This window comes from Enterobacter sp. H2G27 (genome assembly GCF_054403075.1).
Map to the genome: position 1 here is coordinate 2642381 of NZ_JBSVSI010000001.1, position 57671 is coordinate 2700051.

Consider the following 57671-nt stretch of genomic DNA (forward strand, 5'->3'; position numbering starts at 1 on the left):
TCGAACATTTCCAGCCGTTCGTGCTCTTTACCAACTACACCCGCTACGTTGATGAGTTTGTCCGATGGGGCTGCAGCCAGATCCTCGACCCTGAAAGCCCGTATATCGCGCTCTCCTGCGCGGGTGGGATCTGGATTACCGCGGAGACCGAAGCGCCCGAGCAGGCTATCTCCGATCTGGCGTGGAAAAAACACCAGATGCCCGCCTGGCACCTTATCACCGCCGACGGTCAGGGCATTACGCTGATCAACATCGGCGTCGGCCCGTCAAACGCCAAAACCATCTGTGACCATCTGGCGGTACTGCGCCCGGACGTGTGGCTGATGATTGGTCACTGCGGCGGCCTGCGTGAAAGCCAGCTGATTGGCGACTACGTGCTGGCCCACGCCTATCTGCGTGATGACCACGTGCTTGATGCCGTGCTGCCGCCGGATATCCCAATCCCGAGCATCGCCGAAGTGCAGCGCGCGCTGTACGACGCCACCAAAGAGGTGAGCGGCATGCCGGGTGAAGAGGTCAAACAGCGCCTGCGCACCGGTACGGTCGTCACGACGGATGATCGCAACTGGGAGCTGCGTTACTCAGCCTCCGCGCTGCGCTTCAACCTGAGCCGCGCGGTGGCGATCGATATGGAGAGCGCCACCATCGCCGCGCAGGGATATCGCTTCCGCGTTCCGTACGGCACGCTGCTGTGCGTTTCCGATAAGCCGCTGCACGGCGAAATTAAGCTGCCCGGCCAGGCCAACCGTTTCTATGAAGGGGCTATCTCAGAGCATCTGCAAATCGGCATTCGCGCCATCGACCTGCTTCGGGCGGAAGGTGACAGACTGCATTCGCGCAAGCTGCGCACCTTCAACGAGCCGCCGTTCCGCTAATAACGATAAGGAAAAACAATGTCCAGCACATCACCGCTCTCTGCCCTGCGCCACTGGCTTGAGGCCAGCCATCTCGACGGGATGATCGTCCCGCGCGCGGATGCATGGCAGAGCGAATACTGCGCGCCGTACGACGAAAAGCTGGCCTGGCTGACGGGCTTTGACGGCTCTGCCGGCGTCGCGCTGGTACTGAAGGATAAAGCGCTGCTGTTCGTTGACGGGCGCTATCAGGTCCAGGCCCGCGTTCAGGTGAATCTGGACGAGATTGAAATTCACCACCTGCACAACGAGCCGCTGGCAGACTGGCTGACGGCAAACGTCGAGGCGGGCACTCGCATCGGTTTTGACCCAATGCTGATGACGAATACCGAGTTTACGCAGCTGTCTGCCACACAGTGCGCGCTCGTGCCGCTGAACGCGTCACCGTTTGACGCCTTATGGACCGATCGCCCTGCCGCACCGGCGGGGCTTATCCGTGAAATGCCGGTTGCGATAAGCGGTGAAAGCAGCGAAGACAAACGTCAGCGCGTTGCCGCCGTGCTGGCTGCAAACCATGCCGATTATCTCGCCGTTACCCTGCCGGATAATATCGCCTGGCTGTTAAACGTTCGTGGCGCGGATATCCCATACAGCCCGGTACCGCTCTCCTTTGCCCTTCTTGGACGTGACGGTCACGTTGAGTGGTTTGTTAACGACAACAAGCTCGGCGCCCTGCCTGAATACGTCCGCAGTGCGTTCACCATTGCGCCACAGAAGGCCTTTGTCGAACGCTGCCAGCAGATTGCTGAAGGCAAACGGGTGATGGTGGATGCCGATTCCGCGCCGGTTGCCCTGCGCTTCGCCATTGAACCACGCGGAGAAATTGTATGGCGGACGGACCCTATCACCCTGATGAAAGCCACCAAAAACCCGGTAGAACTGGCAGGCTATCGCGAGTGTCATTACCAGGACGGTGCCGCGTGGGTCAACTTCCTCGCCTGGCTGAGCCGCGAAGTGCCGCTTCGCGAGGCGGCAGGAAATCCGCTCACCGAGCTGGAAGTCCAGGCACAGCAGCTTGCGTTCCGTAAACAGCAGCCGGGGTTTATCGAGCAGAGTTTTGCGACCATCTCCGCCTCTTCGAGCAATGCGGCGATGTGCCACTATCATTCGAGCGAGGCCAGCAATAAGCCTATCGGCCATGACCATTTTTACCTGAACGATTCCGGCGGTCAGTACGCTAATGGCACCACTGACGCCACGCGCACGCTGGCATGGGGTAAAGTCGCCCCGGAGCAGCGCCTGCACTACACCGCCGTGCTGAGAGGCTTCCTGTCGCTGATTACCCTGCAGTTCCCTTCCGGGACTCAGGGACATCAGCTGGATGCGTTTGCGCGTCGCCCGCTGTGGGAGATGGGGCTGGATTACGATCACGGTACGGGGCACGGCGTGGGGCACCAGCTGCTGATCCATGAGAACCCGCATCGCATCGCCAAAAAGGTCAACCCGTGGCCGCTGGTGGCGGGAAATATCATGACTATCGAGCCGGGCTACTATCTGGGCGATAGCCACGGTATTCGTATTGAAAACCAGGTGGAGATTGTGGAGAGCCGCCCGGGATTCTGCAGGTTTGAATCTCTGACGCTGATCCCTATTGATTTAAGCCAGGTCGAGCTGGGACTGTTGAGCGAGCAGGAAAAACAGTGGCTGGATGCGTACCACCAGCAGGTCCGTGAGGCGCTGTCACCGCTGGTGAACAGCGATGCGCGTCCGTGGCTGGTAGAGGCGACGGCGCCGGTTCGCGTCAAACAGTAGTTCGGTTTGTTGCCCGGTGGCGCTGCGCTTGCCGGGCCTACAGTCCCGTAGGTCGGGTAAGGCGAAGCCGCCACCCGACAATTTTATCCGGCGCAGAAAAGCAAAAAGCCTGCTTTAAAAGCAGGCTTTTCAAATTTGGCTCCTCTGACTGGACTCGAACCAGTGACATACGGATTAACAGTCCGCCGTTCTACCGACTGAACTACAGAGGAATCGTGTGAACGGGGCGCATATTATCGATGCTCCCCCGGGATGTCAAAGGCAGAATGCATATTTCCGATCGTTTGCCGAATTATTCTCCACTTCGCGCAATTGTCAGGCATTTTTCCGCGGATATTTCCACAGCCAGCGCCCGCTGACCATCCGCCAGTAGAACAGCGCCCCACGTACGGCCCAGTCGAGGAACATCCCCAGCCAGACGCCGACCACTCCCCATCCGAGCATAACCCCGAGCGTATACCCCGCCACAACGCGACATCCCCACATGCCGAGCATCGAAACCCACATCGCAAATCGGGCGTCGCGCGCCCCCTTCAGCCCGGCGGGCAATACCCATGAGGCCGCCCAGATGGGCATAAAGGCCGCGTTGAGCCAGATGAGGATCTTAACGACCTCTTTAACGTCGTCTTCGTGGGTATAAAACGAGGCCATCAGCCCGGCAAAGGGCGCAGTTCCCCAGGCGATCAGCGTCAGTCCAATGGTCGACAGCCAGAAAACATGCCGCAGCTGCCGCTCCGCCTGGCCTATCTGCCCTTTCCCGAGCCGTTTACCGGTGATGATGGTCGATGCCGACCCCAGCGCGTTACCCGGCAGGTTAATCAGCGAGGCGATGGAAAAAGCGATAAAGTTACCGGCGATCACGTCGGTGCCCATCCCGGCGACAAACATCTGCGTCAGCAATTTCCCGCCGTTAAACAGCACAGATTCAATGCTCGCAGGAATACCGATCCCCATCACTTCCCAGATAATGGCGAAATTAAAGGGGCGGAAATAGCTTTTCAGCGTGAGGCGCAGCGAGGGGGTGATCCCCGCCATCAGTACCCCGATGATGGCTGCCGCACCGATATAGCGTGAAATGGTTAAACCCAGTCCGGCACCGACGAAGCCCAGCCCGTCCCACGAGAACACGCCGTAGATCAGCACGCTGCTGATAATGATATTGAGGATATTCATCCCGCCGTTGATCAGTAGCGGAATTTTGGTGTTGCCCGCCCCGCGCAGCGCGCCGCTGCCAATAAGGGCAATGGCCGCTGCCGGATAGCTTATGACGGTCATCTCCAGGTAGGTCAGCGCCAGGTCTTTAACCTCGTTCGTGGCCTCCCCGGCGACAAAGTCGATAATCTCTTTACCAAAATAGTGGATCACCGCCGCCAGGACGATCGAAAAAATGGTCATGATCATCAGCGACTGGCGGGCCGCCTCGCGTGCACGTTTGGGATCCAGCTTGCCGAGGCTAAAGGCCACCACCACCGTCGTCCCGAGGTCTATGGCGGCAAAGAACGAGATCACCACCATGTTAAAGCTGTCCGCCAGCCCAACCCCAGCCATCGCCTCTTTACCCAGCCAGCTCACCAGAAAGGTGCTCAGAACCCCCATCAGCAGAACGCAGGTATTTTCCAGGAAGATAGGCACAGCAAGAGGGGTGATTTCACGCCAGAACAGGACACGATAGCTTTTACGTTTTGCATACCATGGCGTGCGCGTTATCGCCTGGCGTAAGGAGGCAGTGACGTTCAAAATGGACCTTAGCGAAAAAAGTTGAAACTCCATTTCAAATGATGGGGGACAAATGCTAATCCTGCAAAGTATTTTCCAGAAAAAGATGTGTGGATTTACAACAAACTGACGACAGAATCAGCAATCGGTCGATTTTCCCTAAGATCAGGTTTGACAAAACTTTTTTCGCCGCTAAGATAAGCCTCCACAACGATTCCTCTGTAGTTCAGTCGGTAGAACGGCGGACTGTTAATCCGTATGTCACTGGTTCGAGTCCAGTCAGAGGAGCCAAATTTAAAAAGCCTGCTTTTAAAGCAGGCTTTTTGCTTTGCGGATGAGGGAAAATGAACGCTCTGTTTGTCTACGGCACGCTGCGCCCGGGCCACTCTAATGCGCATATTCTTGAGAACATCGGCGGCGAATGGCTGGCCGGTTCCGTATCCGGCACGTTTTACGAACGCGGCTGGGGTGCTGCGGCGGACTTCCCGGGGATCGTGCTCCACCCTGATGGTCCCCGCGTCGAAGGCTATCTGTTTATCTCTGATAACCTTGCCGCACACTGGCAAATGCTGGATGAATTTGAAGACGGCTATGACCGGATTGAGGTCGCAGTGACCACCTCTGAAGGCAAGCAGGTTCAGGCCTGGATTTATCAGCTGCAGCCGCGTTCTGAGTCATAAAAAAAAGGCTCTCTGTCACCAGAGAGCCTTTTTCACAATCCGCTGCGATTACTCGCTTTTTGCTTCGCCGTTTTTGATTTCGCCCATCACTTTCAGCTTCTTGGAGATGTCGCGACGCTCTTTGGACAGCTCTGCGTTTTTGATGATGTAGTCATCAACGCGGTCTTCATAGTCGCTCTTCATGCTGGCGATGATGCCCTGGATAGCTTCAACGCTCATGCCTGGCTTGATGTAGTCGCTCAGGTTGTCGAGCAGCAGAACACGTTTCTGGTTGTCACGGATCTTCTTCTCAACGTCCTGGATTTCACGCTGCAGTTTGTTTTTGCGGCGGAACAGGCGGACGAATTCCAGAACATCCTGGAACGAAGGCTTGGTAGTTTCCATTTTTACACCCCTGATAATGTGAGAGTCGGATTCGTTAAGGCAACCGTTGTAACAATAACCTTACTGACAGCGGCTGCGAATGACAATGAGTATATCGTTTAAAGCTATCATAACCCCAATTGCTGCTGAATCGAAGCAGCAGCCGTCACATACGCCTTTTATTTGCGCAGCGCCCGGCAAATAAGGTGCGATAACAGCTCAAGCTGCCGCGCCAGTTCCATGCTCAGCCAGACGTAGCCATGAATAGGCGTTTCCGCCACGTTATCGCTCTGGCGTTCATTGATTAACTGCTTCAGCTCCGCGACGATCTCATTCAGTCGCTCGCTGTTGGCCAGTATCGGCTGCGGGTTGCCTTCATAAAGCGCATGGGCGATGGTCAACAGCGTTTGCTGCGTCATCTGCTGAGTCTCTTTGAGGGTCTGCGCATTAAGCATCAACAGATGGCTGGGACGCGAAGCCCAGTGGGCGTTGATTTGCAATTCAAGCATGCAGACCAGGTTGCGGCTTACCGTCTGGATAGCTTCGAAAATCGATTTTTGAATGCGGGTTTCTTTGCTGGCGGGCGCGATCAGGCCGCGCATTTTAACCACGTCGTTAAGGATGGTTTGCAGGTGCTTTTCCAGCCGCGGGCGCTCGACCAGATTAGGGGAAAAACCGGCCTGATAAACGCGGTTAAAGGCAGTAACGTAGTTCGCCATCTGAATACGCCAGTGCAGAAAAGCCCGCTGCGGCCATATACCTGTGAAGAGCATGGCCAGCAGTGACCCCAGGATGACATCCCCGCTTCGCCACAGCGCCGTGGTCATATCCCCGGCGGGCGCCCCGACAACCACCGCGAGAGTAATACCAATCAGCAGCGCCTGATAGGGCTTTTTGCCCAACGCCAGCCAGCCGCAGAGGAACATAGCGGCACCGCACCATGCCAGCATCACCGGAAATGAGATGAGCTCCAGCTTCAGCGCAATAAGACCCAGGGCCGAGCCAAGAACAGTCCCGCCAATTCGTTCAAAGGCGCGCGGGACCACGTTCCCCCAAAACGAGATGGGCCCCATCACCACCACCAGCGTGATCAGCGGCCACGTCCCTTCCGGAACGTCCAGCAAACGGACCAGTACAAACGTCAATACGAAAGCCAGCGCGATGCGACACCCGTGCACCACGCGGTAATGTTTATACAACCGAATTTCAAAAGGAGTTAATGATTTGTCGGGACGCACACCCGCTCTCCAGCTACACGGCAAACCACAATTGTACTGTGTTTTCAGCCGGGCGGATCGATCCCGGCTGAAAAACCCTTCATTTAGCAGGCTTAAACCGTTTTATGCTCTACCGCGATATACATTTCGATATCCCAGTAGCCGTCCGCATTGCCGTCATTGAGATAGCGCTCGAAGCAGGGCTTAAGCGCCATCTGGTACTTATTGTCCTGCAGCAGGGAATTGAAGAACTGATACCACGGCGTGGCAAAGTCATAGTTTTCCACGCGTGCCGTCGCCACGGCATAATCACCGGCCGCGATTTCCGTCATCATGACGCCTTCGCTGTTTTCCGGAATAACGAAATCGTCCGGTACCGTAACGGCCGTATCACAGCGCAGTTTTTCTGGCGGGACCTCATCGGGATTATCGTAGTATACCGCCACCCACTCCAGCGGCTCAATGTGACGCCCGTCAACCCACATGACCAGCTGTTCAAAGCCCTGTTTTACCGTGTGTTCCCACGGTCCAACCAAATGAAAACCGGCAATCTTACGTTTCTGTTGCTGCTTAATGCTGTAGTCCATGCTGCCTCCATTTATTACTGTATATTTATACACTATAAAACTGGATTATCATTATCAGCAAACGAGGAGTGTTTATTATGTGAGCAGACTCGCAACCCTGCCAGTCTGCTCATCTGCCGTTAGAGCGTATGGTGCAGATAATCGCTCAGACGGGAGAACAGACCGCCTTTATCAACGGCTTCCAGCGTTACCAGCGGCCAGTGGGCTACCACCTTGTCGCGATCGTAGAGCTGAATCTCCCCGACCCGCTGATGAGAGGCAATCGGCGCTTCCAGCTCTTTTTTATCCAGCACGTATTTGGCTTTGATGTTGGGAACCTCCGCTTTCGGCAAGGCCAACCAGAAGTCCTGGTCGGTGCCCAGCTTCACCTGCTCCTTATCGCCGTACCAGATGCGCTCCGTCCCTACTTTTTTACCGCTATGCAGGATCTGCACCGTATCGAAATTCTGCTGTCCCCAGTGCAGCAGTTTCCGGGCCTGGTCTTCGCGCCCTTTCGGGCTGTCCGCCCCCATCACCACAGCGATTAAACGGCGCTGGCCGTCTACGGCAGACGCAATCAGGTTAAAGCCAGCCCCCGAGGTATGCCCCGTTTTAAGGCCGTCCACGTTCATGGTTTTATCCCACAGCAGGCCGTTACGGTTTTGCTGGGTGATCCCGTTCCAGGTCAGGCTCTTTTCGCTGTACATATGGTAAAACTCAGGCTCGCCGTGGATGATGGCCCGGGAGAGTACGGCCAGGTCATAGGCGGAGCTGTGCTGGCCCGGCGCGTCCAGCCCGTGGACGGTTTCAAAATGCGTATCGCGCAGGTTCAGCTTCTGCACGTAGTCGTTCATCATTTTCACGAACTGCGGCTGCCCGCCCGCCACGTGATCGGCCAGCGCCACGCAGGCGTCGTTGCCGGAATCGACTATCAGGCCGCGGCTCAGATCGCGCACGGAGACGCGATCGCCCTCTTTCAGGAACATCAGCGACGAGCCGTCAAAAACCGGGTTACCTTTTGCCCACGCGTCACGCCCTACGGTGACAATGTCGTCCGGCGTAATGCGGTGGCTATCAATGGCCCGATCAACCACATAGCCCGTCATCAGCTTGGTCAGGCTCGCCGGATTACGTTGTTGATGTTCGTTGCCCGCCGTTAAAATCTGACCAGTCGTGTAGTCCATCAGCACCCAGGAGCCAGCCTGAATGGCCGGAGGCTGCGGCGAAAAATCCAGTGGTTCGGCCGCAAAAGCAGATGAGACACTCGAAGCGAGTAAAGAAACAGCAATAAACAGACGGCGTTTCAACGGTATATCCTCAGGTCAGTAAAAATCGATGACCTTTTTACGGGAGTTCTGATGTCGTTACCTGGCTTAATTGCAATAAAATGTGACAGAGCGCAGATTTTTCTCTGAAGCTGGCGCGCAAATTTGCCACGCGGCGGTGCTTTTTATTCGGTCTGACCCGCGCGATCGTTTACCATAGTGACGTCATTTTTTAACAGGATGGTATTACTGGTGTCTGACTCTGCCGCTCGCCCGACTTTTTTGTTCCACGACTACGAAACCTTTGGCACTCACCCGGCGCTGGACCGACCGGCGCAGTTTGCCGCCATCCGTACCGACGACGAATTCAACATTATTGGCGAGCCCGAGGTCTTTTACTGCAAGCCTGCGGATGACTACCTGCCGCAGCCCGGCGCGGTCATGGTTACCGGCATCACCCCTCAGGAAGCGCGGGAGAAAGGCGTTAACGAGGCAGAATTCGCCCGACGCATCCACGATCTGTTTACCGTCCCCAATACCTGCGTGGTCGGTTACAACAACATCCGCTTCGATGACGAAGTGACGCGCAATATCTTTTATCGCAACTTCTACGATCCCTATGCCTGGAGCTGGCAGAACCGCAATTCACGCTGGGATTTGCTCGACATCATGCGCGCCTGCTACGCCCTGCGTCCTGAAGGCATTAACTGGCCGGAAAATGAGGAAGGGCTGACCAGCTTCCGGCTGGAACACCTGACGCGCGCCAACGGTATCGAGCACAGCAACGCCCACGACGCGATGGCGGACGTCTATGCCACCATTGCCATGGCGAAGCTGGTGAAAAGCGCACAGCCCCGGCTGTTTGAGTATCTGCTAAGCCATCGCAGCAAGCAGAAGCTTATGACCCTTATCGACGTACCGCAGATGAAGCCGCTGGTGCATATTTCCGGCATGTTTGGTGCATGGCGCGGCAATACCAGCTGGGTTGCCCCGCTGGCGTGGCATCCGGACAACCGTAATGCGGTCATCATGGTGGACCTGGCGGGCGATATTTCACCCCTGCTGGAGCTCGACAGCGATACCCTGCGCGAACGTTTGTACACGCCAAAAAATGAACTCGGCGATCTGCCCGCGGTGCCGGTCAAACTGGTGCATATAAATAAATGTCCGGTACTCGCTCAGGCGAACACGCTGCGCCCGGAAGATGCAGACAGGCTGGGCATCAACCGTCAGCACTGCCTCGATAACCTGAAAGTGCTGCGCGAAAACCCGCAGGTGCGCGAGAAAGTGGTTGCTATCTTTGCCGAGGCGGAACCATTCGTGCCGTCTGAAAACGTGGATGCCCAGCTCTATAACGGCTTCTTCAGCGATGCCGATCGCGCGGCCATGAATATCGTTCTGCAAACCGAGCCGCGTAACTTACCGGCGCTTGATATCACCTTCGCCGATAAGCGCATCGAAAAGCTGATGTTTAATTACCGCGCGCGTAATTACCCGGGAACCCTGGATGAAGCAGAGCAGGAACGCTGGCTGCAGCACCGTCGCAACGTATTTACCCCAGAGTATCTGCACAGCTATGCTCAGGAGCTGGAAATGCTTTATGGCCAGTATGAAGGGAATGCTGAGAAACAGGCACTGTTGAAATCCCTGTTCCAGTACGCGCAAGAGATAGTCTGAAAGTCAGAAATAAAAAAACCGGAGGCGATGGTCTCCGGTTTTTTTTTGCCCTGCGGCGCTGCGCTTACGCGGGCTTACGGGTTATGTAGGTCGGGTAAGGCGTAACCGCCACCCGACACAGTCTTACGCGACGTCTTCGTACTGCGGAACCGGGTTACGGAAGCTCTTCGTAACGCAGGCCAGGTAAATCAGGCCGATACCCGCCCAAATCAGGCCAAGCACCATCGAGCTCTCTTCCAGGTTAACCCACAGCGCGCCCACGGTCAGGGCACCACACATCGGCAGAAACAGATACTGGAAGTGATCTTTCAGCGTTTTGTTACGCTTTTCACGGATCCAGAACTGAGAGATAACCGACAGGTTAACAAAGGTAAACGCCACCAGCGCACCGAAGTTAATCAGCGCCGTTGCCATCACCAGGTCAAAGTTAATCGCCAGAAGCGCGATCGCACCGACCAGGATAATGTTCATCGCCGGGGTACGCCAGGTTGGATGCACGTAGCCGAAGAAACTTTTCGGGAATACGCCATCGCGGCCCATTACGTACATCAGACGCGCAACGCCTGCATGCGCGGCCATACCGGATGCCAGTACGGTGATGGTGGAGAAGATCAGCGCGCCAACCTGGAACGCTTTACCCGCCACATACAGCATGATTTCTGGCTGAGACGCATCCGGATCCTTGAAGCGAGAGATATCCGGGAAGTACAGCTGCAGGAAATAGGTCGAGAAAATAAAGATCAGACCGCCAATCAGCGCCGTCAGGAAGATGGCACGCGGGATCACGCGCTCTGCATCCTTCGTTTCTTCAGACAGGTTGCTGATCCCGTCAAAACCGGTAAAGGAGAAGCACAGAATGGTTGCCCCGGTAATCATCGGGATCACATGCGCATCACCAGACCAGAACGGTTTGCTGCTCGCCAGCGTACCAGCGCCTTCGCCGTGGAACACGCCATAGATCACCATGCCAAGAATAACGGCAATCAGGACAACCTGAAGCACAACGATAACGGAGTTAAAGTTGGCAACAGACTTAATGCTGCGCAGGTTGAAGGCAGTCATAAAGGCCACCAGCGCCACGACGAACATCCAGGATGGAATCGATGGCACCAGCGCTTCAAAATAGATTTTTGCCAGCAGAATGTTGATCATCGGCGCGAACAGGTAGTCGAGCAGCGAAGACCAGCCCACCATAAAGCCAACCGTCGGGCTGATGGATTTCTGTGCATAAGTGTAGGCGGAACCGGCAGACGGATAGCGGCGAACCAGCTTACCGTAGCTCAGCGCGGTAAAGAGGATCGCAATCAGCGCGAAGCCGTAAGCCGTCGGCACATGACCGTCTGTGAGGCCTGATACGATACCGAATGTATCGAACAGCGTCATCGGTTGCATATAGGCCAGGCCCATCATAACAACCGGAATCAACGTAAGCGTTTTACGTAATTCCACGCGAGAGGTGTTTGGAGTTGCGTTATGCGACATAGTTATTCTCCTTTAAGGTGATAACCGCCACGTAAGCGAAAAATTGCCCCATTTGTTTCTTCCTCAGCGACAACAACTGTCGGATTTTAGTAAATATCTATCCGGTACGAAGCCCGGCCTCTTGGTTTTTAGTTTCGTTTCGTACATGCAAAAAAAAATAACCGACGCCTTTTATATCGTCGATTATTCATTTGGTTGCAGCGGCGGCATTTTGCCCCACATCGGATACAAAAGGCAATACTTTGCAACGCAGCGGGTAATTTTCTTTTTGCTAACTGGCTGATTTTTCGACGCTGCCCTGAGCATAAACAGCGGCGATAGCACTATTTGCTAAAATTTCGTCGCGCCACCAGGCACTGGCCAGCCCGGCGGTCTGTTCATTCCAGCCCACCCACACCGACTCATGGCTGTTTTGAGCAAGTACCTGTTTTTCAACAAGCGCACCGCTGTCAATAAACCGCTGCGCCAGATAGCGGGGCAAATAGCCGCAGCCCAGGCCGCTTATTTGCAGCTCCAGCTTGGTTTTAAAGTCGAAAACGGTGATGGCCTCCTGCTCATCAAGCAGCTGTGAGGAGGCCGAACATTCCGGACGAGAGCTGTCCCCCACCACAATCGCGCGGTAGCCTTTAATCACGCGGCGGTTAAGCGGCTCAGGCTCCTGAGCCAGGGGATGATGGGGCGCCACGGCAAATACCTGCTCCAGCACGCCCAGCCGGGCAAAACCAAAATCGCTCAGCTGGGGAGGCTCATGGAGTGCACCGACAAAAATATCCGCTCTGCCCTGGGTTAAAGCATCCCAGGAGCCACCCAGCACGCCGTTGATAAAGATAAGACGGGTCACGCTGTGGTGTTGATAAAAAGCTTCAATCAGCGGCGTCAGGAGAGAAAACGGAAAGGTATCATCCACGCCAATAACCAGCTCGTTTTCCCATCCCTGATGGAGCTTAACGGCCTGTTTTTCCAGCTCGCGAACGGTATGCAGAACTTCGCGGCCTTTTTCCAGCAGCATCTGTCCGGTTCGGGTAAAACGAGCGCGGTGCCCGGAGCGATCGAGGATCTGAATATTGAGATCGCTTTCCAGTTTTTGAACGGTATAGCTCAACGCAGACGGGGTTTTGTAGAGCTTTGCCGACGCAGCGGCAAAGCTCCCCTCTTTTTCCAGTGCATCCAGAATAATAAGAACATCCAGCAGCGGTTTCATGCTCGCCCCCTTCTGGTGTGCGATCGTCTCCGCTGCGGGTCTTATTCCATGGGCATCACCAGCGGATCGGGATACTGATACTCAAACCCCAGCTCATGACAAATGCGATTGCCATCAACAATTTTGCCTTTGCTGTAATCCTTTGCCTCACTAAAGACCGGCGGAGCCAGGCCAAGCTGACGTGCCATCAGCGGGTAAAAGGTGCTGCGCGCCGGATGAGACGGTGCACATATATTATAGATGTGTCCGCCTTTCGGAGCCTGTAAGAGTAACTCAATCGCGCCAATAACATCCTCAAGATGGACAAGATTCACGCCATGCTGGCCGTCTGGCGCCGTCTTTCCGGCAAAGAAGCGTCCCGGATGGCGTCCAGGCCCCACCAATCCTGCCAGACGCACGATATCAACCTGCGTGCCGGGAAGATTATGCAGCCAGTCTTCCAGCTCTTTCAGGACCTGACCGCTCGCCGTAACGGGACGGCGCTCGGAGCTCTCTTTTACCACACCTTCAGCATCGCCATAGACCGACGTCGAGCTGGTGAAAACAATGCGCGGTACGTGATGCGCCAGCGCGCTGTCGACAATCTCCTGCATCGCCTGCAGATAAAATGATTCGCCCGGTCCGCTGCGCCGCGCGGGTAGCGTAATCACCAGCGCATCCACGTTCATCAGCGTGTCCAGATCGTCCGCATCACACACTAGCTCCGGCTCCAGACGCAGTTCAACGCCATCAATACCGCACATGCGCGCCGCTTCGACCCCATCTCGGGTGGTCTTGCTCCCGGTCACCTGCCAGCCTTTCGCGGCTAATGACATCGCCAGCGGCATTCCCAGCCATCCTAAACCGACAATCGCGACCTTTTTCATGCGAATTCTCCTGACTCTCACTCGTCTTTCATAAGGCTACGCCAGCCCGGCAGAACACACAATTCATAGCATCAATATGAAATGAATTAATGATCAAAAAAAGCCCTTGCAATATGTCGTACAACTGGTTTAGGTTAAAAGACATCAAATGAATAAGCATTCATCGAGAATTTATATGACACGCGTTCAATTTAAACACCACCATCATCACCATCATCCTGACTAGTCTTTCAGGCGATGTGTGCTGGAAGACGTTTGGATCTTCCAGTGGTGCATGAACGCATGAAAAAGCCCCCGGAAGATCTTCTTCCGGGGGCTTTTTTTTGGACCGAATTCAGACAGGTTAAAACAGGTTAACGAGGAATAAAGAATGTTAGATAACTCACGTTTACGCATAGCTATTCAAAAATCAGGCCGTTTGAGTGACGATTCACGCGAACTGCTGGCCCGCTGCGGGATTAAAATTAACCTGCACACCCAGCGCCTGATTGCTCTGGCTGAAAACATGCCCATCGACATTCTGCGCGTGCGTGATGACGATATTCCCGGCCTGATCATGGATGGCGTCGTTGACCTCGGCATCATCGGGGAAAACGTGCTGGAAGAAGAGCTGCTGACCCGCCGCGCGCAGGGCGAAGATCCGCGTTACTTCACCCTGCGTCGTCTGGACTTCGGCGGCTGCCGCCTGTCGCTGGCAACGCCGGTTGATGAAGCCTGGGACGGCCCGGCCGCGCTGAACGGCAAACGTATTGCCACCTCCTACCCTCACCTGTTAAAGCGTTATCTGGATCAGAAAGGCGTGCAGTTTAAATCCTGCCTGCTGAACGGCTCTGTTGAAGTGGCGCCGCGTGCGGGCCTGGCGGACGCCATCTGTGACCTGGTCTCTACCGGCGCGACGCTGGAAGCGAACGGCCTGCGCGAAGTGGAAGTGATCTACCGCTCCAAAGCGTGCCTGATTCAGCGCGACGGCGAGATGGCGGATGCCAAGCAGCAGCTGATTGACAAGCTGCTGACCCGTATTCAGGGCGTCATTCAGGCGCGTGAGTCCAAGTACATCATGATGCACGCCCCAACCGAGCGTCTGGATGAAGTGATTGCCCTGCTGCCGGGCGCCGAGCGCCCAACCATCCTGCCGCTGGCGGGCGATCAGCAGCGCGTGGCGATGCACATGGTGAGCAGCGAAACCCTGTTCTGGGAAACCATGGAAAAACTGAAGGCGCTGGGCGCAAGCTCCATCCTGGTGCTGCCAATTGAGAAGATGATGGAGTAATGGCCATGAGCTTTAACACAATCATCGACTGGAATACCTGTAGCGACGCACGGCAGCGCGAGCTGCTGATGCGCCCGGCGATTTCCGCCTCTGAAAGCATCTCGCGCACCGTGGCAGAGATCCTGGATAACGTCAAAGCCCGTGGCGATGACGCGCTGCGTGAATACAGCGCGAAGTTTGATAAGACGGAAGTCGGCGCATTACAGGTTACCGAGCAGGAAATCATTGATGCCAGCAATCGTCTGGGTGACGACATCAAGCAGGCAATGGCTGTTGCGGTGAAAAACATTGATACATTCCACACCGCGCAAAAGCTGCAGACCGTAGATGTCGAAACCCTGCCCGGCGTGCGTTGCCAGCAGGTAACGCGCCCGGTTGCGTCCGTCGGCCTCTATATTCCCGGCGGCTCTGCGCCGCTTTTCTCCACCGTACTGATGCTGGCGACTCCCGCGCGGATTGCCGGCTGTCAGAAAGTGGTGCTGTGCTCGCCGCCACCGATTGCCGACGAGATCCTCTACGCGGCGAAGCTGTGCGGCGTGCAGGCGGTCTATAAAGTGGGTGGCGCGCAGGCGATTTCGGCCCTGGCGTTCGGCACGGAATCCATTCCGAAGGTCGACAAAATCTTTGGTCCGGGCAATGCGTATGTGACCGAAGCCAAGCGCCAGGTCAGCCAGCGTCTGGACGGCGCGGCCATCGATATGCCTGCCGGCCCGTCTGAGGTGCTGGTGATTGCCGACAGCGGCGCAACGCCGGATTTCGTGGCATCCGACCTGCTTTCACAGGCGGAACACGGCCCGGACTCGCAGGTCATCCTGCTGACGCCGGACGCCAATATGGCAAAACGCGTGGGCGAAGCCGTTGAGCGTCAGCTTGCCGACCTGCCTCGCGCCGAAACGGCACGCCAGGCGTTAGCGGCCAGCCGCCTGATTGTGGCGCGCGATCTTGAGCAGTGCATTGCCATTTCTAACCAGTACGGCCCGGAGCACCTGATTATTCAGACCCGCAACGCGCGCGATCTGGTCGACAGCATTACCAGCGCGGGCTCGGTGTTCCTCGGCGACTGGTCACCGGAGTCAGCGGGCGATTACGCCTCCGGCACCAACCACGTGCTGCCAACGTACGGCTACACCTCAACCTGTTCCAGCCTCGGCCTGGCGGATTTCCAGAAGCGAATGACCGTGCAGGAACTCTCCCGCGAAGGGTTTGCCTCACTGGCCTCGACCATTGAAACCCTGGCTGCCGCCGAGCGCCTGACCGCCCACAAAAATGCCGTTACGCTGCGCGTTGCAGCCCTGAAGGAGCAAGCATGAACATTGAAGAATTAGCCCGCGAAAATGTCCGTCGCCTGACGCCTTACCAGTCTGCGCGTCGTCTGGGCGGCAAAGGGGATGTCTGGCTGAATGCTAACGAATTCCCGACTGCGGTGCAGTTTGAGCTGTCGCAGCAAACGCTGAACCGCTATCCGGAGTGTCAGCCGAAAGCTGTTATCGAAAACTACGCGCAGTACGCGGGCGTGAAGCCAGAGCTGGTGCTGGTCAGCCGCGGCGCGGATGAGGGCATTGAGCTGCTGATCCGCGCGTTCTGCGAGCCGGGCAAAGACGCCGTCATGTACTGCCAGCCGACCTACGGCATGTACAGCGTCAGCGCGGAAACCTTTGGGGTGGCGTGCCGCAACGTGCTCTCCCTGGAGAACTGGCAGCTGGATCTGCAGGGCATTGCCGACAATCTTGACGGCGTAAAAGTCGTCTTTGTCTGTAGCCCGAACAACCCGACCGGGCAGATTATTAACCCGCAGGATATCCGCACCCTGCTGGAGATGACGCGCGGAAAAGCCCTGGTGGTGGCCGACGAAGCCTACATCGAGTTCTGCCCGCAGGCGACGCTGGCTGGCTGGCTGGAAGAGTATCCGCACCTGGTGGTGCTGCGTACGCTGTCGAAGGCTTTCGCCCTTGCGGGCCTGCGCTGCGGCTTTACGCTGGCGAATAAAGAGGTCATCGACCTGCTGCTGAAGGTGATCGCTCCGTACCCCCTCTCGACGCCGGTAGCCGATATTGCGGCACAGGCGCTGACGCCTCAGGGGATCAACGCGATGCGCGAGCGCGTGGCGCAAATCCTGGAGGAACGTCAGTATCTGGTGACTGCCCTGAAGGATATCCCGTGCGTGGAGCAGGTGTTCGACTCGGAAACCAACTACATCCTGGTACGCTTCACCGCATCGAGTGCCGTATTTAAATCTTTATGGGATCAGGGCATTATCTTACGAGACCAGAATAAACAACCTTCCCTGAGCGGATGCCTGCGCATTACCGTCGGCACCCGCGCAGAGAGCCAGCGCGTAATTGACGCCCTGAAAGCGGAGAAAGTATGACCCAGAAGATCCTTTTTATCGATCGTGACGGCACCCTTATTTCGGAGCCACCAGCCGATTTTCAGGTCGATCGATTCGACAAGCTGGCCTTTGAACCGGACGTGATCCCGGTGCTGCTCAAGCTGCAAAAAGCCGGATACAGGCTGGTGATGATCACCAATCAGGATGGTCTGGGTACCGACAGCTTCCCGCAGGCAGACTTTGACGGCCCGCATAATTTAATGATGCAGGTGCTGACCTCTCAGGGCGTGGTATTTGATGAGGTGCTGATTTGCCCGCACATGCCGGCCGACGAGTGCGACTGCCGTAAGCCAAAGGTGAAGCTGGTTGAGCGCTACCTGGCTGAAGATGCGCTGGATAAAACCAACAGCTATGTCATCGGCGATCGCATCACCGATATTACGCTGGCGGAAAACATGGGCATCGCGGGACTGCGATACGACCGCAACAACCTGAACTGGACGATGATTGGCGAGCAGTTGACAAAACGCGACCGCTACTCGCACGTTGAACGTAACACTAAAGAGACGCAGATTGATGTGAAGGTCTGGCTGGACCGCGAAGGCGGCAGCAAGATCCACACTGGAGTGGGTTTCTTCGACCACATGCTCGACCAGATTGCCACCCACGGCGGTTTCCGCATGGAAATTACGGTAAAAGGCGATCTCTACATTGACGATCACCACACCGTGGAAGATACCGGCCTGGCGCTGGGTGAAGCACTGAAGCTTGCGCTCGGTGATAAACGCGGCATTAACCGTTTTGGCTTTGTTCTGCCGATGGACGAGTGTCTGGCGCGCTGCGCCATGGACATCTCCGGTCGCCCGCACCTGGAATATAAAGCAGACTTCAATTACCAGCGCGTGGGCGATCTGAGCACTGAAATGGTGGAGCACTTCTTCCGTTCATTGTCTTATACCATGGGCCTGACGCTGCACCTGAAGACCAAAGGTAAGAACGACCACCACCGCGTGGAGAGTCTCTTCAAAGCCTTTGGTCGTACCCTGCGCCAGGCAATTCGCGTGGAAGGTGACGCCCTGCCTTCATCGAAAGGAGTGCTGTAATGAATGTGGTGATTCTGGATACCGGATGCGCCAACCTTAACTCCGTAAAATCGGCCATTGCGCGCCACGGCTACGAGCCGGTGGTGAGCCGTGACCCGGACGTGGTGCTGCGCGCCGACAAACTCTTTTTACCGGGCGTAGGTACCGCGCAGGCTGCAATGGATCAGATTCGCGAACGCGATCTGATCGATCTGATCAAGGCCTGTACCCAGCCGGTGCTGGGCATATGCCTGGGCATGCAGATCCTGGGCCGCCGCAGCGAAGAGAATAACGGCGTTGACCTGCTGGGCATTATTGACGAAGACGTGCCGAAAATGACTGATCACGGTCTGCCTCTGCCGCATATGGGCTGGAACCGCGTGTACGCCAAAGCGGGCGACAGGCTGTTTCGCGGCATCGAAGACGGCGCGTATTTTTACTTCGTGCACAGCTACGCCATGCCAGTGAACGTGAATACGATCGCCCAGTGCACTTACGGCGAGGCGTTTACGGCAGCCGTACAGAAAGACAATTTCTTCGGCGTGCAGTTTCACCCGGAGCGCTCTGGCGCCGCGGGCGCGCAGCTGCTGAAAAACTTCCTGGAGATGTGATGATTATTCCCGCGTTAGATTTAATTGACGGTACGGTTGTCCGTCTGCATCAGGGTGATTACGGGCAGCAGCGAGACTACGGAAACGATCCGCTGCCGCGTCTGCAGGATTATGCCGCCCAGGGTGCGCAGGTACTGCATCTTGTGGATTTGACTGGCGCGAAAGACCCGGCGAAACGCCAGATCCCGCTGCTTAAACAACTTATTGCGGGTGTTGATGTGCCGGTACAGGTTGGCGGCGGCGTGCGTACGGAAGATGACGTCGCGGCGCTGCTGGACGCTGGCGTGGCCCGCGTGGTGGTAGGTTCAACCGCCGTGAAAGATCCTGAGACGGTGAAGGGCTGGTTCCGCCGCTTTGGCGCCGACGCCCTTGTACTGGCGCTGGACGTGCGTATTGACGAACAGGGCAACAAGCAGGTGGCCGTCAGCGGCTGGCAGGAAAACTCCGGCGTTACGCTGGAAGAGCTGGTCGAGACGTATCTCCCTGTGGGCCTGAAACACGTGCTGTGCACGGACATCTCGCGCGACGGCACGCTGGCGGGTTCCAACGTTTCTTTATATGAAGAAGTTTGCGCCCGTTATCCGCAGGTGGCATTCCAGTCATCTGGCGGCATCGGTGACTTAGCCGATATCGCCGCGCTGCGCGGAACGGGGGTACAGGGCGTGATTGTGGGCCGGGCCCTGCTGGAAGGTAAATTTACGGTGACGGAGGCGATTCAATGCTGGCAAAACGGATAATCCCTTGCCTGGACGTACGTGACGGCCAGGTCGTGAAAGGCGTGCAGTTCCGCAACCACGAGATCATTGGCGACATCGTTCCGCTGGCAAAACGCTATGCTGATGAAGGCGCAGACGAGCTGGTGTTCTACGATATTACCGCGTCCAGCGATGGCCGCGTGGTCGACAAAAGCTGGGTGGAACGCGTGGCGGAAGTGATCGACATTCCGTTCTGCGTGGCGGGCGGAATTAAGTCCGCTGACGACGCCGCCAAAATTCTCTCGTTTGGCGCCGACAAGATTTCCATCAACTCCCCTGCCCTGGCCGACCCGGAGCTCATTACCCGCCTCGCCGATCGTTTTGGCGTGCAGTGTATTGTGGTCGGGATCGACACCTGGTATGACGCCGCAACGGGCAAGTATCACGTCAATCAGTACACGGGGGATGAAAGCCGCACGCGCGTGACGCAGTGGGAAACGCTCGACTGGGTGCAGGAAGTGCAGAAGCGTGGCGCTGGCGAGATTGTCCTCAACATGATGAATCAGGATGGCGTGCGTAACGGGTATGACCTCGAACAGCTGAAAAAAGTTCGTGAGGTCTGCCACGTTCCGCTGATTGCCTCAGGCGGCGCGGGCACCATGGAACATTTCCTGGAAGCCTTCCGCGATGCGAACGTGGACGGCGCGCTGGCCGCTTCCGTGTTCCACAAGCAGATTATTAATATTGGTGAGTTAAAAACGTACCTGGCCGACCAGGGCGTGGAGATCAGGGTATGTTAACAGAGCAACAACAGGCGCAGCTGGACTGGGAAAAAACGGACGGATTACTGCCGGTGGTTGTCCAGCATGCCGTCTCAGGCGAAGTGCTGATGCTGGGGTATATGAACCAGGACGCGCTGGCGAAAACGCTCGCCAGCGGCAAAGTGACCTTCTACTCCCGCACTAAACAGCGCCTGTGGACCAAAGGCGAGACCTCGGGTCATTTCCTGAATGCAGTGAGCATTACGCCAGACTGCGATAACGACACCCTGCTGGTGCTGGCAAACCCAATCGGCCCAACCTGCCATAAGGGCACAAGCAGCTGCTTCGGCGAGGCGAGCCACCAGTGGTTGTTCCTGTATCAACTGGAAAAGCTGCTGGCAGAGCGTAAAACGGCTGACCCTGAAAGTTCGTATACCGCAAAGCTGTACGCCAGCGGAACCAAGCGTATTGCGCAGAAGGTAGGTGAAGAAGGCGTTGAAACCGCGCTGGCCGCGACGGTGCATGACCGCGAGGAGCTGACGAATGAAGCGTCGGACCTGATGTATCACCTGCTGGTGCTGCTGCAAGACCAGGAGCTGGATTTGACGGCGGTGATTGAAAATCTTCGCAAACGGCACAAATAAAAAAACCGGGGAATATCCCCGGTTTTTTTACCTGCAAATCAGGCTTTTGGTTTGTAGTTGCGCAATGCGTTGCGGCCAAGCACCACGCCAGAACCAATCATTCCGCCCAGCAGCACAGCCAGAATTAGAACTATCGCTTTTTTCGGGCTGTCACGACGTACAGGGAGTTCCGGCTTCATGACATAACGGTAAACGTGGATTGTGTCCGGGTTTACGTTCAGATTCTGGATGTCCAGCAGATTTCGCCTGGTCTGATAATAGGCTCTTGGGAAGACCAACGGGAGAGAAGCTTCGTTGTCAATCATTGATTTCAGCCCCTCACTTCCCAGCAGGAACATCGTTTCCTGAGTCACTTCCTGGGTTTGCTGAAGCTGAGGCGAGGTAATTTTCGCCGCTTCTGCGTTCTTCAACGCCTCAGCAATCTGTTTGATACGCAGATCCTTCTGCTCCTGAGCGACCTTCTCCTGGTTTTTCAGAGAATCATTCAGGGTTTTTATCTGCGCTTTGATGTTGTCAGTAAGGTCAGCGGCGAGTTCTTTTGCCGTTTGCTCATCAACCTGCTGAATGTACTGCGCCAGCTGCTTTTGCGCGGCTTCTGCCGATGAACTGGTATACGATACAATTAACGGGAATGGCTGGTCTTTAACCTTGGGCTCAATTGTCAGTTTTTCAGGTACAGCCTGGTTTTCAAGCGCCTGCGACAACGCCGAGAATGATGAGCTAAAACGGCCGATAGCACGCGTTTGGTTGTCATTCATTGTAGGTGCGGCGGTACCATACAGGATATTCAACGCATTAGAATAGCTGGCAATCTGAGCTGCGTCAGGTTGTGCAATAATTGCGCTAGAGGTCCACTTTTCTTTTGCAACGGATAAATATCCAATTGCCAGGGCGATACAAACAACAACAAAGGCTGCTATCACCCACTTCCCACGCCACAGCTGGAACACTAAATCAAGTAAATCAATTTGCTCAGGGTCATTGCTTCTGCTGACCTGGCTATTGTTGTTTTGCGTCATACAATCCCTAACTGATAAAAAAAGGGCAAACATAATTAGTTTGTATAGTTTATCGATTACTGGCGATTTTTCTATAAGAATCCGATGAGTAATATCGGAAAGATGGGTTATGTAACTAACCCCCTTCGCGCTATCATAGACGCCATGTGATGCGTTACGGCATCTAAAGAATAGGGTTTATGAGGGAAGCTATGAAATTTTTGGTCACGGGTGCCGCAGGTTTTATCGGTGCGAATGTCAGTAAACGCCTCCTTGAGGCTGGTCATCAGGTTGTCGGTATCGACAACCTCAATGAATACTACGATGTCAACCTGAAGCTGGCACGCCTGGAACTGTTAAAATCTGAGCGTTTCACCTTTCACAAGCTGGAATTAGCCGACCGGGAAGGTATGGCCACGCTTTTCGCGTCTGAGAAGTTTGACCGTGTGATTCATCTTGCCGCGCAGGCGGGCGTACGCTACTCCCTGGAAAACCCACACGCCTATGCTGATGCCAACCTTATTGGGCATCTCAACGTGCTGGAAGGCTGTCGCCATAACAATGTTCAGCATCTTCTTTATGCCTCGTCGAGCTCCGTATACGGTCTCAACCGCAAGATGCCTTTCTCCACTGACGACTCCGTGGATCATCCGGTCTCGCTCTATGCTGCGACTAAAAAAGCCAACGAGTTGATGTCGCACACCTATTCGCATCTTTACAACTTGCCGACCACCGGGCTGCGCTTCTTTACCGTGTATGGTCCATGGGGCCGTCCGGATATGGCACTGTTTAAATTCACCAAAGCGATGATTGAAGGCAAAAGCATCGACGTTTACAACTACGGCAAGATGAAGCGCGATTTTACTTACATCGACGACATCGCCGAAGCCATTATTCGTCTGCAGGATGTTATTCCTCAGGCCGATGCAGACTGGACCGTTGAGACCGGTTCCCCGGCGACCAGCTCCGCGCCGTATCGCGTTTACAATATTGGTAACAGCTCGCCAGTCGAACTTATGGATTACATTACCGCGTTGGAAGAAGCACTGGGTACAAAAGCAGAGAAAAACATGCTTCCTCTCCAGCCAGGGGATGTTCTGGAGACCAGTGCCGATACCCAGGCTCTTTATGAGGTGATCGGATTTAAACCGCAAACCTCGGTTAAGGATGGAGTGAAAAACTTCGTTAACTGGTACCGCGAATTTTACAAAGTCTGAAAATAAAAAACCCGGCTTATCCGCCGGGTTTTTTATGGAGCAAGAGAATTAGTCGCTACCGAAGAGATCTCGGGTATAGACTTTGTCCGCTACGTCAGACAGTTCTTCAGCCATGCGGTTTGAAATGATAACATCGGCTTCTTTCTTGAATGCATCCAGGTCGCGGATCACACGAGAATTGAAGAACTGATCGTCCGGCATGGCAGGCTCATAGATGATAACCTCAACCCCTTTGGCTTTGATGCGCTTCATGATCCCCTGAATAGAAGAAGCGCGGAAATTATCGGAACCACTCTTCATGATCAGACGATATACGCCCACCACTTTGGGTTGACGCGCGAGGATGGAGTCGGAGATGAAATCTTTACGGGTACGGTTCGCATCAACAATCGCCGAAATGAGATTATTTGGCACCGCCTGATAGTTTGCCAGCAGTTGCTTAGTGTCTTTTGGCAGACAATAGCCACCGTAGCCAAATGACGGGTTGTTATAGTGGTTGCCAATGCGTGGGTCGAGACATACCCCTTCAATAATCTGACGGGTATTCAGTCCAAGGCTCTCTGCGTAGCTGTCCAGTTCATTGAAATAAGCCACTCGCATTGCCAGATAGGTATTCGCGAAGAGCTTGATCGCCTCAGCTTCAGTGGAGTCGGTAAACAGCACCTGAATATCTTTCTTCAGGGCCCCTTCCTGTAGCAACGCAGCAAAACGTTCAGCGCGCTCAGAACGTTCGCCAATAACGATACGCGAAGGATGCAGGTTATCGTAAAGCGCTCTCCCCTCACGCAGGAATTCCGGCGAGAAGAAGATATTATCAATACCGAATTTTTCTTTAATGGATTTGGTAAAACCGACAGGGATGGTCGATTTAATCACCATCACCGCATCAGGGTTGATCGCGATAACGTCTTTGATTACCGCTTCTACCGTTGAGGTGTTGAAATAGTTGGTTTTAGGATCGTAGTCAGTAGGCGTCGCAATGATGACGTAATCCGCATCGCGGTATGCATCTTCTTTATCTGTCGTGGCGCGGAAATTCAGCGATTTATTGCTGAGATAGTCCTGGATTTCTTTATCCACAATCGGCGATTTTTTCTGATTGAGCATATCCACTTTGGCCTGCACGATATCCAGCGCAACCACTTCATGATTCTGGGCAATCAGAATGCCGTTAGAAAGACCGACATACCCTGTTCCGGAGATTGTTATTTTCATTCGCTAATGACTTCTGTGAGTTAACTGTACTGATGGCCACCAGACCATCGCGATAAACATAACTGTTGGGCTTTGTACCTCCTGGCAAACTGAACTGTCAAGGCAAACCAGGAGTAATCACTACGAGCGGGGCGAGATTCAGACTACTTCGAATAACAGGCGACATTTTTTGCATAAAAAAACCCGGAGACAGGCTCCGGGTTTTGATGACAGCGAGTAAGTTAACTTATTCCATCCATTCGGTATGGAACACGCCTTCTTTATCGGTACGTTTGTAAGTATGCGCACCGAAGTAGTCACGCTGTGCCTGAATCAGGTTAGCTGGCAGAACAGCCGCACGGTAGCTGTCGTAGTAGGCTACTGCAGCAGAGAAGGTCGGAACCGGGATACCGTTCTGGACAGCGTAGGCAACCACATCACGCAGCGCCTGCTGATATTCGTCAGCAATTTTCTTGAAGTACGGTGCCAGCAGCAGGTTGGCGATACCGGCGTTTTCAGCATAGGCATCGGTGATTTTCTGCAGGAACTGCGCACGAATGATGCAGCCCGCGCGGAAGATCTTCGCGATCTCACCGTAATTCAGATCCCAGTTGTTCTCGTCTGATGCCGCACGCAGCTGAGAGAAGCCCTGCGCGTAAGAGACGATTTTACCCAGGTACAGTGCACGACGCACTTTTTCAACGAATTCGGCTTTATCACCCGCTGGTTTAGCCTGAGGGCCAGACAGCACTTTAGATGCCGCAACGCGCTGCTCTTTCAGGGAAGAGATGTAACGCGCGAAGACGGATTCGGTGATCAGTGACAGCGGTTCGCCCAGATCCAGAGAGCTCTGGCTGGTCCATTTACCGGTGCCTTTGTTCGCTGCTTCGTCCAGAATCACATCAACCAGGTATTTACCTTCTTCATCTTTTTTAGTGAAGATATCTTTGGTGATGTCGATCAGGTAGCTGTTCAGTTCGCCTTTGTTCCACTCGGTAAAGGTTTCAGCCAGCTCTTCGTTAGAAAGGTTAAGACCGCCTTTCAGCAGGGAATAAGCTTCAGCAATCAGCTGCATGTCGCCGTATTCGATGCCGTTATGCACCATTTTCACATAGTGACCGGCACCGTCAGGACCGATATAAGTCACACACGGCTCGCCATCTTCTGCAACAGCAGCGATTTTAGTCAGAATAGGCGCAACCAGTTCGTATGCTTCTTTCTGGCCGCCAGGCATGATGGATGGGCCTTTCAGAGCGCCCTCTTCACCACCGGAAACACCGGTACCGATGAAGTTAAAGCCTTCAGCAGAAAGTTCACGATTACGACGAATGGTGTCCTGGAAGAAGGTATTACCGCCATCAATGATGATGTCACCTTTTTCGAGGTAAGGCTTCAGGGAGTCGATAGCTGCATCGGTACCTGCGCCAGCTTTCACCATTAACAGGATACGACGAGGCGTTTCCAGAGACTCAACGAACTCTTTCACCGTATAGAAAGGAACCAGTTTCTTGCCAGGGTTCTCGGCAATGACTTCTTCGGTCTTATCACGGGAGCGGTTGAAAACGGAGACGGTATAACCACGGCTTTCGATGTTCAGCGCCAGGTTGCGCCCCATCACTGCCATACCGACAACGCCGATCTGTTGCTTGGACATTACATACTCCTGTCAGGTTTCTATAAATGCGAACTATCTCGCATGCAAAAGCTACACTTATGTTAACCTAAGATAATGAAAACCGATAACCATTACTGGTTGCGTAAAATGCCATTCACTTACAATAACTAGCAATAGCCGTTAGGGTTCTGCTGTTGCCATTTCCATGAGTCCCTAATCATGTCATCCAAATTACGCTTCGCTTCCCAGCCAAGTTCTATCCGCGCCTTAGAAGGATCCGACCAGCACTCTGCAATATCTCCAGGCCTTCTAGCTGTCAATTGGTAAGGTATGGACAACGTAGTTACACGTTTGAATGCATCCAGGAGTTCGAGAACCGAATATCCCTTACCTGTACCAAGATTATAAATTTTCAGATTTGACGAGCTAGGTCGATGCTTTAATGCTGCAACATGTCCCTCAGCTAGATCCATAACATGGATAAAATCACGCACGCCAGTACCATCTTTTGTTGGATAGTCATCTCCATACACTGATAGGTGTTCACGCTTACCAATGGCAACTTGACATATAAAAGGCATAAGATTATTAGGGACACCGGTAGGACTTTCCCCAATTTGGCCCGATGGATGTGCTCCAACAGGATTAAAATATCTTAAAATTGTCACATTTAGGCTAGGATGAGCTTTTGATAAATCACGGAGAATCATTTCCGCCATTAGCTTAGATGTACCATATGGATTAGTTGTTCCACCCACTTTACAAGCTTCAGTCAATGGAATTGACTCCGGCTCACCATATACTGTAGCAGAAGAACTAAAGATCAAATTCTTGACACCGGCATTTATGATCTCTTCAAATAGACAAAGACTCCCTGCAATGTTTACTTCATAATATTTAAGTGGGTACAAAACTGATTCATTAACTGATTTAAGACCAGCAAAATGGATAACATCTGTTATCCTATTTTCAGAAAAAATCTGCCTAAGTAATTCTCTGTTTAGAATATTTCCTTGATAGAAAATCGGCTCACAACCAGTTATTGTCTTAATTCTGTTCAACGCTTCATAAGATGAATTAGAAAGATCATCAATAATAATAACTTTTTCACCCTTCTCAAGAAGGGTTAAAACAGTATGTGAGCCTATATAGCCAGCTCCGCCGGTTACAAGTATAGACATATGTATTCCGCCCTTAACTTTTCAGTTAATAATATACTAATAAGAAACGTTGTAGCAAAAACAAAGCATTTAATCACATTCATTTATTAATATATTAATTAATTTATCTGTTGCGTAATTCTCGTCAAAAAGTTCTTCCGCAAGACGTCGGCTTTCCAACCCCATTGATACTATATTTTCAGGGTTATTGACAAAAAAGGCCATAGCATCAGCAAGCTCATTAACAGTCCAGGGAGGAACTATCAAACCGTTCAAACCATTGCGAACAGTCTCACGACAGCCAGGTACATCTGTAGTGATCACTGCCCTGCCTATAGCCATGGCCTCTTGTGTGCTACGTGGGATACCCTCTCGATAAGAAGGCAAAACAAAAATGCTCAATCCTTCCAAATAACTTTTTACATCAGAAATTTGCCCGAGAAACTCTATATGCCCTTCATTTTTCCATGTACTTATTTGCTCTTGGGTAATGCCGCCTGGGTTATCATCAATCGCTCCTGCGATACTAAATTTTACATGTGGATATTTTATTTTAATGATCCTGGCAGCCTGTACAAATTCCCTAACACCTTTTTCCACAAGGAGACGTGAAACCATTCCAAAATGAATGTTACTCCTGTTAGGTTTTGTGTACGAGTACTCATTAAGATTAACACCAATCCCACCAATTACTTCAGAATCTGAGATGAAAATTTTGTTTTCCATAATGAGTTCGTTATAATCATCAGAATTTAAAAACAAAACTTTCTTCGCTCTTGGCAATGTCACTTTATAAAGAAAAGTTTGGACTAATCTTAATATTTTTTTCTTATAAGAATCCTGACCCTGGTGTTTTGTATAACAAAAACCGAGTCCCTCTAGTAAATTATAAATATTTTTTACACCCGCTAACCTAGCAGCTAGCGTGCCGAAAATAACAGGTTTTGGGAAAAAACAAAAAACGACATCAGGTCCTATACTTCGTATTTTTTTAGATAATGCCAATGTATTCAACATATCTAAAAAAGGGTTCATACCCGATCTCGAAAATTTATATTGATCGGGTATAGCACCGAACATTGAAATTTGACGGAATTTTTCCTCATCGCGATCCATGGTTAATGTATGAACTGTTACTCCCATAGAAACAAGACTTTCGATAAGTTTTTTCCTAAAAAGGATAATGGTATTAGATTGATTTCCAATGAGCAAAATTTTCATTAAGTATCCTGTTTCATTCTATACATGCTCAACCATTTGCTAACGACAGAATCGATGGAAAAATTATTTATAATATGATTCCTATTGTTAGTTTGTAAAATGCACTTACGTTCTTCCGTTAACCCTTCAATTTCAATAATTTTATTTGCTAATGCCTTAGGGTTTGAAACAGGTACAATAAAATCATTATTGCCAATAACTTCTTTCACACCTCCAGCATCAGTACTAACAGCGATTCGCTGACAAGCCATAGCCTCAGCAACAACTAAACCAAAACCTTCCCATGCGGAAGATAGTACAAATAAATCACAAGCAGAATAATAATCTTGCACTTCATCTATGCTTCCCAGCAATTTCACTCGGGATGCTAAATTATAATCTTTTATCTTCTTCTCGAGTACAGTACGGACATCTCCCTCACCTATAATTACCAGTTTATAGTGCTTCGGCAATAAATGAAATGCATCAAGAAGATTCGGGTAATCTTTAGCAGGGGTTAATCTTCCAACAGAAAGAATCATAATCTCTTCATCTTCAATACATAATTTCTTTCTGAGTATCTTACGCACTTCGCTACTAAAATTAAAGACGTCCGTATCTATACCATTATAATTAACAAATGATTTTGAGGATGAAAATGATTTTAATTCAATGAATTTTTCCAGAGCCTCCTGACTGACATTTGTATTTATATCACATAAATGATCGGTAACACGGTACGCAAACATCCGAAATCTACCGCCTTCGTTTTTACTATGCGCAGTACATAAAAGATGAAAATTACTGCCAGATATTAAACGTACCATTCTTGTCATAATATTGGCATGGAACATATGGCTATGAACAACATCTGGTTTAATATTTGATATTATATTACGTAGTTTAAATAAGCTAAATAAAAAGCTAATAACCGTTTTCTTCATATCTAAACAATAAATTTTTATGTCCTTCCTCGCAGGTGTAATTACTGCATCACCAGAAAGAGCTACTATCGTAACATTATGCATTTCCTCTGCGAATCTATCGGCTAATAAGCACAACTGCTTTTCAGCACCTCCCAAGCCGAGTCCTGTTATAACAAATAATATATTCATTTTTTAATCTCGTATAAACGACATTGTATATAGCGCATTAGCATTTTAGCTTTTTTGATAAAGCTTACTTCTCGATTTACTTGATCTAAATAATATAAGCCAAAGCCTTTTGGGTTTGCTTTGAGTTGTGCGGAAAAATTTTTAGAAAGCCCATCATCCAAATATTCGCTTAAATATATGGCTTTGACTTTGTGATATTTTATAAGTGCGCAGTCAGTGATTTTATTCCAAATTAACAACTCAGGAACAAACTTTTCATTTTCATAAGAAGGGAATGGGAATTTTAATAACATTTCTCTTTTAAAACAATATGCCAAATCACCCGCAAATAAATGTCCCGCTTCAGTTGCGCGAAGATAACAGACATCAGTAGTAACGGCAGAATCTAAATTATCACCAATTATATCCCCATTAAAATATGCTCTACGAAATGCAACTCCAGATATAGCTTTGTTTTCGGTTTCAGCTTGTTGAAGACTATCTGTAATAGAAGTTATAGCATCTGTAGTTAAGGCATCGTCACTATCAACAATAAATATATATTCAGAATTACATAATTTAACACCAGTGTTTATTGCTTGTGGCTTACCTAAATTTATCTGTTTGTGATAAAATATATTAATAATATTATCTTGTTGAAATGATTCTATTAACGCTTGTGTGTCATCCTCACTACCATCATCTATTACAATCCACTCAAAATCTTTAGTTACCTGATTAAGTAATGAAATATATAATCGCTTAAGAGTGTAAGCACGATTATATGTGGGTGTTAAAATTGAAATCATTTGCTAAAGGTCCTTCTAAGCATACATTTTAATAATAACTTTAACCTGCTATTATTAAGTCTAAAGCCATATTTTACCAGAAAAATCAATTGCAAAAATTTATTTTTAGCAAAACAAATTTTAAAAAATTTATCAAAATCATTTTTCACTTCCTTTGATAACAGAAACTTATAATTGTCATAAAATGATTTTTTTACGAAAAAGTGTTCTTTAGACAGTAGGTAATCGACTTTTGAAGCTAATTTAGCACGAATTCCATTATTAAATGTTTTTTGTCCAGTCACTGCCTCAGCATGTTGTCGATAAAGCATTAATTTTTTTGGTAAAAAATATACATATCCTACAGCATGAGCAATTAAGCTTATTATATCGTCGTGCAAATGAACATAGCCACGGTAGTCAGTAATAATATTTACCATTGCTTTATTAAACATAATTGAACAACCCTGATAGCCACCATTAAAAAACAAAAAATCTTTTAGACTATCAGCGTGATTATGAGAAATGCCAGAGAAATCTATATCGCCTGTTTCATCATCAAAAGCATAACCATCAGTATAGATAATACAGGGTATAGCACAGTTAGCTAGCCCCTTATTCTCTGCAAAAGAGAACATAGAACTCAATTTATTTTCAAGCCAAATGTCATCCTGATCGCAAAAAATGGCATAATCTGTTTGCACATATTTTACTGTAGAAAGGAAATTTTTTCCGGCACCAAGCCTTGTTATTCCGTCTTCGATAAGATTAATACGGCTATCATTTAACTGCATTTTCTTTATGATGCTAACAGTATTGTCTTTAGAACCATCATCATGAATATAAAGTATCCAGTCCTTATACTTTTGTTGCTGCAACGAAAGGAGCTGATTCTCAATATGCTCACCACCGTTATAAGTCGCCATTAAAATGGTTATTCGTTTATTTTGCATTTAACTGTAAACCGCCATAATATATATATACAGATAATTAATTTCATGTTGCCAGAGAAATTTGTTATTAAGGTTTCCGCAAAAAAGGAAGTAAACAGCCCTACAGCAAGAACAGCATATATAAGCATCGCGACTGGACTGCCTTGCCTTGCTAAAATATAAACTGAAGCGTATATTACCCCATAAAACATCGCTCCAAAAGCGACTCCGTATAAAGAATAATCTTGGTAAAAAGGTTGCATCACGGTGAAAACATTAGTAGGAACCGGCACATTTACATATTCCATTATTGTTTTTACAGGCTCGGTAGAAGATAATCCTAATTTATATAAAATTGCAAAAATAAACCTAAAAGTATATATCCCTGAATCACCAATACTATTCAATTCAGATAACTTACTCAATGCCAAAAGAGGGGAGTATATATATACACCTAAAACCGAACTCACAGTGGCATTATCTTCAGAAGACATTCTTATGAAATGTAAAAGAAGAATAGTAACGGTTATTATCGGAGCCAAGAGGAATAGTTTCCTCTTGTTCAAACCAACTGTCATTTCACGAATTATTAGGTAAATTAGAACCGGTGTGACGATAGCAAACTTCCCCATAGTGCCAATACAAAATAATAAAATCCATAATAAAATAGAATATTTATTTTTTTTCGTAGTATCAGCTAAACAAACTATAGCAAATATTGCCACCATAACTGGATATACTGCCGTCAGTAGAGTAAATTTTACTCCATCATAATCATCGATTATGTTAGCCAGGCGGAGATTAAGGAAAAAACTTGCCGGCCCTCCCTTACCTACATTATAAATCTCCCAAACTGAATAAAGAGATAACGGCAATACAATAATCCAATATCGACTACATGCATACCTTTTATTGATAAATAAACTTCTGCTATCAGTAGTGAGAACAACCAACTCCCCTGCCATCAGAATAAAATAAAGAATTGAATACCAAATAATGAAAGCATAAAAACTTATTTCAGGAAACTCATTAAAATCATCATATGCAAATAGACCAACAATACTAACTAAGAACCATGCAAAACAATGAAGTGATAAGGGAGATGTTAAATTAGTTTTTATAAAATAAAGCGCAACAAATATTCCTAGAGAGGAAATGATTGCAAGTAATAAAACATATATCATGGCCAGCCTTTATTTCATCACTGTAATTTAATGATAAAATTATCGTCTATCAACGCTTTTATCAACAATTGATAATATTAAATAGTCAACAATCATCCTTATGGACCATGCAAATGCGGCACCAATTATACCATAATGTTTTATAAAAAAATAAAGCATCAATAAATATGGCACTAATTCAAACATATGTATATACGCCGTAATTTTTGCATAGCCGCGAGACTGAATACTCGCAAATGGAATTTGAGCAAGTGAATTAAAAACAAAACCAACCAAAAGAATAGTCAAAATTGTTGAGGGAACACCCGAAAAATTATCCCCCATCCAAATAGTCATAAACTTGTCCCCAAGCAAAGTGCCCAGTAACAAAATAGGTAAAGTAACAACCAAAAGAACCAGAGAAATTATTCTTTTATTTTTCTTTCTGTCAATTGCAATATTGGATGCACTTAGACGCGGAAAAATCGCTCTGGCAAAAGCGCCGGGTATAATACCTAGCCTTGCAATTATTTCAGCTGGCGCAGTATAAAAAGCAACAACTGAAGCCCCCAACTGATTAGATACTATAAATCGATCAAAATATGCCATTATGGGGCTAATAATATTACTAACTGTTATCCAACCACCAAACATAAGCAGCCTTTTTAGAGTTGTAAGGCTAAACTTTAGTAAGGAGTTAATTATTATTTTTCGACACAAATAGAAGGCAGCGATTAGACAACATATACGTGAAAACACCAACCCCCAAATAGCTGATTCCAAAGATGGAACGAAATGAATAAAAATAACTGGAAGCAGAGAGAGTAATGAACCTGTAATAGATTTGTATACATTCAGTATTGCAAACCGTTCTTCTCCTTCAAGTACGGCAAGCCATATTTGAGTAACCAAAAAAATTGGTATCGACAGCGCTAATATCCCCATCGAATGTACAACATGTAAATATTTATCTTGACTAATTTTTAGCAAATTTGTTATTTCATTACTAAATATGTATAGAATTGACGAGGCAATTAACCCCATTATAATGACCAATAGTGATGATGTGAATATAATCCTTTGTTTTTCTTCAGTATTATCTCGAAAAATTGATACTTCTCTTATCACTGCACGAGATAGCCCTACATCAAAAATACTTGCATACCCGACAATTGCCAGAGCGAGTGTAAAAACACCAAATATTTCTGCACCCAACACTCGTCCTAATATACCTAGCGCGGGAATGGTAATTATAGCAGGAATAATATACCCAGCAATATTCCAGATACTATTTCTTATTACACTCATTTAAACAACTCATCTTCTGGAATATTTACCAACAGAGGAGCGCCTTGATCTTTTGATGATAAATTCAAATTACCTTTATACGGCCATTTTATATTAATTTGTGGATCATCATATCGCAATCCTCGCTCTGATTGAGAGTGATAATAATTTGTGGTTTTATACACAAATTCTGCACTTTCACTTAATACCTGAAAGCCATGGGCAAACCCTTCTGGAATCCAGAGTTGGCGTTTATTTTCTGCCGACAAATTCACTCCAACCCAATGTCCAAATGTTTTAGAGGACTTTCGTATATCAACTGCAATATCATATACCTCCCCAACTATACAACGGACTAATTTTCCTTGAGCATATGGGTTTAGTTGATAATGTAACCCCCGAAGAACACCTTTAGATGATTTAGAATGATTGTCCTGCACGAAGTTAACTTTGTGGCCAACTGTTTCTTCAAATATTTTTTGACTAAAGCTCTCATAGAAAAAGCCACGATCATCACCAAAAATTTTAGGTTCAAAAATAAGAACACCAGGAATATCTGATTCTATTACTTTCATGAATTAATAACCTTTAATCATTTTTTGTAGATACTGACCATATGCATTTTTGGAGAGTGGTGCCGCTAATTTTTTAACTTGGTCAGCGTCTATAAAGCCTTTACGGAAAGCAATCTCTTCAGGGCAAGACACCTTAAGTCCCTGACGTTCTTCAATTGTTGCTATAAAATTACTGGCCTCAATAAGACTTTGATGAGTGCCGGTATCTAGCCATGCATATCCACGACCCATTATCGCAACAGACAGACGCCCTTGCTCCAGATATATGCGGTTAATGTCTGTAATTTCCAGCTCACCACGAGCAGATGGCTTTAGATTTTTGGCCATATCAATCACATCATTATCATAGAAATAAAGACCGGTAACAGCATAGTTACTCTTAGGTTCTAATGGCTTTTCTTCCAGACTTATGGCGATCCCGTCCCTATCAAACTCCACCACACCATAGCGCTCAGGATCATTAACATGGTAGGCAAAGACTGTAGCACCATCCTCTTTATTTACTGCAGCTTCAAGCTGCTTCGGCAGGTCATGTCCGTAGAAGATATTGTCACCCAACACCAAAGCGCAGCTATCACCACCGATAAACTCTTCACCGATGATAAATGCCTGTGCTAGACCGTCTGGACTTGGCTGGACTTTATATTTCAGATTCACTCCCCACTGGCTGCCATCACCCAGCAATTGTTCAAAACGTGGTGTGTCTTGTGGAGTACTGATAATAAGAATATCTTTTATCCCTGCCAGCATGAGTGTTGACAGCGGGTAATAAATCATTGGTTTGTCATAAATTGGCAGTAGTTGTTTACTCACCGCCATGGTAACAGGGTACAGACGAGTGCCAGAACCACCTGCCAGAATAATACCTTTACGCGTAGCCATCATTTTTTCTCTATAAAAACCAAATGCCCTTATAAGGGCATTTATCTCATTAAACTGATTGAGTCGTAAAAAGTTCAGCAAGCATCCGTTTTACGCCAATATCCCAGGAAGGGAGTACAAGATCAAAATTCGCCTGAAACTTCTCTGTGTTCAAGCGCGAATTATTCGGTCGACGCGCAGGAGTTGGGTAAGCCGATGTTGGAACAGCATTAAGCTTTTCAATAGCCAACTCAACACCTGCTTTTCTGGCCTCATCAAACACCAGTGCCGCATAGTCATACCATGTTGTCGTATTTGACGCGACCAGGTGGTAGAGGCCAGCAACTTCAGGCTTAATCATTGCGACACGAATAGCATGCGCTGTGCAGTCTGCTAACAACTCAGCGCCCGTTGGAGCACCAACTTGATCGTTGATAACGGAGAGTTCCTGACGCTCTTTTGCGAGCCGCAACATCGTCTTAGCGAAATTGTTGCCCTTCCCCGCATATACCCAACTGGTCCGGAAAATAAGATGCTTAGGGCAATACGCCTGCAATGACTTTTCGCCCTCTAGCTTTGTCTCACCGTATACATTCAGCGGAGCAGTCAAATCCGTTTCACGCCATGGCTTTTCGCCGTCGCCGGGGAATACATAGTCGGTAGAGTAGTGAACAACCCATGCGTCTATTTTGGCCGCTTCTTTGGCTATCGCTTCAACGCTTGTTGCATTGAGGAGTCTGGCAAAATCCGGCTCAGATTCAGCCTTGTCTACTGCTGTATGTGCCGCCGCATTAACAATGACATCGGGTTTAATTGCGCGAACGGTTTCAGCTATCCCTTCCGGATTACTAAAGTCCCCGCAATACTGTTCCGAATGAACATCTACCGCAATCAAATTACCTAATGGAGCAAGCGCACGCTGGAGTTCCCACCCCACCTGCCCTGTTTTACCGAACAGAAGAATATTCATTATTAACGTTCCCCGTAGTTCTGCTCGATCCAACTTTTATAAGCACCACTTTTGACGTTGTTAACCCAATTCTGATTGCTCAGATACCACTCTACCGTCTTACGAATTCCGCTTTCAAACGTCTCCTCAGGCTTCCAGCCCAGTTCAACGCCAATTTTGTGCGCATCAATCGCGTAGCGACGGTCATGGCCGGGACGATCAGCAACATACGTAATCTGATCGCGATAAGACCCCTCTTTTGGCACAATCTCATCAAGCAGATCGCAAATCGTATGGACCACGTCCAGGTTTTGCTTCTCGTTATGCCCACCGATATTGTATGTCTCCCCCGGTTTCCCCTGAGTCACAACGGTATAGAGTGCGCGCGCATGGTCTTCAACGTATAGCCAGTCACGAATCTGATCGCCCTTGCCATAAATAGGCAGAGCTTTTCCGTCCAGCGCATTCAGGATAACCAGTGGGATCAGTTTTTCCGGGAAATGGTACGGGCCGTAGTTATTTGAACAGTTGGTCACAATGGTCGGGAAACCGTAGGTACGCAGCCAGGCACGCACGAGATGGTCACTGGAGGCTTTCGACGCTGAGTAAGGGCTGCTGGGCGCATAAGCCGTGGTCTCAGTGAAGAGTGGCAGCTCAGTTGACGCCGGATGCTCATCAGGATGCGGCAAATCACCATACACTTCGTCGGTTGAGATGTGATGGAAACGAAACGCTTTCTTCGCCTGGTCATCCAACGTTGACCAGTACGCACGAGCGGCTTCCAGCAGTACATAAGTGCCGACGATATTGGTTTCGATAAACGCAGCCGGGCCGGTAATGGAACGATCGACGTGACTTTCAGCGGCCAGGTGCATCACCGCATCAGGCTTATGCTTTGCGAAAATGCGATCCATGGCGTCTTTATCGCAAATATCCGCATGTTCAAAAGCATATCGGCCGCTGTCGCTAACTTCACTAAGCGACTCAAGGTTGCCGGCATAGGTCAGCTTATCCACATTGACGACGTCGTCCTGGGTATTTTTAATAATATGTCGTACAACCGCTGAGCCGATAAAGCCGGCCCCGCCCGTCACAAGAATTTTCACGTTATCTGTTCCGTCTAGTGTATATGTCTGGAAACTGACGTTCTGAAACCTGAGCATTTATTAACGGTTTCAGAAAATGAGCACGCTACCGCCCCTGGCTTAACAGCTACCAGTGCACTGAGCGATGTCTGATTAAATGATTTTCTTGTCTGGATACAGACAAAAAACTGGCGTTAATTGTCGTCCTAAACGACCACAGAAACAAGCACAAATCGCTACAAATCGGTCCAGACTTAAATCAGATAACTCTATGTAATCATTACATTAATAACAAAAAGCGGCAGTCATTATTTTGGTCTGATGAAATCTAACCAAAATAATGACTGCCGCTTGTTCAAGTCGTGGCTGGAATATCAGTCGTTTGCGAGCAACTTCTCAATACGGGTTCTGAACTTCGCCCCTTCCTTGAGGTTACGCAGTCCATAATTCACGAACGCCTGCATATACCCCATTTTCTTACCGCAGTCATAGCTGTCGCCGGTCATCAGCATAGCGTCTACAGACTGTTTTTTTGCCAGCTCGGCAATCGCGTCGGTCAGCTGAATACGATCCCAGGCGCCTGGCTCGGTTTTTTCCAGCTCGGCCCAGATATCGGCGTTGAGAACATAGCGACCTACAGCCATCAGGTCTGAATCCAGCGTCTGTGGCTGATCCGGTTTTTCGATGAACTCAACGATGCGGCTCACCTGCCCTTCCGTCTCCAGCGGTTCTTTAGTCTGGATCACAGAGTACTCGGAGAGATCGCCCTTCATGCGTTTCGCCAGCACCTGGCTCCGGCCCGTTTCGTTGAAACGTGCCACCATTGCCGCCAGGTTGTAACGCAGCGGATCGGCAGAAGCGGTATCGATGATGATGTCCGGAAGAACAACAATGAACGGGTTATCACCCACAACCGGACGAGCACACAAGATAGAGTGGCCCAGGCCCAGCGGCTGCGCCTGACGGACGTTCATGATGGTCACGCCCGGCGGGCAAATAGACTGCACTTCCGCCAGCAGCTGGCGTTTGACGCGCTGCTCAAGCAACGCTTCGAGTTCGTAAGAGGTGTCGAAGTGGTTTTCTACCGCATTCTTGGAAGAGTGCGTAACCAGGACGATTTCTTTGATCCCTGCAGCAACAATTTCGTCAACAATGTACTGAATCATTGGCTTGTCGACGATCGGCAGCATCTCTTTTGGAATGGCTTTTGTGGCTGGCAGCATATGCATGCCCAGGCCTGCTACCGGAATGACTGCTTTCAAATTAATCATTATTTCTTCCACCTTAAAATGGTTGACGAATTATAGCTCTTAAACCTGTTTTCGCCAGCATGATTTGCCGTAATCCTTAGGCAATCTTACGCCTCAGCATCACAAATTTCTGTAGTTGTAATCTGATTAGATCGCGCTTTTATGCCAGGAATAGTCTCAAAACAGGTGTTTGTCGATTATCTGTGCGGAAGCGCAAAGTTAAGCCTTTCCACATTCACCACCTGCTGGTCGACCCGGTCAATATCCACCGAACTCTGACCCTTCTCGTTCACAGCTTTTATGTTCGCCAGCGACAACAACGTCTCGTCTTTCGCCATAAACTTGCCCCGCACATCCTTACGCAGGTCGAAGTTGATCTTCAGGGCTGGACCCACGGCGGATTCCTGCATCACATTGATATTGCGTAAAAAAAGATGCTGCGGCTTGTTGTGCAGTTCCAGCGTAGCACGCTGCATTTCCACGTTGGTAATCGCCACAAACGACGTCGCATTACCGGATGAAATCTGTATTCCGCGCAATTTATAAGCGAGCTGGCGGTTATCGAGATGAATATTATTGAGCTTGAAGTTCTGCGGGATGGACAAATAATCGCCTTTTATCACCCCATAGCCGATTAACATTCCGGCACTGTTCACCATATCGACATTATCAATAATGAAATTATCACAGCCATAAATGGCCACCGTGGCATTGTCTATTCCCGCCTGTTTACTGAAGTCGGGAGTTATATTTTTGGCCTTAATATTGCGAATAACAAAATGTTTACCGTTTTCAACGTGCACCAGCTGGCGACAGTTGCTGCCGGTGATGTTTGCCACCACGAAGTTCTTGACGGTTTGCTTCTCAGGATAGTCGTTATCGTAGGTGCTGCCGGCGAGGCCAATGCCGATGCCCCAGTTGATCTTGCCGTTGGTGCAGTTGATGTTGTCGATGACATGATCGGAGATCAGGATATTGCGATCGTTGATGGCGACGTTCCACTCGATCGCATCGCCCTGCAGATGGCTAAATTTGCTGTTGGTGATGCGGGCACCGTCCACCTGGTTGTGGAACCCCTGGCGCAGAATGGCGTAGTTGGCCTGGCTCACGCTAATATTATCAATCAGCAGATTGCGCATCACGCTCGGTTTCTTGCCGCCGATGTAGATCTGCGTCACCGGGCCAAAACCGCTCATGGCCAACCCTTTGATAACGCAGTCAGAGCCGCGAACGTCGAGCGTAATGTTCTCCGTGCGACCTGCGCCTTCGCCTATCACTTTGCTGCCTTCCTGCAGAACAAAGCGGCCGCGCCCGTTGCCGGTTAACGCCCCGCGGATCAGCAGCGTTTTACCGTCGGGAATGAAAATGCCCGTATTGATGTTTTCGCAGGTGAGCCCGGCCGGGACCACGACAGTGTCGCCATCATTGAACGCCTGCTTAAAGGCGGCGATCCAGTCGTTGTTATTGTACTGATTAACAGAGACCGTTCTGCCGCTTGCCGCCCGCGCGATGCGGGACGACAGCAGCGGCGTGGCCGCCAGAACGGAGAGAGAAGAGACAAAAGTGCGTCGGGTAATCTTTTTCAGCATACATCCTCGGCGTTACAGCGTTTGCAGCAGGCTCGCCAACTGGCGGTTAATCACCTGCTGGTTAAAATCGGTTTCCACTTTTTGTCGGGCGTTATGGAGCACGGGCTCCAGCGCCTGCTGGTCGATATCGCTGAAGGCTGCTAATCGGTCCGCAAGGGCCATCGCGTTATTCTCCGGCACCAGCCAGCCGGAATGGTCAGACTTAATCAGCTCCGGGATCCCGCTGTGCAGGGTTGATACCACCGGAATACCTACGGCCATCGCCTCCATCAGCGCAACCGGAATGCCTTCCATATCGCCATCGGCCCCCGTTACGGAAGGCAGCAGAAATACATCTGCCTCATCAAGCATGGCCTTGACCTCGTGGCTCGGCTTGAAGCCGGGCATCTCTACGACATCTTCCAGCTGATACTGTTCGATCAGCGTGCGCAGCCGACGCTCCCACGGCCCAATGCCGAGAATGCGGTAGTGGAAATCCACCCCGCGCGCTTTCAGCTGGCGGCAGGCTTCAATGGCCACATGCAGGCCTTTCTTCTCGGTCAGACGGGCTACGGAGATGATCTGCAGCGGTTTGCCCGGCACCTTCACCGGACGGCGGGTAAAGCGCGTTAAATCCACGCCCATACGCGAAACGGCAATTTTCTCTCCCGGGCAGCCCATGTTTTTCAGGCGTCCGGCCCACAGGTCGCTGATGGGCAGCATCATGTCACCGCGTCTGAACAGCTGCTGATACTCCGGCGTGTAGTGGTTCAGCACTTCGCGGCTGGAAATGTCGATGCCGTGGAAGATGGTCGCAATTTTACCGTCAATCACGCCCAGTTCGCGCAGCTTCGCGGCGGTGACGCCCGCCGGGCCAAAGTGGGCAATAAATACGTCAGCACGATACGGCTGCGCCGTTTGCCCGCAGATGGCCGACAGGATCAGATTGCGGGATTCCGAACCATAGCGGGAAATATCCAGCGCCCGCCACGTCGACGCGCGGTGGATCCCGCGCAACGTCTGGCTGGCACGGTGGCGTAGCTTGCTCAGCTTCCCGGACGGCTCATCCTGCAGCCAACGGGTTTTCGCCTCCAGCCCATACTGGGTATACGCCGCATGGGTATTTTTGGTATCGCCCTTTTGCAGGGCGATAATCTCCACGTCATATCCCATATCGATAAACGCGGTGATTTGATTCAGGACAAACGTTTCAGACGACAGCGGAAATTTCAGTAAGAAGAAACCAACCTTCATTTCCCCTCCCGCACGCGGTCAAGTACCGATTTCACCATCCCAATGCCCTTCTCGCGCTCGGCTTTCACCGCCACCGCCAGGCGTTCATTGATAGCAGGCAGCTGGCCGAGCGTGTCGCCCACCATGGCGCCGAGCGACCCATCAAGCAGATGACGAATATCCACGGCCATTTCCGGCATACCGAGCTGCTGCATGATGCCTGCTGATTTGTGTTCGTAGTTGATGGCAATGGCCGGCGTGCCAAAGTTCATGGAGATAATGGCGGAGTGCAGCCGCGTGCCGACGGTCAGGTCGCAGGCGGAGAGCAGCTTGCCCATCTCCAGGTCGTTCAGCTCGTCCATCACCACGTGATAGCGCGACGGATCGTTAACCAGATTGCGCAGGTTCAGCGCCACCATACGATCGTCTTTGTTGTAGCTGTCGATACCGGTGCAGGTAGAAAGCGCCAGCACCTGATAACCGCTGTCCAGCACGCGGTTCACCACGTCGGCGAACGCTTGCTCATACGCCGCCTGCGTCGTGCCTAAACGTTTATCGAAGGGCGCCAGCTCGCGCAGGGTAATCGCGACGGTTTTCTGTTTCGCCGCCACGTCGAGCCAGTGCTGCACCGCGTAGCTCGGCTGGAAGCTGTCGTCCTGGTGATCCACCAGCCAGGCGGTGTCCACGCCGTGCTCAACTTTTGAGGTGTCTATTTCGCTGCGCTTCATCATGTCGAGGCTGACCGACTCGCGCAGGATCAGCGCGTCGCAGTGGCCGAAGACATAGTTTGCCAGCTGGTTAAACTGCGGATCCTGGAATGGCCCCACGCTGTGGCCAATCATAAACAGCGGCTTTTTCGCCATAAAGGTGCAAAGCGCATGCTCAAACTGCGGCACGCCGTAGAGATCGACGAAGAACGAACCGCCAACCTGGATAATAGCGTCATAGCCGGACAGCAGACGAACAAAGTCGGTGAAGCCCTGGGCGATCGCGATGTTCCGCAGCTTGCCGGTATCGGTCACGCGGGAAAGCAGCACCTGGTGCTGGTAGCGACGACGCAGCACTTTCTTCACGCGGCCCATCACGCCCGCGGCGTTATTGTGCTGTTTCATCTGGCTGTAGAGCGGGTCGCCCATCACGGGGCGGTTCAGTAACCAGGATGAGCTAACCGGATAACGGCTCATCACGTCCACTTCGGTCTCAGGCTTAAGGGTGTTAATTGCATCCAGTAAACCACGCAGAATGGCGCTGTCGCCACGGTTGCCGCAGGTATGGTTGCCAAGAATTAATAATTTCATAATGGCCTCTTAAATAACTAGCCTGCGCGAAGCAGCGTTTTCATTTTTTCGTTACGGCAAAACTGGCGCTTCATCTCTACCACCAGCGCATTGCGTGACAGCACAATCATCACGCCAAATGCCAGCGCGCCCGCGGCAACCTGCACCGCCAGCAGCGCGGCCAGCGGCAGGTGACCGCTGAGGATGATGCCCAGGCCGTAGCTCACCGCCAGGGTCGGCAACGAGAGATAGAACGGCAGCCACAGGCTCAGGATGTACTGACGGTAGCTGGAGCCCAGCACCGGCTTGATCATGATGAAGTAGCTCAGAACGGTATTGACGATCTGCACCAGCAGGAAGCCCAGCGTGACGCCGATGGCGCCCGCCATATGTCCGCCGACGATAATCGCCGGAATAAACAGGAAGGTTTTAAACACGTTGAACTTAAAGCTGATATCGACGCGCGCTTTTGCCATCAGCAGGGAACCAATCGGATTCCCCACGGAGCGCAGGAGCCCCACCACGCACAGCAGCTGAAGGATCGGGATGATGCCGTTCCACTTCTCGCCAAACACCAGCGGCACGAAGTTGCTGGAAACCACCATCAGCCCCAGCAGCACCGGGAAGTTGATAATCCCCACCACGGAAAGCAGCTTGTAGAAGTTGACGCGCAGCTTCTCGGTGTCGTCCTGAATCTTGGCAAACGCCGGGAACAGGACGCGGGTGATGATCGGGTTCAGCTTCATCGGCGGCACCACCGCGACGTTGTAGGCCAGGTTGTAGCCCCCCGCCACGCTCGCGCCAAGAATACGCGCCAGCACCAGCGTCGACAGGTTGGTATTCACATAGTTGATGATGCTGTCCGCCGTCAGCCACGCGCCAAAGCGCAGGTTGGACGAGACGGACGCAAGAGAGAAATGAAGCCCGGGACGGTAAATTTTGCGGCCAAAGTAGCCGAACAGCAGCGTACGCACGGCAGAGTTAACCAGGTATCCCAGAATTGCGGTCATCGCCAGCGGCCAGAAATGGGCGCTCACGACGGTAAAGGTAAAGCCCGCCAGCACGGCGCTGGTCTCGATCATGCCGATCTTGTTGAACTCCAGCTCTTTCTGCATCAGCGCGCGGAACTGCTGCCCGTGGGGGATCACCACGAAAGCAAACGACAGCGTGCGCATCAGCGGAGCGAGATCCGGGTTGTGCAGCACGCTGGCGATGGTGTCGCTCAGCAGGAACACCAGCACAAATACGAAAATCCCCAGCCCAACGTTCAGCCAGTAGAGCGTGGTCAGCTCAAGATGGCTGATCTCTTTGCGCTGGATAATCGAGTTAGCGATACCAAAATCAGACAGCGTATCGGCCAGCGCGATAATCACCAGCGAGACGGTCAGCAGGCCGAACTGGTGGTTATCAATGATGCGCGCCAGCACGGTCATCTGCACCAGGCCGAGGCCAATGATGACGATGGTCGCCATCGCTGACCACTTCGCCCCGCTGATGGTTTTTTCACGTAAGCTCATCTTAGTACGCCGCTTTGTTCACGAAACCTTTGAAGATGGTCAGAAAAACAATCTTGATATCGAACCAGATACTCCATTCACGGATGTACTCCAGATCGAATTCGATGCGTTTTTCCATTTTTTCCAGCGTGTCGGTTTCGCCGCGCCAGCCGTTGATCTGCGCCCAACCGGTAATGCCAGGCTTCACCTTATGGCGCAGCATGTAGCCTTCAATCAGCGAGCGGTACTGCTCGTTATGCGCCACCGCGTGCGGACGCGGGCCAACAATCGACATGCCGCCGGTAAAGACGTTGATAAACTGCGGCAGTTCATCCAGCGAGGTACGGCGCAGGAAGTTCCCCACGCGGGTGACGCGCGGATCGTTCTGCGTCGCCTGGGTCACCACCTTGTCATTTTCCATCACCTTCATGGAGCGGAATTTCCACACCATAATCGGCTTACCGTCCATACCGTAGCGGGTCTGGCGGAAAATAACCGGGCCGGGAGAGCTCAGCTTCACCGCCAGGGCAATGCAGCACAGCACCGGGGAGATGAGCAGTAAAATCAGCGAGGAGAGCACGATATCTTCCACGCGCTTGAGCACGCGGTTAATGCCCGACAGCGGGGTGTCGTACAGCGGTACCACCGGCACGCCGTTCACCTCTTCAATGCGTGAATGAAGGATGTTGAAGGTAAAGACGTCCGGGATGAGGATCACCGAACAGGTAGTGTCCGCCAGCTCGCGCATCAGTTGCTTAATGCGGGATTCGTCTCTCATCTGCATGGCGATGTAGACGTTGTGAATTTTACCGGCTTTCGCGTCTTCAATAAGCTGTTCGTAATTGCCCGCCCAGTCCGACGGCACGCCGCCCGGCTTCGCGTCGTGGTAAATCCCGACCACTTCAAACCCTAACCACGGCTCTTTGCGGAAGCTGTCGAGCAGAACCTTACCAACCGGCAGATCGCCTGCTACGGCAACGAAGCGACGGTTATAGCCGCGGTTACGCAGCCAGCCCGCACCGAAGCGGATCAGAGAACGGCACACCACCATGCCGACGCTGGATATTAAATACCAGCAGAGATAGGTGACGAGGCGATTATCAAAATCATGGCTGAACGCCACCAGGCCTGCGCTGAAGATCAGGCTGAGGGTCCAGTTCTGCAGCAGCAGCATCAGTTCGGTGGTCATTTTCACGCCGCGCCACGAGCGGTAGAAATCGGTCATTCCGCCAATCATCTGAAACACGACCAGCGCAATCAGGGCCATCAGCAGATGCATGTATAAGAACGGCAGCCCGCCGATCCGACACACCGCCCACAATCCACCGACCATGATGGTGATATCAGAAAAACGCTGCACCATAGAGATTAACGATGCATTCGTTCTCGCTCGTTCGCGTTTTTTTAGATTCGTCATCGTTGTTCCTGTATTCGGTTCCCCCTCCCACCGGGAGGGGCAAGTATTACTGATTCAACAGCGCCAGAATGTCCTTCGTTCGGGCTTCCATCAGCGCGGTGTCAGCACGGGACTCCACGTTCAGGCGCACCACCGGCTCGGTATTGGACGAGCGCAGGTTAAAGCGCCACTGCGGGAACGCCATGCTGATGCCGTCCGTACGGTCAATTTCCAGCGCGTGAATCGCAAAGTGCTGCTCCACGCGGGCAATCGCCTCGGCCGGCTCCGCCAGCTTGCTGTTGATCTCCCCGCTCGCCGGGAACGCCGCCATACGGTCGCGCACCAGCTCGCCCAGCGTCTGTCCCTTCAGGCACAGCAGCTCGGTCACCAGCAGCCACGGGATCATCCCGCTGTCGCAGTAGGCAAAGTCACGGAAGTAGTGGTGGGCGCTCATCTCGCCGCCGTAGATGGCGTCTTCTTCGCGCATGCGCTCTTTGATGAAGGCGTGGCCGGTTTTGGACATCACCGGCGTGCCGCCCGCCGCTGACACCACGTCGACGGTGTTCCAGGAAAGGCGCGGGTCATGAATGATTTTCGCGCCCGGGTTTTTCTCAAGGAACGCTTCCGCCAGCAGGCCGACAATGTAGTAGCCCTCGATGAACTGCCCTTTCTCGTCGAACAGGAAGCAGCGGTCGAAGTCACCGTCAAAGGCGATGCCCATGTCCGCGCCGTGCTCAATCACCGCGTTGCGGGTGTCGTCGCGGCACTCCGGCAGCAGCGGGTTAGGAATACCGTTCGGGAAGTTGCCGTCCGGGGTGTTGTGCACTTTCACGAAGGTCACCGGCACGTTCAGGGCCTTAAAGCGCGCTTCCAGGGCATCGACAACCGGGCCGGCCGCGCCGTTGCCGGAGTTAATCACCAGCTTCAGCGGCTTCAGGTTTGCCACGTTGATGTAGCCCAGCAGGTGGTCGATGTACTCTTTCTGCAGGTTGATTTTTTTGTAGCTGCCGCGCTTCGCCTCGTTCACCGGCGGGAAATCGTTGGCTTCCGCCAGGCGCTGCACGTCGCGCAGGCCGGTGTCGCCGCTAATCGGGCGGGCGCCCTTGCGCACCAGCTTCATCCCGTTGTAGTCCATCGGGTTGTGGCTGGCCGTCACTTCGATACCGCCGTCCACGCCCAGGTGGAACGTGGCAAAGTAAATCTCTTCGGTTCCGGAAAGGCCGATGTCCAGCACGTCCACGCCCGCATCCTGCAGCCCTTTCGCCAGGGCCAGCTTCAGGGATTCGCTGGTCAGACGCACGTCGCCGCCCAGCACGATGGTCTGCGGTTTTAAGTATTCGCCGTACGCGCGGCCAATGCGCCACGCGATATCTTCATTCAGCTCTTCGCCCAGCCTGCCGCGAATATCGTAGGCTTTAAAACAGGTTAATTTTTCCATGATGACCCCTTTTTCAGGCAACAGTCGGCCCTGACCACTAAATGGCCAAATTGATTTTTTTGTCATTCGCAGGCCCGGTAAGCGTAACGCTACCGGGCATAATGCAGAGTGCTACACCCGCCCGTAGCGGTCCTGGAAGCGCACGATATCGTCCTCTTCCAGATACGAGCCGGAGCGCACCTCAATTAAGTCGAGAGGAATTTTCCCCGGGTTCTCCAGACAGTGCGTCGCCCCCAGCGGAATATAAATGGACTCGTTTTCGCCCAGCAGTTTGACTTCACCGTCGATAGTGACTTTAGCGGTACCCGCAACCACCACCCAGTGCTCGGCGCGGTGATGGTGCATCTGCACCGACAGCCCCTCGCCCGGCTTCACGGTGATGCGTTTCACCTGATACCGGTCGCCTGCGTCGATGGAGTCATATTTACCCCACGGACGGTAGACTTCGCGGTGAATGTGGTGCTCGTGGCGGCCATCCGCCTTGATCTTCTCCACCACTTTTTTAACGTCCTGCACGGCGTTACGGTCAGCAATCAGCACCGCGTCTTTGGTCTGGACCACCACCAGATCCTTCACCCCAACCGTGGTGACCAGGCCGGACTCGGCGTAGACGTAGCTGTTTTCCGTTTTGTGGCTAATGACATCGCCGTGGTGGACGTTACCCTCCGGGGTATGGGCGCTGATCTCCCACAGGGAGGACCAGGAGCCCACGTCGCTCCAGCCCGCATCCATCGGCACCACAACGGCGTCCGCCGTGCGTTCCATTACCGCATAGTCAATGGACTCTTCCGGACAGGCGAGGAAGGCTTCTTCATCCACGCGGATAAAGTCGAGATCCGGGTCCACCACCGCCATCGCTTTCTCGCAGGCGTGCAGAATATCCGGGCGATATTTGCTCAGCTCTTCCAGATAGCGTCCGGCGCGGAACAGGAACATCCCGCTGTTCCAGTAATACTCACCGCTGGCGACATACGCCTGCGCGGTTTCCAGATTCGGTTTTTCAACGAACTGCGCCACGTCAAACGCCACGCTGTCGCCTTCACCCGGCGTCACGTTGCCGCGACGGATGTATCCGTAGCCGGTTTCCGGCAGATCCGGCACGATACCGAAGGTCACCAGCTTGCCGTTTTCAGCGTAAGGAATGGCCGCACGCACCGCGTCGCGGAAGGCCTCTTCCTGCTGGATGACATGGTCTGCCGCCAGCACCAGCATCAGCGGGTCACAGTTCGGGCTGCTGCGTTTTGCCGCCAGCGCCGCCAGGGCGATCGCAGGCGCGGTATTGCGTCCGGCAGGCTCCAGAATGATGTTTTCTGTTAGTTTGTTCAGCTGACGCAGCTGCTCGGCAACAATAAAGCGGTGCTGTTCGTTACAAATCACCACCGGGCTTTCACACTCCACGCCGTGGAGACGGTTCACCGTCGTCTGCAGCATGGTGAGATCCCCTTTCAGGCAGAGGAACTGTTTTGGATAGAGCACGCGGGACAGCGGCCACAACCGGCTACCAGAGCCACCAGCCATCACAACCGGATACAAAGTGGTTTGACTCATGATTTATCCCCGTATATCTGCAATAAATTGGCTCAGCACGTTCTCTTTCTCGAGCGTGCGTTCGGCATATTCACGTGCCACCGTGTTCACTTTTGGCATGGCAAGTGCTTGCTCAATTCCGGTGACCAGCGCCGGAACCGATTCCGGCTCCACGCACACGGCAATCCCCGGATAGCTGTCGCACAGCTGGCCTAATTCAGTTTCGGCTTCGGCCGTAATCACCGCGTTACCGCCCACTGCCAGAATGTTGGTCAGCTTGGACGGCAGCACCGCGTCAGCCGCGCCGCGTTTTTGCACTACCAGATGGCAGTCGCCCATCTTCAGCAGCGCAGGCAATGCCTCGTAAGACTGAAGCGGGAAGAATTTCACGTTGGTCAGGCCGCGTTCGCTGACCATTTTTTCCAGACGCGCTTTCCCACCGCCCTGCCCGACAATCACAAACGTCCATGGATGTTCGTTCAGCAGTTGAGCCGCCTCGATCACGCTCTCCAGCCCCTGCTTTTCGCCGATGTTGCCTGAGTAAAGAATGATTTTTTGATCTTCAGGCAAACCGAGCTGCGCGCGCAGCGCCTGAGCGTCTTGCTCAGTCACGTCGCGAAAACGCGCCACTTCAGACCAGTTCGGGAAGAAGATCACCTTCTCCGCCGGGACGCCTTTCTCCTGCGCCTTGTTCATCATCGAGCGCGAGATAGTTGAGACGTAATCCACGTTGTGTAAGCCACTGCGTTCAAAGGCGCTGGCGAGCTTCGCCACCTTTCCACCTTTGCTTTTGCCTGCCATCCCCAGGCCCAGCATGGCGTCCACTTCATAATCCTGAATGTGCAGCAGGGTGCGCGCGCCGGAGAGTTTGCCCAGCAGGCGCATGCCCGGCGTGCAAAACAGCGTCGGCACCACGCCGATAATGCGATCCGGCTTCCAGCGACGCTGCGCCATCAGCGGGAAGAAGCTGCTCAGAGCAAAGCTGCCGAGATGAATCAACCGCTTCAGCGTCGAGGGCTGCTTAGGCACATACAGCGGGCAGCGCCAGACGGTCGCTGCACCCTCTTCGCGACGGTAGCGCCAGCTTGAGTAGCGCTCCCCCACTTTCCATTCCGGGTAGTACGGCGGCGCGGTAATGACCCGCACGTCATGTCCCTGGCTCGCCATCCACTCGACCATCTCGCCGGTGTATTTCCCGATGCCGGTTAATTCCGGCGAGTAGTTGATTCCGTATACGAGGATCTTCATAAGCCCGGCACCCCGGACTGACGTTCAGCGAGGAAATAGGCGCGACTGTTGTCGTGCACATTATCGCTGGCCAGCAGCGCCTCTGGCGTCTGCCAGCGGTAGTCGTCATGCTGAGAATCAGGCAGACGCAGGTCTGCCTCACTTACCTTCAGGCGGAACCCCAGCACGATGTAGTGCGTGGTGAACCCGGTGCCTGAAAAGTTATCGTCATAGAAGTGCTGCCAGACCCCGTAAAACTGGCCCGCTGCCATCGGCAGCTGCAGACCCAGTTCCGCCAGAGTGAGACGCTCAAACGCATCGGCAAGCGTCTCATCCTTTTGCACGCGCCCACCGGGCACGAACCAGAAGCCCTGTGCAGGACGGTTGGTTCGTTTCCCCAGCAAGAACTCGCCGCGTTCGTTCTCCACGATCAGATCAATTGAGATGAGCGGAGTGGAACGCACTACCGTGGCAAAATCTTCCTGACTTAAAAACATCGTTACCCCCGGAAGCGGTGCTGGTTTTCCAGGAACCACTGGTAGGTACTGGCCAGACCCTGCTCCAGTGACACCTCGTGATACCAGCCCAGCTGATGCAGACGGGTCACGTCCAGCAGCTTGCGCGGCGTGCCGTCCGGTTTCGTGGCATCAAACACCACGCGGCCTTTGTAGCCCACCACCTGCGCGATGGTTTGAGCCAGCTCGCGAATCGTGCAGTCCACGCCGGTACCGACGTTGATGTGCGACAGCATCGGCTCGGTGTTCTCCTGCCACACCTCGCGATCAAGCTCCATCACGTGAATGCTGGCCGCAGCCATGTCGTCCACGTGCAGGAATTCACGCATCGGCGTACCGCTGCCCCACACCACAACGTCCGGCGCGTTCTCGGCAGTCGCCTCGTGGAAGCGACGCAGCAGCGCCGGGATCACGTGCGAGTTGCTCGGGTGGAAGTTGTCGTGCGGTCCGTACAGGTTGGTCGGCATCACCGAACGATAGTCGCGGTTGTACTGACGGTTGTAGGACTCGCACAGCTTGATCCCGGCAATCTTGGCAATCGCGTACGGCTCGTTGGTGGCTTCCAGCGTGCCCTGCAGCAGCTCGCTTTCGGCGATCGGCTGTTTCGCCATTTTCGGGTAAATACAGGATGAGCCGAGGAACAGCAGCTTGTTCACGTTGTGCAGATGCGCCGCGTGAATAATGTTGCTCTCAATCATCATGTTTTCGTAGATGAAATCCGCCGGGTAGGTGTTGTTGGCAACAATGCCACCCACCTTAGCCGCCGCCAGATACACCTGGTCAATGCGTTCGTTCGCAAAGAAGTCCTGTACCGCACGGCTGTCGAGCAGGTTCAGCTCGTCGCGCGTGCGTACAACCACTTCGACGTCACCGCGCTGTTCGAGCAGGCGTTCAATCGCCGAACCCACCATTCCGCGATGACCGGCGACAAAAATACGTTGTTTTGTCATTCTCAGGACTCCAGCGCGATGGCAACCTCGTAGCCATGAGACTTGAGCAGGGAGTGTTTTTTCGCTGCTTCAAGATCTTTGGCTACCATCTCGGAAACCATCTCCTGCAGAGTGGTTTCTGGTTTCCAGCCCAGCTTCTCGTGCGCTTTGGTTGGGTCGCCCAGCAGGGTTTCCACTTCAGCAGGACGGAAGTAGCGCGGGTCAACCTGCACAATCACGTCGCCTGGCTTCACGCCCGGTGCGTCATGGCCGGTCACGGAAACCACGATGCCCTTCTCTTCCACGCCGGTGCCTTCGAAGCGCAGCTTGATGCCCAGCTGTGCGGCAGCCATTTCAACGAACTGACGAACGGAGTACTGCACGCCGGTCGCGATCACGAAGTCTTCTGGCTGTTCCTGCTGCAGCATCATCCACTGCATTTTCACGTAGTCTTTGGCATGGCCCCAGTCACGCAGGGAATCCATGTTGCCGAGGTGCAGGCAAGACTCCAGACCCTGCGCGATGTTGGCGATAGCGCGGGTGATTTTGCGGGTCACGAAGGTTTCGCCGCGACGCGGAGATTCGTGGTTGAACAGAATACCGTTACAGGCGTACATGCCGTAGGATTCACGGTAGTTCACGGTGATCCAGTAAGCGTACAGTTTTGCCACCGCGTACGGAGAGCGCGGGTAGAATGGCGTGGTCTCTTTCTGCGGGATTTCCTGCACCAGACCGTACAGCTCAGAGGTGGATGCCTGATAGAAACGGGTTTTCTTCTCGAGGCCCAGGAAGCGAATCGCTTCCAGCAGACGCAGCGTGCCCATGGCGTCAACGTCAGCGGTGTACTCCGGGGATTCGAAGGAGACCGCAACGTGGCTCATCGCGCCCAGGTTGTAGACTTCATCCGGCTGCACTTCCTGCAGGATACGGGTCAGGTTGGAGGTATCGGTCAGGTCGCCGTAGTGCAGGTGGAATTTCGGGTTCGCCGCGTGCGGATCCTGATAGATGTGATCCACACGTTCGGTGTTGAAAGAAGACGCACGACGCTTAATACCGTGTACTTCATAACCTTTTTCCAGCAGTAATTCTGCCAGGTAAGAACCATCCTGCCCGGTAACGCCGGTGATGAGAGCGACTTTAGACATGTTTATATTCCTCTACTTATGAATTTAATCAGTTTCAACGCGTTCGCGTATCACCACTGCGGGGTTGCCACGGCAAACTTTATTTGCCGGTAGCGATTTAAAAACGCTGCTGCGGGCACCGACTACCGTGCCATCGCCAACAGAAACACCCGGTGCAACAAAAACATCCGTTGCCAGCCAGCATTTTTCGCCAATCACAATAGGCGAGGCGGTAATATCAAAATGCTGACTCATAAAGTCATGGCTTCCGGTACACAAATAACATTTCTGTGAAATCACCGAATTTGCGCCAATCGTAATCTCGCCAAGGGTATATAACACCGCGTCATCCCCTACCCAGGCATAATCCCCGAGCGTTAATTTCCACGGATAGGTAATTTTCACCGAAGGCCGAATGACTACGTTTTTTCCTATTTTTGCGCCAAAAAGGCGCAATAAAAATGCTCGCCAGCGGTACAGTATTTGCGGTGACCAGGCAAATAAGGTGGCCTGAACGGCCCACCATAGCTGCACTTTAATACCGCCCGCCCCCCGAAAACCTTTCGGTACGGAGAAACCGTTCAGATCCTGCATTATGTTTCCTTATATTCAGGCTTTGTTATATAAGGCTTTCGTTTTACTCGTGGTGCGCACGCGTAAAAAATAAGATAATTCCGCCCAGAACCCTGGCACGCGTAATATTTTACGCTGTACGTTTTTGGCATCCTGGCACAACTCCAGATTATTCGAGGTTGACACGCCGCCCATCGAAAATTCAGATACCAGCCCTTTAATTCGGCGGAACGGGTAACCTGACTTATACAGACTGGCTGCCAGCGCATAATCGGATGACACTTTATACTGCAAATCGTAAGGCTGTTTTTTCAGACCTTTTACCGGAAAGAAAATGGCCTGATGGCTGGCGGGCAAACTATGGTAGATATACCAGCCCGGCTTCGCGCTGCGGCACACTTTATGTCCGTCGCCAAAATCAAGCAGCGCATCGCCAATATACATGGCGTCCTCTTTCTGGCGCGCCAGCTGACGGGCAAACAGCGCCACGTCGTCATGGAAAATATCACCCGAATTCAGGAAGATGGCATAACGGCCTTGCGCCATATTGATGCCTTTGTTCATCGCATCGTAGATGCCTTTATCTTTCTCACTGATGTAGCGTAAGTTGAACTCACCGTTGAGTTTTTCCAGAAACTCCGCCGTGCCATCGTTCGAGCCGCCGTCGACCACAATCCATTCAAAGGTGAGGCTTGGATCGCGTGCCAGGTTGCGCAGCGAGCGCCAGGTTTTTACCACCCCTTCGTAATTACGAAAAGCGACAGTAATGACGCTAAGAAACATAAATCACCTCATTTCGTCATACGTGCGTAATATTAAGCGCTTTGCGCAGAATAAACGGACAGACAATCAAGAAAGCATATTCCGGGCTAAATATTGACCCGGTAAAAAACAGTGATACCGGCGTAAACAGATAAAGTTGCACGCGAAAGTTCTGGTTATCACCAAACGCGTTAATCATCATTTTGAAAACTTTAAACAGATACCACAGCGTCAACAGTACGGCGAACCACGAAAAATAAATAATTAACAGATACAGACCATTGTCTATGGTTTTACCGACATCCGCACCGTTAAAGATTCCGAATGATGCAACATATTCGTAAAGTGAGCCGAATCTTACTACACCATCAATATGGGTTAAGGAATAACCCACCATCACCAGCGGTCCAATGATGCGATAATAGGACGAAGACCCTTCCGTTCCCAAATCACCCAGACGTTCTGAGATGTACGGGAAGGCAAATATCACGCCCACCATAAATACCGTCAGGGAGATAATCGCCAGCGGCAGTTTTTTCTTAATCGCATCTTTGTTCAGGTACTGAAACGCCCATTCCAGCAGGTAAAACAGGATAAATGTCATTACCCCTGAGAACGATCCAGACAGAACAATTCCTGCAAGAATCATAGCATCGGTCTTAGGCGTTTTGATACCAAACTGTTTGATGCTGAGCCAAATTGAGATTAACGCCAGAGCGAAAAACGCCGGTTCAAAATAGAGGGCCGTGGTACGCTTCCCGCCGAACTTGATGAAGTTCAATACATAGCTGTTGCTGTAAATGAGATATTTCGAAATTATCTCCATCAGGCTACTGCCGCCGGTAAGAATAATTTGCGCCATCTCCATGGCAGCAAGCATAACAATTAACGCAACGGCAATATAAAAGAACCTGAGGATTTTCCGATAATTGTGCGGAGAAATCGTTTTGAAGCGAATACTCCAGACCATTCCGATAATAATAACGATATAAACAAACAGCATGGTCGAGGTGACGTATTTACTGGCATCCAGCGACTGGCCAAAGATGTAGTTAAACAGCGTCAGGCCCGTGCCCAACCCTAAGGCAATCATCAGCTTCTTAAGGTTGATTTTATCGACATACAGCAAAAGCAGAACGGGCAAGAAGGTGACGATGGTTATCGGGAAGCTTTCGCCGAGCTGGGCAATTTTGACGTTGACCAGCAGGTAGATCAGCGGCAGCAGCAGATAACTACAGATTCTGATAGAACGAGACATACTCCTCCAGCATCTGTTGTCCACTGTAGGCCTTGCGGCTGCGGTTGCGGAACGATTCCAGGTCAGTGCCAAAAACGGCCTGAGCGATCTGCGCCTTCGGCAGCTGAACCAGCGGCAGAACCTCCTGCTCGGCAAAAGTTTTGCCGCCGGATTTTTCCAGCACTTCACGTGCCGCATCGCTGTGGGTGGCAATCACCGGCACGCCGATGGAGAGCGCTTCACAAAGGATCAGCGGATAATTATCCACGCGTGAACTGAATACCAGCGCATCCATTTCATTAAGCGCGCTCATCAGCTTGCGCTTATCGGTTTCAAACCCGTGGTTCACCACGTTAGCCCCTTCAAACGGGGAAAATTTGCCGAAGGTATGAAGCTCAATTTTGTCACCCAGCGCCATCATGTCGCGCACCAGCTGCTGGTTGGTTTTCCCGTCGTAGCGCAGGTCATGCGCAACGATAGCGATTTTCGGTTTGCCCGCGGTTTCTGCCACCGGCGTCAGCTCGGCGAGAATGGCTTCCGTCGCCACGTCGATGCCGTTGTTGATAATCTGACAGCGCCCTGCCCCGTACAGGCTGTTGAAGGCATCGGCCACGTGCTGGCTCGGGGAGATAAACGTACAGCCGAGCGACAGCATGTCGCGGAAAAGCTGGCGCTTTCCGGCGACCAGCTGATGCGCGCGATCCACCTTCACCGGCGGATAGTTGCTCAGCGTCGGGCATTTCTGGCAGTTGTTTTTCCAGCCTTCGCAGCCGTCGGTAAACGCGCAGCGTCCGGTTACGCTCCAGTGATCGTGCAGCGTCCAGACGAAGCGGGTGTCGGGCTTGTGAGCCTGCACCTTCTGACAGAACGCCACCACCTCTTCCAGATTCAGCCAGTAGCTGTGCAGCACGTGAAAATGCAGCACAACCGGGCCGGTGGTACGGGTTACCGTGCGGTATAGCGTGTTCAGGTTGCCAAACAGATCGCGGTTAAACAGACGGAACAGCGCAATGTTAGCAATCGAGGTCAGGCGCGGCGTGTGCTTATGCACCTGCGGGAAATTATCGTGGCTAACGCTTTTCTTGCCGCCTTTGCCATAGCCGTAAATAAAACGAGACTGGAGTCCTTTTTGCAGCGCGCGCTGGTGCAGATCCAACGCCACCCCTGCCGCTCCGCCTTCTGCGAGGCGTACGTTAAATTGCAGAATGTTCATTTAATCACCTTCACGCGGGCTTTTTCTCCCACCACCAGCGCGTTATCCGGAATGCTGTCCAGCACCACACTGCCAGCACCAATCGTGACGTTATTACCAATCGTAATGTCACCGATGATCACCACGTTCGCGCCCAGCTCGACTTTATTGCCGATAACCGGGCAGGCCAGGCTGTCCGGCCCGCGGTTGCCAATGGTCACCCCATGGCGGATGGTGAAATCATCCCCGGCAACCACGAACTTGTTGATCACCACCGCATAGCCGTGATGGATGGTAAAACGGCGGCCAATGGTGGCAGCGGCCTGAATTTCATAGCCAAAAAAGCATTCGGTAATGATTCGGTACAGCACCAGCACGGGTGCCGCCCAGATATTGTTCAGCACATTTTTCTTGCGCCACACCGAGCAAAAGTGCGCGATGCGGTACGCCAGAACCATGCAGCACGGACGCAGGCTCCAGCTGTTAGCGCGGCAATCTTCCAGAAACATTATTTCCCCCGAAGCCCATCAGCCAGACGCTTGCCGTTACGCACGGACAGCAGCGTCAGCAGCGTGCGCCAGTTCATGCGCTTATTGCGGATCTGATAGAGGGTAAAGAGCTGATATTTACGGCTGGCACGGTCAAACTTGTCCTTGTGCTTGCGGTAAAAATGGAAGTAGCCGGAGAACTTCTTCGGCGAGGAGGTGATTTGCATCTCCCCGTGGTTGATGTGCAGGATTTGCGTAGCCTCTTCCACTTTCCACGGCTCGCCGTATTCCACCACCATTCGCAGGAAGATATCGTAATCCTGCGCGGCCTTGAGTTCGGTATCGAACAGGCACTCTTTGAAGCGCCACGCCCAGGTGAATACCTGGTTACCAATAATGTTGCGCTTGTAGAACAGGCGGCGTGAGTACGGTGATTTCGGGTACAGCGGCAGGCTGGCGGGCTGCGAGTAGACCTCGCCCTGGCAGACATAGTCGTTGGCGTACAGGAAAGCGTGCGTAACCAGCTGTTCTTTATGCGACAGGAAAATAGACAGGCGGTTAGGCGTCCATTCGTCATCGTCGTCGATTCCGGTGAGATACTGCCCTTTGGCCTGCATAATCGCCTGATTACGCACCGCACAGGCGCCGGAGTTGATGGCGTTGTGGGTATAGACCACCCGCGGGTCGTTGAGGTCAGTAACAAACTTTTGCAGCTGTTCATACGAGGAAGAGCAGTCATCAACGATGATCAGCTCCCAGTTATCGTAATCCTGACGTAACACCGACTTGATTGCGCGGATCGCCAGCTGCTGACGATTCCATGTCGGCATATAGATTGAAACTAAAGGGCGTTGTGTGGTCATGATCTTCCCCTGATCCCTCACCCCGCCCCTCTCCCCTCGGGAGAGGGTTAGGGTGAGGGGGATTGTTATTTGCTGTCAGACTTATATTCGTACTCGTAATACCCGTAATCCTGGTACCCGGTCGCGCGGCGGAAGATGGAGTTCAGGATCACACCTTTCACCTCAATCCCGTTCTGCTCGAAGCGGCTCAGGCTGGTTTCCACCTCTTTGAGGGTATTCACCGCGTAACGCGCCACCATTAGCGTCGTACCCGCATGGCGACCCACAACGGCAGCGTCGGTCACGGCCAGAATCGGCGGCGTATCGATCAGCACCAGGTCGTAGTTTTTGCTCGCCCACTCCACCAGTTCGGTGAAGCGTTCGCTCA

56 protein-coding genes, 2 tRNA genes and 1 other annotated feature (2 of these 59 running past the window's edge) are annotated in these 57671 nt (G+C 51.9%); of the genes, 15 read left to right on the plus strand and 43 right to left on the minus strand.

What is annotated here, in order from left to right:
• Together ACW9E7_RS12555 and ACW9E7_RS12560 are read left to right on the plus strand one after the other, a co-directional pair.
• Positions 1-875, plus strand: the 3' portion of a protein-coding gene (locus ACW9E7_RS12555; RefSeq protein ID WP_111966061.1) for an AMP nucleosidase. Its footprint begins 580 nt before the window's first position; the window shows 875 of its 1455 coding nt (coding positions 581-1455); the start codon falls outside the window, past its left edge; its stop codon occupies positions 873-875.
• Between the two features lie 18 nt (positions 876-893).
• On the plus strand, positions 894-2666 hold the full coding sequence (locus ACW9E7_RS12560) for an aminopeptidase P family protein (RefSeq protein WP_458727853.1): 1773 nt from the start codon (positions 894-896) through the stop codon (positions 2664-2666).
• A 136-nt stretch (positions 2667-2802) separates the two neighbouring features.
• Here the strand turns inward: ACW9E7_RS12560 and ACW9E7_RS12565 are convergent.
• Positions 2803-2878, minus strand: a tRNA-Asn gene (locus ACW9E7_RS12565).
• Positions 2879-2981: 103 nt separating this feature from the next.
• Complete coding sequence (emmdR, locus tag ACW9E7_RS12570; protein ID WP_127731578.1) at positions 2982-4436, minus strand: multidrug efflux MATE transporter EmmdR; 1455 nt, start codon at positions 4434-4436, stop codon at positions 2982-2984.
• Positions 4437-4597: 161 nt separating this feature from the next.
• On the opposite strand from emmdR, the gene ACW9E7_RS12575 reads away from it, so the two are divergent.
• Positions 4598-4673, plus strand: a tRNA-Asn gene (locus ACW9E7_RS12575).
• Positions 4674-4726: 53 nt separating this feature from the next.
• A complete protein-coding gene (locus ACW9E7_RS12580; protein ID WP_115875766.1) occupies positions 4727-5062 on the plus strand; it encodes a gamma-glutamylcyclotransferase family protein in 336 nt (111 codons plus the stop codon).
• A gap of 48 nt (positions 5063-5110) precedes the next feature.
• Here the strand turns inward: ACW9E7_RS12580 and ACW9E7_RS12585 are convergent, their stop codons facing one another.
• From ACW9E7_RS12585 to dacD, 4 genes are all read right to left on the minus strand, one after another.
• Positions 5111-5446 carry a DUF496 family protein gene (locus ACW9E7_RS12585; protein ID WP_008499467.1) on the minus strand — a complete coding sequence of 112 codons (336 nt, stop codon included), beginning with the start codon at positions 5444-5446 and terminating at the stop codon, positions 5111-5113.
• 158 nt (positions 5447-5604) lie between these two features.
• Positions 5605-6663, minus strand: coding sequence for an FUSC family protein (locus ACW9E7_RS12590; RefSeq protein WP_458727854.1), 1059 nt, complete (start codon positions 6661-6663; stop codon positions 5605-5607).
• A gap of 92 nt (positions 6664-6755) precedes the next feature.
• The gene (sbmC, locus tag ACW9E7_RS12595) at positions 6756-7229 is read right to left on the minus strand and encodes a DNA gyrase inhibitor SbmC (RefSeq protein WP_458727855.1); all 474 of its coding nucleotides are present in this window, start codon (positions 7227-7229) and stop codon (positions 6756-6758) included.
• Between the two features lie 119 nt (positions 7230-7348).
• A complete protein-coding gene (gene dacD / locus ACW9E7_RS12600; protein ID WP_458727856.1) occupies positions 7349-8515 on the minus strand; it encodes a serine-type D-Ala-D-Ala carboxypeptidase DacD in 1167 nt (388 codons plus the stop codon).
• A gap of 198 nt (positions 8516-8713) precedes the next feature.
• Between dacD and sbcB the strand changes: the two genes are divergently transcribed.
• The gene (gene sbcB / locus ACW9E7_RS12605) at positions 8714-10150 is read left to right on the plus strand and encodes an exodeoxyribonuclease I (RefSeq protein ID WP_414146661.1); all 1437 of its coding nucleotides are present in this window, start codon (positions 8714-8716) and stop codon (positions 10148-10150) included.
• A gap of 123 nt (positions 10151-10273) precedes the next feature.
• Here the strand turns inward: sbcB and plaP are convergent, their stop codons facing one another.
• The 4 genes from plaP to ACW9E7_RS12625 all read right to left on the minus strand — a co-directional run bounded on the left by plaP (position 10274) and on the right by ACW9E7_RS12625 (position 13699).
• On the minus strand, positions 10274-11632 hold the full coding sequence (gene plaP / locus ACW9E7_RS12610; RefSeq protein ID WP_023312362.1) for a putrescine/proton symporter PlaP: 1359 nt from the start codon (positions 11630-11632) through the stop codon (positions 10274-10276).
• Positions 11622-11684 (minus strand): membrane protein YoeI, encoded by a 63-nt coding sequence (gene yoeI, locus ACW9E7_RS12615; protein WP_111966150.1) that lies wholly within the window; start codon positions 11682-11684, stop codon positions 11622-11624. The genes plaP and yoeI overlap by 11 nt, the downstream gene beginning before the upstream one ends.
• Positions 11685-11903: 219 nt before the next feature.
• The gene (locus ACW9E7_RS12620; RefSeq protein WP_115875771.1) at positions 11904-12833 is read right to left on the minus strand and encodes a LysR substrate-binding domain-containing protein; all 930 of its coding nucleotides are present in this window, start codon (positions 12831-12833) and stop codon (positions 11904-11906) included.
• A gap of 41 nt (positions 12834-12874) precedes the next feature.
• Positions 12875-13699: an SDR family oxidoreductase gene (locus tag ACW9E7_RS12625; protein WP_115875772.1), complete on the minus strand. Its 825-nt coding sequence runs from the start codon at positions 13697-13699 to the stop codon at positions 12875-12877.
• A 175-nt stretch (positions 13700-13874) separates the two neighbouring features.
• Here ACW9E7_RS12625 and hisL point away from each other — a divergent pair, with 175 nt between their 5' ends.
• From hisL to hisIE, 9 genes are all read left to right on the plus strand, one after another.
• Positions 13875-13925 carry a his operon leader peptide gene (hisL, locus tag ACW9E7_RS12630; protein WP_001364200.1) on the plus strand — a complete coding sequence of 17 codons (51 nt, stop codon included), beginning with the start codon at positions 13875-13877 and terminating at the stop codon, positions 13923-13925.
• Positions 13901-14024, plus strand: a sequence feature (His leader region). It overlaps the preceding gene by 25 nt.
• 45 nt (positions 14025-14069) lie before the next feature.
• Entirely contained in the window at positions 14070-14969 is a 900-nt protein-coding gene (gene hisG / locus ACW9E7_RS12635; RefSeq protein ID WP_348942907.1) for an ATP phosphoribosyltransferase, read from the plus strand.
• A 5-nt stretch (positions 14970-14974) separates the two neighbouring features.
• Positions 14975-16279: a histidinol dehydrogenase gene (hisD, locus tag ACW9E7_RS12640; protein ID WP_274240322.1), complete on the plus strand. Its 1305-nt coding sequence runs from the start codon at positions 14975-14977 to the stop codon at positions 16277-16279.
• Positions 16276-17337, plus strand: a complete 1062-nt coding sequence (gene hisC, locus ACW9E7_RS12645) for a histidinol-phosphate transaminase (protein ID WP_458727857.1) — start codon at positions 16276-16278, stop codon at positions 17335-17337. The genes hisD and hisC overlap by 4 nt, the downstream gene beginning before the upstream one ends.
• Positions 17334-18401, plus strand: coding sequence for a bifunctional histidinol-phosphatase/imidazoleglycerol-phosphate dehydratase HisB (hisB, locus tag ACW9E7_RS12650; RefSeq protein ID WP_127731588.1), 1068 nt, complete (start codon positions 17334-17336; stop codon positions 18399-18401). The genes hisC and hisB overlap by 4 nt, the downstream gene beginning before the upstream one ends.
• The gene (gene hisH / locus ACW9E7_RS12655; RefSeq protein WP_127731590.1) at positions 18401-18991 is read left to right on the plus strand and encodes an imidazole glycerol phosphate synthase subunit HisH; all 591 of its coding nucleotides are present in this window, start codon (positions 18401-18403) and stop codon (positions 18989-18991) included. The genes hisB and hisH overlap by 1 nt, the downstream gene beginning before the upstream one ends.
• A complete protein-coding gene (gene hisA, locus ACW9E7_RS12660; RefSeq protein ID WP_458727858.1) occupies positions 18991-19728 on the plus strand; it encodes a 1-(5-phosphoribosyl)-5-[(5-phosphoribosylamino)methylideneamino]imidazole-4-carboxamide isomerase in 738 nt (245 codons plus the stop codon). Before hisH ends, hisA begins: the two co-directional genes overlap by 1 nt.
• Entirely contained in the window at positions 19710-20486 is a 777-nt protein-coding gene (gene hisF / locus ACW9E7_RS12665; RefSeq protein ID WP_111966136.1) for an imidazole glycerol phosphate synthase subunit HisF, read from the plus strand. The genes hisA and hisF overlap by 19 nt, the downstream gene beginning before the upstream one ends.
• The gene (gene hisIE, locus ACW9E7_RS12670; protein ID WP_115875777.1) at positions 20480-21091 is read left to right on the plus strand and encodes a bifunctional phosphoribosyl-AMP cyclohydrolase/phosphoribosyl-ATP diphosphatase HisIE; all 612 of its coding nucleotides are present in this window, start codon (positions 20480-20482) and stop codon (positions 21089-21091) included. The genes hisF and hisIE overlap by 7 nt, the downstream gene beginning before the upstream one ends.
• 38 nt (positions 21092-21129) lie before the next feature.
• Here hisIE and wzzB read toward each other — a convergent pair whose 3' ends face one another.
• The gene (wzzB, locus tag ACW9E7_RS12675; protein ID WP_458727859.1) at positions 21130-22110 is read right to left on the minus strand and encodes an LPS O-antigen chain length determinant protein WzzB; all 981 of its coding nucleotides are present in this window, start codon (positions 22108-22110) and stop codon (positions 21130-21132) included.
• A gap of 191 nt (positions 22111-22301) precedes the next feature.
• On the opposite strand from wzzB, the gene ACW9E7_RS12680 reads away from it, so the two are divergent.
• A complete protein-coding gene (locus tag ACW9E7_RS12680) occupies positions 22302-23306 on the plus strand; it encodes an NAD-dependent epimerase (RefSeq protein WP_458727860.1) in 1005 nt (334 codons plus the stop codon).
• A 48-nt stretch (positions 23307-23354) separates the two neighbouring features.
• Here the strand turns inward: ACW9E7_RS12680 and ugd are convergent, their stop codons facing one another.
• From ugd to wzc, 32 genes are all read right to left on the minus strand, one after another.
• The gene (gene ugd / locus ACW9E7_RS12685; protein ID WP_458727861.1) at positions 23355-24521 is read right to left on the minus strand and encodes a UDP-glucose 6-dehydrogenase; all 1167 of its coding nucleotides are present in this window, start codon (positions 24519-24521) and stop codon (positions 23355-23357) included.
• A gap of 226 nt (positions 24522-24747) precedes the next feature.
• Positions 24748-26154, minus strand: a complete 1407-nt coding sequence (gndA, locus tag ACW9E7_RS12690; RefSeq protein WP_028013772.1) for an NADP-dependent phosphogluconate dehydrogenase — start codon at positions 26152-26154, stop codon at positions 24748-24750.
• Positions 26155-26282: 128 nt separating this feature from the next.
• Positions 26283-27296: a UDP-glucose 4-epimerase GalE gene (gene galE, locus ACW9E7_RS12695; protein ID WP_458727862.1), complete on the minus strand. Its 1014-nt coding sequence runs from the start codon at positions 27294-27296 to the stop codon at positions 26283-26285.
• A gap of 69 nt (positions 27297-27365) precedes the next feature.
• Complete coding sequence (locus ACW9E7_RS12700) at positions 27366-28496, minus strand: glycosyltransferase family 4 protein (RefSeq protein ID WP_458727863.1); 1131 nt, start codon at positions 28494-28496, stop codon at positions 27366-27368.
• The gene (locus ACW9E7_RS12705) at positions 28496-29590 is read right to left on the minus strand and encodes a glycosyltransferase (RefSeq protein ID WP_458727864.1); all 1095 of its coding nucleotides are present in this window, start codon (positions 29588-29590) and stop codon (positions 28496-28498) included. Before ACW9E7_RS12705 ends, ACW9E7_RS12700 begins: the two co-directional genes overlap by 1 nt.
• A complete protein-coding gene (locus ACW9E7_RS12710; protein ID WP_458727865.1) occupies positions 29587-30378 on the minus strand; it encodes a glycosyltransferase family 2 protein in 792 nt (263 codons plus the stop codon). The genes ACW9E7_RS12705 and ACW9E7_RS12710 overlap by 4 nt, the downstream gene beginning before the upstream one ends.
• Positions 30375-31283: a glycosyltransferase gene (locus ACW9E7_RS12715; protein ID WP_458727866.1), complete on the minus strand. Its 909-nt coding sequence runs from the start codon at positions 31281-31283 to the stop codon at positions 30375-30377. Before ACW9E7_RS12715 ends, ACW9E7_RS12710 begins: the two co-directional genes overlap by 4 nt.
• Before the next feature lie 8 nt (positions 31284-31291).
• Positions 31292-32473 (minus strand): O-antigen polymerase, encoded by a 1182-nt coding sequence (locus ACW9E7_RS12720; RefSeq protein WP_458727867.1) that lies wholly within the window; start codon positions 32471-32473, stop codon positions 31292-31294.
• A gap of 39 nt (positions 32474-32512) precedes the next feature.
• A complete protein-coding gene (locus tag ACW9E7_RS12725; RefSeq protein WP_458727868.1) occupies positions 32513-33760 on the minus strand; it encodes a flippase in 1248 nt (415 codons plus the stop codon).
• On the minus strand, positions 33757-34314 hold the full coding sequence (gene rfbC / locus ACW9E7_RS12730; protein ID WP_458727869.1) for a dTDP-4-dehydrorhamnose 3,5-epimerase: 558 nt from the start codon (positions 34312-34314) through the stop codon (positions 33757-33759). The genes ACW9E7_RS12725 and rfbC overlap by 4 nt, the downstream gene beginning before the upstream one ends.
• A gap of 3 nt (positions 34315-34317) precedes the next feature.
• The gene (gene rfbA / locus ACW9E7_RS12735; RefSeq protein ID WP_458728394.1) at positions 34318-35196 is read right to left on the minus strand and encodes a glucose-1-phosphate thymidylyltransferase RfbA; all 879 of its coding nucleotides are present in this window, start codon (positions 35194-35196) and stop codon (positions 34318-34320) included.
• Between the two features lie 49 nt (positions 35197-35245).
• On the minus strand, positions 35246-36145 hold the full coding sequence (gene rfbD, locus ACW9E7_RS12740) for a dTDP-4-dehydrorhamnose reductase (protein WP_458727870.1): 900 nt from the start codon (positions 36143-36145) through the stop codon (positions 35246-35248).
• Positions 36146-36147: 2 nt separating this feature from the next.
• On the minus strand, positions 36148-37230 hold the full coding sequence (gene rfbB, locus ACW9E7_RS12745) for a dTDP-glucose 4,6-dehydratase (protein ID WP_458727871.1): 1083 nt from the start codon (positions 37228-37230) through the stop codon (positions 36148-36150).
• A 353-nt stretch (positions 37231-37583) separates the two neighbouring features.
• The gene (galF, locus tag ACW9E7_RS12750; RefSeq protein ID WP_029742022.1) at positions 37584-38480 is read right to left on the minus strand and encodes a GalU regulator GalF; all 897 of its coding nucleotides are present in this window, start codon (positions 38478-38480) and stop codon (positions 37584-37586) included.
• A gap of 176 nt (positions 38481-38656) precedes the next feature.
• Positions 38657-40048 carry a colanic acid biosynthesis protein WcaM gene (wcaM, locus tag ACW9E7_RS12755; RefSeq protein WP_458727872.1) on the minus strand — a complete coding sequence of 464 codons (1392 nt, stop codon included), beginning with the start codon at positions 40046-40048 and terminating at the stop codon, positions 38657-38659.
• Between the two features lie 12 nt (positions 40049-40060).
• Positions 40061-41281 carry a colanic acid biosynthesis glycosyltransferase WcaL gene (gene wcaL, locus ACW9E7_RS12760; protein WP_458727873.1) on the minus strand — a complete coding sequence of 407 codons (1221 nt, stop codon included), beginning with the start codon at positions 41279-41281 and terminating at the stop codon, positions 40061-40063.
• Positions 41278-42558 carry a colanic acid biosynthesis pyruvyl transferase WcaK gene (wcaK, locus tag ACW9E7_RS12765; protein WP_045337046.1) on the minus strand — a complete coding sequence of 427 codons (1281 nt, stop codon included), beginning with the start codon at positions 42556-42558 and terminating at the stop codon, positions 41278-41280. Before wcaK ends, wcaL begins: the two co-directional genes overlap by 4 nt.
• A 17-nt stretch (positions 42559-42575) precedes the next feature.
• Positions 42576-44054, minus strand: a complete 1479-nt coding sequence (wzxC, locus tag ACW9E7_RS12770) for a colanic acid undecaprenyl disphosphate flippase WzxC (RefSeq protein WP_044596701.1) — start codon at positions 44052-44054, stop codon at positions 42576-42578.
• A 1-nt stretch (position 44055) separates the two neighbouring features.
• Positions 44056-45450 carry an undecaprenyl-phosphate glucose phosphotransferase gene (wcaJ, locus tag ACW9E7_RS12775; protein WP_115875793.1) on the minus strand — a complete coding sequence of 465 codons (1395 nt, stop codon included), beginning with the start codon at positions 45448-45450 and terminating at the stop codon, positions 44056-44058.
• A gap of 46 nt (positions 45451-45496) precedes the next feature.
• Positions 45497-46867: a colanic acid biosynthesis phosphomannomutase CpsG gene (gene cpsG, locus ACW9E7_RS12780; RefSeq protein WP_127731618.1), complete on the minus strand. Its 1371-nt coding sequence runs from the start codon at positions 46865-46867 to the stop codon at positions 45497-45499.
• Between the two features lie 111 nt (positions 46868-46978).
• A complete protein-coding gene (cpsB, locus tag ACW9E7_RS12785; RefSeq protein WP_111965778.1) occupies positions 46979-48415 on the minus strand; it encodes a mannose-1-phosphate guanyltransferase in 1437 nt (478 codons plus the stop codon).
• Between the two features lie 3 nt (positions 48416-48418).
• Complete coding sequence (gene wcaI / locus ACW9E7_RS12790) at positions 48419-49642, minus strand: colanic acid biosynthesis fucosyltransferase WcaI (RefSeq protein ID WP_271368674.1); 1224 nt, start codon at positions 49640-49642, stop codon at positions 48419-48421.
• Positions 49639-50118 carry a GDP-mannose mannosyl hydrolase gene (locus tag ACW9E7_RS12795; RefSeq protein ID WP_115875796.1) on the minus strand — a complete coding sequence of 160 codons (480 nt, stop codon included), beginning with the start codon at positions 50116-50118 and terminating at the stop codon, positions 49639-49641. Before ACW9E7_RS12795 ends, wcaI begins: the two co-directional genes overlap by 4 nt.
• Positions 50119-50120: 2 nt before the next feature.
• The gene (gene fcl, locus ACW9E7_RS12800) at positions 50121-51086 is read right to left on the minus strand and encodes a GDP-L-fucose synthase (RefSeq protein ID WP_045403007.1); all 966 of its coding nucleotides are present in this window, start codon (positions 51084-51086) and stop codon (positions 50121-50123) included.
• Positions 51087-51088: 2 nt separating this feature from the next.
• Positions 51089-52210: a GDP-mannose 4,6-dehydratase gene (gmd, locus tag ACW9E7_RS12805; protein ID WP_003863514.1), complete on the minus strand. Its 1122-nt coding sequence runs from the start codon at positions 52208-52210 to the stop codon at positions 51089-51091.
• 24 nt (positions 52211-52234) lie between these two features.
• Positions 52235-52783, minus strand: a complete 549-nt coding sequence (wcaF, locus tag ACW9E7_RS12810) for a colanic acid biosynthesis acetyltransferase WcaF (protein WP_127731622.1) — start codon at positions 52781-52783, stop codon at positions 52235-52237.
• A 15-nt stretch (positions 52784-52798) separates the two neighbouring features.
• Entirely contained in the window at positions 52799-53545 is a 747-nt protein-coding gene (wcaE, locus tag ACW9E7_RS12815; RefSeq protein ID WP_008499420.1) for a colanic acid biosynthesis glycosyltransferase WcaE, read from the minus strand.
• A gap of 16 nt (positions 53546-53561) precedes the next feature.
• A complete protein-coding gene (wcaD, locus tag ACW9E7_RS12820) occupies positions 53562-54782 on the minus strand; it encodes a colanic acid polymerase WcaD (RefSeq protein WP_008499419.1) in 1221 nt (406 codons plus the stop codon).
• Positions 54757-55974, minus strand: coding sequence for a colanic acid biosynthesis glycosyltransferase WcaC (wcaC, locus tag ACW9E7_RS12825; protein ID WP_111965782.1), 1218 nt, complete (start codon positions 55972-55974; stop codon positions 54757-54759). Before wcaC ends, wcaD begins: the two co-directional genes overlap by 26 nt.
• On the minus strand, positions 55971-56462 hold the full coding sequence (gene wcaB, locus ACW9E7_RS12830; RefSeq protein WP_458727874.1) for a colanic acid biosynthesis acetyltransferase WcaB: 492 nt from the start codon (positions 56460-56462) through the stop codon (positions 55971-55973). Before wcaB ends, wcaC begins: the two co-directional genes overlap by 4 nt.
• Positions 56462-57304, minus strand: coding sequence for a colanic acid biosynthesis glycosyltransferase WcaA (wcaA, locus tag ACW9E7_RS12835; protein ID WP_023312403.1), 843 nt, complete (start codon positions 57302-57304; stop codon positions 56462-56464). Before wcaA ends, wcaB begins: the two co-directional genes overlap by 1 nt.
• A 65-nt stretch (positions 57305-57369) precedes the next feature.
• Positions 57370-57671 carry the end of a tyrosine-protein kinase Wzc gene (gene wzc / locus ACW9E7_RS12840; RefSeq protein ID WP_111965784.1) on the minus strand. The gene runs 1861 nt beyond the window's last position, so only the last 302 of its 2163 coding nucleotides appear in the window; its start codon lies off the right edge, out of view — the gene reads right to left on this strand; its stop codon occupies positions 57370-57372.

Bases quoted from the DNA above. Each gene is read 5' to 3' on its own strand.
- wcaD (WP_008499419.1), bottom strand. From the start codon at position 54,782: ATGTCTCGTTCTATCAGAATCTGTAGTTATCTGCTGCTGCCGCTGATC.
- rfbC (WP_458727869.1), bottom strand. From the start codon at position 34,314: ATGAAAGTAATAGAATCAGATATTCCTGGTGTTCTTATTTTTGAACCT.
- ACW9E7_RS12715 (WP_458727866.1), bottom strand. From the start codon at position 31,283: ATGGCGACTTATAACGGTGGTGAGCATATTGAGAATCAGCTCCTTTCG.
- ACW9E7_RS12580 (WP_115875766.1), top strand. From the start codon at position 4,727: ATGAACGCTCTGTTTGTCTACGGCACGCTGCGCCCGGGCCACTCTAAT.
- ugd (WP_458727861.1), bottom strand. From the start codon at position 24,521: ATGAAAATAACAATCTCCGGAACAGGGTATGTCGGTCTTTCTAACGGC.
- wcaE (WP_008499420.1), bottom strand. From the start codon at position 53,545: ATGTTTCTTAGCGTCATTACTGTCGCTTTTCGTAATTACGAAGGGGTG.
- hisIE (WP_115875777.1), top strand. From the start codon at position 20,480: ATGTTAACAGAGCAACAACAGGCGCAGCTGGACTGGGAAAAAACGGAC.
- ACW9E7_RS12720 (WP_458727867.1), bottom strand. From the start codon at position 32,473: ATGATATATGTTTTATTACTTGCAATCATTTCCTCTCTAGGAATATTT.
- hisC (WP_458727857.1), top strand. From the start codon at position 16,276: ATGAACATTGAAGAATTAGCCCGCGAAAATGTCCGTCGCCTGACGCCT.
- hisD (WP_274240322.1), top strand. From the start codon at position 14,975: ATGAGCTTTAACACAATCATCGACTGGAATACCTGTAGCGACGCACGG.
- cpsG (WP_127731618.1), bottom strand. From the start codon at position 46,867: ATGGAAAAATTAACCTGTTTTAAAGCCTACGATATTCGCGGCAGGCTG.
- rfbA (WP_458728394.1), bottom strand. From the start codon at position 35,196: ATGGCTACGCGTAAAGGTATTATTCTGGCAGGTGGTTCTGGCACTCGT.
- ACW9E7_RS12705 (WP_458727864.1), bottom strand. From the start codon at position 29,590: ATGAATATATTATTTGTTATAACAGGACTCGGCTTGGGAGGTGCTGAA.
- wcaB (WP_458727874.1), bottom strand. From the start codon at position 56,462: ATGTTTCTGGAAGATTGCCGCGCTAACAGCTGGAGCCTGCGTCCGTGC.
- wcaI (WP_271368674.1), bottom strand. From the start codon at position 49,642: ATGAAGATCCTCGTATACGGAATCAACTACTCGCCGGAATTAACCGGC.
- wzxC (WP_044596701.1), bottom strand. From the start codon at position 44,054: ATGAGCTTACGTGAAAAAACCATCAGCGGGGCGAAGTGGTCAGCGATG.
- rfbD (WP_458727870.1), bottom strand. From the start codon at position 36,145: ATGAATATTCTTCTGTTCGGTAAAACAGGGCAGGTGGGGTGGGAACTC.
- wzzB (WP_458727859.1), bottom strand. From the start codon at position 22,110: ATGACGCAAAACAACAATAGCCAGGTCAGCAGAAGCAATGACCCTGAG.
- hisA (WP_458727858.1), top strand. From the start codon at position 18,991: ATGATTATTCCCGCGTTAGATTTAATTGACGGTACGGTTGTCCGTCTG.
- ACW9E7_RS12795 (WP_115875796.1), bottom strand. From the start codon at position 50,118: ATGTTTTTAAGTCAGGAAGATTTTGCCACGGTAGTGCGTTCCACTCCG.
- plaP (WP_023312362.1), bottom strand. From the start codon at position 11,632: ATGTCGCATAACGCAACTCCAAACACCTCTCGCGTGGAATTACGTAAA.
- ACW9E7_RS12585 (WP_008499467.1), bottom strand. From the start codon at position 5,446: ATGGAAACTACCAAGCCTTCGTTCCAGGATGTTCTGGAATTCGTCCGC.
- galF (WP_029742022.1), bottom strand. From the start codon at position 38,480: ATGATTAATTTGAAAGCAGTCATTCCGGTAGCAGGCCTGGGCATGCAT.
- gndA (WP_028013772.1), bottom strand. From the start codon at position 26,154: ATGTCCAAGCAACAGATCGGCGTTGTCGGTATGGCAGTGATGGGGCGC.
- wcaC (WP_111965782.1), bottom strand. From the start codon at position 55,974: ATGAACATTCTGCAATTTAACGTACGCCTCGCAGAAGGCGGAGCGGCA.
- hisF (WP_111966136.1), top strand. From the start codon at position 19,710: ATGCTGGCAAAACGGATAATCCCTTGCCTGGACGTACGTGACGGCCAG.
- hisB (WP_127731588.1), top strand. From the start codon at position 17,334: ATGACCCAGAAGATCCTTTTTATCGATCGTGACGGCACCCTTATTTCG.
- wcaF (WP_127731622.1), bottom strand. From the start codon at position 52,783: ATGCAGGATCTGAACGGTTTCTCCGTACCGAAAGGTTTTCGGGGGGCG.
- emmdR (WP_127731578.1), bottom strand. From the start codon at position 4,436: ATGGAGTTTCAACTTTTTTCGCTAAGGTCCATTTTGAACGTCACTGCC.
- ACW9E7_RS12560 (WP_458727853.1), top strand. From the start codon at position 894: ATGTCCAGCACATCACCGCTCTCTGCCCTGCGCCACTGGCTTGAGGCC.
- wcaK (WP_045337046.1), bottom strand. From the start codon at position 42,558: ATGAAATTATTAATTCTTGGCAACCATACCTGCGGCAACCGTGGCGAC.
- ACW9E7_RS12680 (WP_458727860.1), top strand. From the start codon at position 22,302: ATGAAATTTTTGGTCACGGGTGCCGCAGGTTTTATCGGTGCGAATGTC.
- wcaA (WP_023312403.1), bottom strand. From the start codon at position 57,304: ATGACCACACAACGCCCTTTAGTTTCAATCTATATGCCGACATGGAAT.
- ACW9E7_RS12625 (WP_115875772.1), bottom strand. From the start codon at position 13,699: ATGAAAAAGGTCGCGATTGTCGGTTTAGGATGGCTGGGAATGCCGCTG.
- wcaM (WP_458727872.1), bottom strand. From the start codon at position 40,048: ATGCTGAAAAAGATTACCCGACGCACTTTTGTCTCTTCTCTCTCCGTT.
- wcaJ (WP_115875793.1), bottom strand. From the start codon at position 45,450: ATGACGAATCTAAAAAAACGCGAACGAGCGAGAACGAATGCATCGTTA.
- fcl (WP_045403007.1), bottom strand. From the start codon at position 51,086: ATGACAAAACAACGTATTTTTGTCGCCGGTCATCGCGGAATGGTGGGT.
- wcaL (WP_458727873.1), bottom strand. From the start codon at position 41,281: ATGAAGGTTGGTTTCTTCTTACTGAAATTTCCGCTGTCGTCTGAAACG.
- ACW9E7_RS12725 (WP_458727868.1), bottom strand. From the start codon at position 33,760: ATGAGTGTAATAAGAAATAGTATCTGGAATATTGCTGGGTATATTATT.
- ACW9E7_RS12710 (WP_458727865.1), bottom strand. From the start codon at position 30,378: ATGATTTCAATTTTAACACCCACATATAATCGTGCTTACACTCTTAAG.
- gmd (WP_003863514.1), bottom strand. From the start codon at position 52,210: ATGTCTAAAGTCGCTCTCATCACCGGCGTTACCGGGCAGGATGGTTCT.
- galE (WP_458727862.1), bottom strand. From the start codon at position 27,296: ATGTCTATACTTGTAACCGGCGGAGCTGGCTATATAGGCTCACATACT.
- hisG (WP_348942907.1), top strand. From the start codon at position 14,070: ATGTTAGATAACTCACGTTTACGCATAGCTATTCAAAAATCAGGCCGT.
- ACW9E7_RS12620 (WP_115875771.1), bottom strand. From the start codon at position 12,833: ATGAAACCGCTGCTGGATGTTCTTATTATTCTGGATGCACTGGAAAAA.
- cpsB (WP_111965778.1), bottom strand. From the start codon at position 48,415: ATGAGTCAAACCACTTTGTATCCGGTTGTGATGGCTGGTGGCTCTGGT.
- ACW9E7_RS12700 (WP_458727863.1), bottom strand. From the start codon at position 28,496: ATGAAAATTTTGCTCATTGGAAATCAATCTAATACCATTATCCTTTTT.
- hisH (WP_127731590.1), top strand. From the start codon at position 18,401: ATGAATGTGGTGATTCTGGATACCGGATGCGCCAACCTTAACTCCGTA.
- sbmC (WP_458727855.1), bottom strand. From the start codon at position 7,229: ATGGACTACAGCATTAAGCAGCAACAGAAACGTAAGATTGCCGGTTTT.
- sbcB (WP_414146661.1), top strand. From the start codon at position 8,714: ATGGTATTACTGGTGTCTGACTCTGCCGCTCGCCCGACTTTTTTGTTC.